This window comes from Tardiphaga sp. OK246 (genome assembly GCF_900188215.1).
Lineage (GTDB): Bacteria > Pseudomonadota > Alphaproteobacteria > Rhizobiales > Xanthobacteraceae > Tardiphaga > Tardiphaga robiniae.
This window is the reverse complement of the sequence record NZ_FZOX01000008.1, coordinates 1-55754: the sequence shown is the minus strand read 5'-3', so window position 1 is coordinate 55754 and position 55754 is coordinate 1. Positions and strand designations below refer to the sequence as shown.

54 protein-coding genes, 1 rRNA gene and 1 riboswitch (1 of these 56 running past the window's edge) are annotated in these 55754 nt (G+C 62.8%); of the genes, 31 read left to right on the top strand and 24 right to left on the bottom strand.

Annotated elements, in window-relative coordinates; genetic code table 11:
• Positions 1 to 350, top strand: partial view of an HNH endonuclease gene (locus tag CHC01_RS28070; protein WP_089267641.1) — the 3' portion only. Its footprint begins 208 nt before the window's first position; the window shows 350 of its 558 coding nt (coding positions 209-558); its start codon lies beyond the left edge, outside the window; the stop codon is at positions 348 to 350.
• A gap of 26 nt (positions 351 to 376) precedes the next feature.
• Here CHC01_RS28070 and CHC01_RS28065 read toward each other — a convergent pair whose 3' ends face one another.
• From CHC01_RS28065 to CHC01_RS28050, 4 genes are read right to left on the bottom strand one after another with little or no spacing between them, the layout of a single operon-like run.
• A complete protein-coding gene (locus tag CHC01_RS28065) occupies positions 377 to 1354 on the bottom strand; it encodes a Bug family tripartite tricarboxylate transporter substrate binding protein (RefSeq protein WP_176454731.1) in 978 nt (325 codons plus the stop codon).
• Positions 1355 to 1412: 58 nt separating this feature from the next.
• The gene (locus CHC01_RS28060) at positions 1413 to 2309 is read right to left on the bottom strand and encodes a polysaccharide deacetylase family protein (RefSeq protein ID WP_089267639.1); all 897 of its coding nucleotides are present in this window, start codon (positions 2307 to 2309) and stop codon (positions 1413 to 1415) included.
• A gap of 36 nt (positions 2310 to 2345) precedes the next feature.
• Positions 2346 to 3242, bottom strand: a complete 897-nt coding sequence (locus CHC01_RS28055) for a fumarylacetoacetate hydrolase family protein (protein ID WP_089267638.1) — start codon at positions 3240 to 3242, stop codon at positions 2346 to 2348.
• Positions 3239 to 3934, bottom strand: coding sequence for a GntR family transcriptional regulator (locus CHC01_RS28050; protein ID WP_089267637.1), 696 nt, complete (start codon positions 3932 to 3934; stop codon positions 3239 to 3241). The genes CHC01_RS28055 and CHC01_RS28050 overlap by 4 nt, the downstream gene beginning before the upstream one ends.
• Positions 3935 to 4152: 218 nt before the next feature.
• Here CHC01_RS28050 and CHC01_RS28045 point away from each other — a divergent pair, with 218 nt between their 5' ends.
• Both CHC01_RS28045 and CHC01_RS28040 read left to right on the top strand, forming a co-directional pair.
• The gene (locus CHC01_RS28045) at positions 4153 to 5229 is read left to right on the top strand and encodes an alpha/beta hydrolase (protein WP_089267636.1); all 1077 of its coding nucleotides are present in this window, start codon (positions 4153 to 4155) and stop codon (positions 5227 to 5229) included.
• Between the two features lie 101 nt (positions 5230 to 5330).
• Positions 5331 to 6302 (top strand): S1C family serine protease, encoded by a 972-nt coding sequence (locus tag CHC01_RS28040; RefSeq protein WP_089267635.1) that lies wholly within the window; start codon positions 5331 to 5333, stop codon positions 6300 to 6302.
• Positions 6303 to 6389: 87 nt separating this feature from the next.
• On the opposite strand, the gene CHC01_RS28035 is transcribed toward CHC01_RS28040, so the two are convergent.
• The 4 genes from CHC01_RS28035 to CHC01_RS28020 all read right to left on the bottom strand — a co-directional run bounded on the left by CHC01_RS28035 (position 6390) and on the right by CHC01_RS28020 (position 11014).
• Complete coding sequence (locus CHC01_RS28035) at positions 6390 to 7352, bottom strand: DUF1775 domain-containing protein (RefSeq protein ID WP_089267836.1); 963 nt, start codon at positions 7350 to 7352, stop codon at positions 6390 to 6392.
• A gap of 44 nt (positions 7353 to 7396) precedes the next feature.
• On the bottom strand, positions 7397 to 9595 hold the full coding sequence (locus tag CHC01_RS28030) for a TonB-dependent receptor family protein (RefSeq protein WP_089267634.1): 2199 nt from the start codon (positions 9593 to 9595) through the stop codon (positions 7397 to 7399).
• A gap of 70 nt (positions 9596 to 9665) precedes the next feature.
• Positions 9666 to 10049, bottom strand: coding sequence for a DUF2946 family protein (locus tag CHC01_RS28025; protein WP_141137190.1), 384 nt, complete (start codon positions 10047 to 10049; stop codon positions 9666 to 9668).
• Between the two features lie 77 nt (positions 10050 to 10126).
• Entirely contained in the window at positions 10127 to 11014 is an 888-nt protein-coding gene (locus CHC01_RS28020) for a cation diffusion facilitator family transporter (RefSeq protein WP_089267632.1), read from the bottom strand.
• A 660-nt stretch (positions 11015 to 11674) separates the two neighbouring features.
• On the opposite strand from CHC01_RS28020, the gene CHC01_RS28015 reads away from it, so the two are divergent.
• Together CHC01_RS28015 and CHC01_RS28010 are read left to right on the top strand one after the other, a co-directional pair.
• A complete protein-coding gene (locus tag CHC01_RS28015) occupies positions 11675 to 12259 on the top strand; it encodes a L,D-transpeptidase (protein ID WP_231079050.1) in 585 nt (194 codons plus the stop codon).
• A 165-nt stretch (positions 12260 to 12424) separates the two neighbouring features.
• Positions 12425 to 13486, top strand: coding sequence for a DUF2252 family protein (locus tag CHC01_RS28010; protein ID WP_089267835.1), 1062 nt, complete (start codon positions 12425 to 12427; stop codon positions 13484 to 13486).
• Positions 13487 to 13507: 21 nt separating this feature from the next.
• Here CHC01_RS28010 and CHC01_RS28005 read toward each other — a convergent pair whose 3' ends face one another.
• The gene (locus CHC01_RS28005) at positions 13508 to 14248 is read right to left on the bottom strand and encodes an SDR family oxidoreductase (RefSeq protein WP_089267630.1); all 741 of its coding nucleotides are present in this window, start codon (positions 14246 to 14248) and stop codon (positions 13508 to 13510) included.
• A gap of 125 nt (positions 14249 to 14373) precedes the next feature.
• Here CHC01_RS28005 and CHC01_RS28000 point away from each other — a divergent pair, with 125 nt between their 5' ends.
• The 3 genes from CHC01_RS28000 to CHC01_RS27990 all read left to right on the top strand — a co-directional run bounded on the left by CHC01_RS28000 (position 14374) and on the right by CHC01_RS27990 (position 17530).
• Positions 14374 to 15267: a LysR family transcriptional regulator gene (locus tag CHC01_RS28000; RefSeq protein WP_089267629.1), complete on the top strand. Its 894-nt coding sequence runs from the start codon at positions 14374 to 14376 to the stop codon at positions 15265 to 15267.
• Positions 15268 to 15278: 11 nt separating this feature from the next.
• Positions 15279 to 16166, top strand: a complete 888-nt coding sequence (gene gluQRS, locus CHC01_RS27995; protein ID WP_502695687.1) for a tRNA glutamyl-Q(34) synthetase GluQRS — start codon at positions 15279 to 15281, stop codon at positions 16164 to 16166.
• A gap of 101 nt (positions 16167 to 16267) precedes the next feature.
• Positions 16268 to 17530 carry an ATP-binding protein gene (locus CHC01_RS27990; protein ID WP_089267627.1) on the top strand — a complete coding sequence of 421 codons (1263 nt, stop codon included), beginning with the start codon at positions 16268 to 16270 and terminating at the stop codon, positions 17528 to 17530.
• Here CHC01_RS27990 and CHC01_RS27985 read toward each other — a convergent pair.
• Entirely contained in the window at positions 17457 to 18317 is an 861-nt protein-coding gene (locus tag CHC01_RS27985) for a YihY/virulence factor BrkB family protein (RefSeq protein ID WP_210269064.1), read from the bottom strand. The genes CHC01_RS27990 and CHC01_RS27985 overlap by 74 nt on opposite strands.
• Positions 18318 to 18516: 199 nt before the next feature.
• Between CHC01_RS27985 and CHC01_RS27980 the strand changes: the two genes are divergently transcribed.
• The 5 genes from CHC01_RS27980 to CHC01_RS27960 all read left to right on the top strand — a co-directional run bounded on the left by CHC01_RS27980 (position 18517) and on the right by CHC01_RS27960 (position 22189).
• Positions 18517 to 18711 (top strand): twin transmembrane helix small protein, encoded by a 195-nt coding sequence (locus CHC01_RS27980; RefSeq protein ID WP_068730376.1) that lies wholly within the window; start codon positions 18517 to 18519, stop codon positions 18709 to 18711.
• Between the two features lie 33 nt (positions 18712 to 18744).
• Complete coding sequence (locus CHC01_RS27975; protein WP_089267625.1) at positions 18745 to 19317, top strand: cob(I)yrinic acid a,c-diamide adenosyltransferase; 573 nt, start codon at positions 18745 to 18747, stop codon at positions 19315 to 19317.
• 138 nt (positions 19318 to 19455) lie between these two features.
• Positions 19456 to 20205 carry an electron transfer flavoprotein subunit beta/FixA family protein gene (locus CHC01_RS27970; RefSeq protein ID WP_089267624.1) on the top strand — a complete coding sequence of 250 codons (750 nt, stop codon included), beginning with the start codon at positions 19456 to 19458 and terminating at the stop codon, positions 20203 to 20205.
• A complete protein-coding gene (locus CHC01_RS27965; RefSeq protein ID WP_089267623.1) occupies positions 20205 to 21140 on the top strand; it encodes an electron transfer flavoprotein subunit alpha/FixB family protein in 936 nt (311 codons plus the stop codon). Before CHC01_RS27970 ends, CHC01_RS27965 begins: the two co-directional genes overlap by 1 nt.
• 167 nt (positions 21141 to 21307) lie before the next feature.
• Positions 21308 to 22189, top strand: a complete 882-nt coding sequence (locus CHC01_RS27960; RefSeq protein WP_089267834.1) for a 3-hydroxybutyryl-CoA dehydrogenase — start codon at positions 21308 to 21310, stop codon at positions 22187 to 22189.
• A gap of 280 nt (positions 22190 to 22469) precedes the next feature.
• On the opposite strand, the gene CHC01_RS27955 is transcribed toward CHC01_RS27960, so the two are convergent.
• Positions 22470 to 22853 carry a tautomerase family protein gene (locus CHC01_RS27955; RefSeq protein WP_089267622.1) on the bottom strand — a complete coding sequence of 128 codons (384 nt, stop codon included), beginning with the start codon at positions 22851 to 22853 and terminating at the stop codon, positions 22470 to 22472.
• A gap of 109 nt (positions 22854 to 22962) precedes the next feature.
• Between CHC01_RS27955 and CHC01_RS27950 the strand changes: the two genes are divergently transcribed.
• Together CHC01_RS27950 and CHC01_RS27945 are read left to right on the top strand one after the other, a co-directional pair.
• On the top strand, positions 22963 to 23814 hold the full coding sequence (locus tag CHC01_RS27950; protein ID WP_089267621.1) for a LysR family transcriptional regulator: 852 nt from the start codon (positions 22963 to 22965) through the stop codon (positions 23812 to 23814).
• Positions 23815 to 23886: 72 nt separating this feature from the next.
• Positions 23887 to 24081, top strand: coding sequence for a putative motility protein (locus CHC01_RS27945; protein ID WP_089267620.1), 195 nt, complete (start codon positions 23887 to 23889; stop codon positions 24079 to 24081).
• On the opposite strand, the gene CHC01_RS27940 is transcribed toward CHC01_RS27945, so the two are convergent.
• Positions 24078 to 25067, bottom strand: a complete 990-nt coding sequence (locus tag CHC01_RS27940) for an AraC family transcriptional regulator (protein ID WP_089267619.1) — start codon at positions 25065 to 25067, stop codon at positions 24078 to 24080. The genes CHC01_RS27945 and CHC01_RS27940 overlap by 4 nt on opposite strands.
• A gap of 68 nt (positions 25068 to 25135) precedes the next feature.
• On the opposite strand from CHC01_RS27940, the gene CHC01_RS27935 reads away from it, so the two are divergent.
• Complete coding sequence (locus CHC01_RS27935) at positions 25136 to 26350, top strand: MFS transporter (RefSeq protein ID WP_089267618.1); 1215 nt, start codon at positions 25136 to 25138, stop codon at positions 26348 to 26350.
• 41 nt (positions 26351 to 26391) lie between these two features.
• Here CHC01_RS27935 and CHC01_RS27930 read toward each other — a convergent pair whose 3' ends face one another.
• The 3 genes from CHC01_RS27930 to tlpA all read right to left on the bottom strand — a co-directional run bounded on the left by CHC01_RS27930 (position 26392) and on the right by tlpA (position 27988).
• Positions 26392 to 26769: a VOC family protein gene (locus CHC01_RS27930; RefSeq protein ID WP_089267617.1), complete on the bottom strand. Its 378-nt coding sequence runs from the start codon at positions 26767 to 26769 to the stop codon at positions 26392 to 26394.
• A 19-nt stretch (positions 26770 to 26788) separates the two neighbouring features.
• Positions 26789 to 27148 (bottom strand): DUF1428 domain-containing protein, encoded by a 360-nt coding sequence (locus CHC01_RS27925; protein WP_089267616.1) that lies wholly within the window; start codon positions 27146 to 27148, stop codon positions 26789 to 26791.
• Positions 27149 to 27301: 153 nt separating this feature from the next.
• The gene (tlpA, locus tag CHC01_RS27920; protein ID WP_089267615.1) at positions 27302 to 27988 is read right to left on the bottom strand and encodes a thiol:disulfide interchange protein TlpA; all 687 of its coding nucleotides are present in this window, start codon (positions 27986 to 27988) and stop codon (positions 27302 to 27304) included.
• A 129-nt stretch (positions 27989 to 28117) separates the two neighbouring features.
• Between tlpA and argH the strand changes: the two genes are divergently transcribed.
• The 4 genes from argH to CHC01_RS27900 all read left to right on the top strand — a co-directional run bounded on the left by argH (position 28118) and on the right by CHC01_RS27900 (position 34106).
• The gene (gene argH / locus CHC01_RS27915) at positions 28118 to 29515 is read left to right on the top strand and encodes an argininosuccinate lyase (protein ID WP_089267833.1); all 1398 of its coding nucleotides are present in this window, start codon (positions 28118 to 28120) and stop codon (positions 29513 to 29515) included.
• A 92-nt stretch (positions 29516 to 29607) separates the two neighbouring features.
• Positions 29608 to 29892, top strand: coding sequence for an LPS translocon maturation chaperone LptM (gene lptM / locus CHC01_RS27910; protein ID WP_089267832.1), 285 nt, complete (start codon positions 29608 to 29610; stop codon positions 29890 to 29892).
• 6 nt (positions 29893 to 29898) lie between these two features.
• A complete protein-coding gene (lysA, locus tag CHC01_RS27905) occupies positions 29899 to 31164 on the top strand; it encodes a diaminopimelate decarboxylase (protein ID WP_089267614.1) in 1266 nt (421 codons plus the stop codon).
• Between the two features lie 326 nt (positions 31165 to 31490).
• Entirely contained in the window at positions 31491 to 34106 is a 2616-nt protein-coding gene (locus CHC01_RS27900) for a TIGR02302 family protein (RefSeq protein ID WP_089267613.1), read from the top strand.
• 183 nt (positions 34107 to 34289) lie between these two features.
• Here CHC01_RS27900 and CHC01_RS27895 read toward each other — a convergent pair whose 3' ends face one another.
• Positions 34290 to 34667 (bottom strand): response regulator, encoded by a 378-nt coding sequence (locus CHC01_RS27895; RefSeq protein WP_089267612.1) that lies wholly within the window; start codon positions 34665 to 34667, stop codon positions 34290 to 34292.
• Between the two features lie 15 nt (positions 34668 to 34682).
• Complete coding sequence (locus tag CHC01_RS27890) at positions 34683 to 35546, bottom strand: MJ0042-type zinc finger domain-containing protein (protein WP_089267831.1); 864 nt, start codon at positions 35544 to 35546, stop codon at positions 34683 to 34685.
• A 128-nt stretch (positions 35547 to 35674) separates the two neighbouring features.
• Here CHC01_RS27890 and ftsE point away from each other — a divergent pair, with 128 nt between their 5' ends.
• The 4 genes from ftsE (at position 35675) to CHC01_RS27870 (ending at position 38904) form a co-directional block, all read left to right on the top strand.
• The gene (ftsE, locus tag CHC01_RS27885) at positions 35675 to 36334 is read left to right on the top strand and encodes a cell division ATP-binding protein FtsE (protein ID WP_068729180.1); all 660 of its coding nucleotides are present in this window, start codon (positions 35675 to 35677) and stop codon (positions 36332 to 36334) included.
• Entirely contained in the window at positions 36327 to 37298 is a 972-nt protein-coding gene (locus CHC01_RS27880) for a cell division protein FtsX (protein ID WP_068729178.1), read from the top strand. The genes ftsE and CHC01_RS27880 overlap by 8 nt, the downstream gene beginning before the upstream one ends.
• A gap of 80 nt (positions 37299 to 37378) precedes the next feature.
• Positions 37379 to 38104, top strand: a complete 726-nt coding sequence (locus tag CHC01_RS27875) for a YdcF family protein (RefSeq protein ID WP_089267611.1) — start codon at positions 37379 to 37381, stop codon at positions 38102 to 38104.
• A gap of 26 nt (positions 38105 to 38130) precedes the next feature.
• Positions 38131 to 38904 (top strand): lysophospholipid acyltransferase family protein, encoded by a 774-nt coding sequence (locus tag CHC01_RS27870; protein WP_089267610.1) that lies wholly within the window; start codon positions 38131 to 38133, stop codon positions 38902 to 38904.
• Positions 38905 to 39317: 413 nt separating this feature from the next.
• Here the strand turns inward: CHC01_RS27870 and CHC01_RS27865 are convergent, their stop codons facing one another.
• Positions 39318 to 39875 carry a gamma-glutamylcyclotransferase gene (locus CHC01_RS27865; RefSeq protein ID WP_089267609.1) on the bottom strand — a complete coding sequence of 186 codons (558 nt, stop codon included), beginning with the start codon at positions 39873 to 39875 and terminating at the stop codon, positions 39318 to 39320.
• Positions 39876 to 40002: 127 nt separating this feature from the next.
• On the opposite strand from CHC01_RS27865, the gene CHC01_RS27860 reads away from it, so the two are divergent.
• Positions 40003 to 41193 carry a DUF2125 domain-containing protein gene (locus CHC01_RS27860; protein ID WP_089267608.1) on the top strand — a complete coding sequence of 397 codons (1191 nt, stop codon included), beginning with the start codon at positions 40003 to 40005 and terminating at the stop codon, positions 41191 to 41193.
• A gap of 183 nt (positions 41194 to 41376) precedes the next feature.
• Here CHC01_RS27860 and CHC01_RS27855 read toward each other — a convergent pair whose 3' ends face one another.
• The 3 genes from CHC01_RS27855 to CHC01_RS27845 are packed head-to-tail and all read right to left on the bottom strand — an operon-like array spanning position 41377 to position 44298.
• The gene (locus tag CHC01_RS27855) at positions 41377 to 42315 is read right to left on the bottom strand and encodes a prephenate/arogenate dehydrogenase family protein (RefSeq protein WP_089267607.1); all 939 of its coding nucleotides are present in this window, start codon (positions 42313 to 42315) and stop codon (positions 41377 to 41379) included.
• Position 42316: 1 nt separating this feature from the next.
• Positions 42317 to 43420, bottom strand: coding sequence for a histidinol-phosphate transaminase (gene hisC / locus CHC01_RS27850; protein ID WP_089267830.1), 1104 nt, complete (start codon positions 43418 to 43420; stop codon positions 42317 to 42319).
• Positions 43421 to 43446: 26 nt separating this feature from the next.
• Positions 43447 to 44298, bottom strand: a complete 852-nt coding sequence (locus CHC01_RS27845; RefSeq protein ID WP_089267606.1) for a chorismate mutase — start codon at positions 44296 to 44298, stop codon at positions 43447 to 43449.
• 203 nt (positions 44299 to 44501) lie between these two features.
• A riboswitch (SAM riboswitch) is annotated at positions 44502 to 44581 on the top strand.
• Positions 44582 to 44668: 87 nt separating this feature from the next.
• Here CHC01_RS27845 and metX point away from each other — a divergent pair.
• The 3 genes from metX to CHC01_RS27830 all read left to right on the top strand — a co-directional run bounded on the left by metX (position 44669) and on the right by CHC01_RS27830 (position 47546).
• Positions 44669 to 45871: a homoserine O-acetyltransferase MetX gene (metX, locus tag CHC01_RS27840; RefSeq protein ID WP_089267605.1), complete on the top strand. Its 1203-nt coding sequence runs from the start codon at positions 44669 to 44671 to the stop codon at positions 45869 to 45871.
• A 2-nt stretch (positions 45872 to 45873) separates the two neighbouring features.
• Entirely contained in the window at positions 45874 to 46560 is a 687-nt protein-coding gene (gene metW, locus CHC01_RS27835) for a methionine biosynthesis protein MetW (RefSeq protein ID WP_244558546.1), read from the top strand.
• A gap of 341 nt (positions 46561 to 46901) precedes the next feature.
• On the top strand, positions 46902 to 47546 hold the full coding sequence (locus CHC01_RS27830; protein ID WP_068729161.1) for a TIGR02594 family protein: 645 nt from the start codon (positions 46902 to 46904) through the stop codon (positions 47544 to 47546).
• A gap of 158 nt (positions 47547 to 47704) precedes the next feature.
• Here the strand turns inward: CHC01_RS27830 and CHC01_RS27825 are convergent, their stop codons facing one another.
• Positions 47705 to 48130, bottom strand: coding sequence for a hypothetical protein (locus tag CHC01_RS27825; protein WP_089267604.1), 426 nt, complete (start codon positions 48128 to 48130; stop codon positions 47705 to 47707).
• Between the two features lie 167 nt (positions 48131 to 48297).
• Entirely contained in the window at positions 48298 to 49074 is a 777-nt protein-coding gene (locus CHC01_RS27820; RefSeq protein ID WP_089267603.1) for an MOSC domain-containing protein, read from the bottom strand.
• A gap of 231 nt (positions 49075 to 49305) precedes the next feature.
• On the opposite strand from CHC01_RS27820, the gene clpB reads away from it, so the two are divergent.
• Positions 49306 to 51942 carry an ATP-dependent chaperone ClpB gene (clpB, locus tag CHC01_RS27815; RefSeq protein WP_089267602.1) on the top strand — a complete coding sequence of 879 codons (2637 nt, stop codon included), beginning with the start codon at positions 49306 to 49308 and terminating at the stop codon, positions 51940 to 51942.
• Between the two features lie 71 nt (positions 51943 to 52013).
• Positions 52014 to 52652: an NAD-dependent epimerase/dehydratase family protein gene (locus tag CHC01_RS27810; RefSeq protein ID WP_089267601.1), complete on the top strand. Its 639-nt coding sequence runs from the start codon at positions 52014 to 52016 to the stop codon at positions 52650 to 52652.
• 89 nt (positions 52653 to 52741) lie between these two features.
• Here the strand turns inward: CHC01_RS27810 and CHC01_RS27805 are convergent, their stop codons facing one another.
• Positions 52742 to 54805: a M23 family metallopeptidase gene (locus CHC01_RS27805; protein ID WP_231079079.1), complete on the bottom strand. Its 2064-nt coding sequence runs from the start codon at positions 54803 to 54805 to the stop codon at positions 52742 to 52744.
• Between the two features lie 836 nt (positions 54806 to 55641).
• On the opposite strand from CHC01_RS27805, the gene CHC01_RS27800 reads away from it, so the two are divergent.
• Positions 55642 to 55754: ribosomal RNA gene (locus CHC01_RS27800) — 16S ribosomal RNA — on the top strand; the annotation flags it as partial.

Genomic DNA, 55754 nt, shown 5'->3' with positions numbered 1-55754 from the left:
AGTCGTTCGTGAAGCCGACGACGCATCCCGCCTTCACCCGGTTCAACGTTTTCCTGCGTGATCGCTTCTCCTGCCAGTATTGCGGCTCGCATGACGATCTGACCTTCGATCATATCATCCCACGCTCCAAGGGCGGCCAGACCACCTGGGAGAACGTTGTTGCGGCCTGTTCGCCTTGTAATTTGCGCAAGGGCAACATGACCACGCAGCAGGCGCGCATGTTCCCGCGCCAGACGGCGTTCGCACCGACGGTGCACCAGCTGCATCGCAACGGCCGGCTGTTTCCGCCGAACTATCTGCACGGCAGCTGGCTGGACTATCTCTATTGGGATACGGAACTGGATCCGTAGGGGCGTCGGGCGCTACGCCTAGGTCGCTATTCCTGCTTCAGCTCGAGCTTGCGGATGATATCGCCCCATTTGGCGATCTCTCCGCGCACATAGTTCTGGGAGTCGGTCACCGAGCCGCCAACGGCCGCGAAGCCGATGCGGTCGAATTGTTCGCGAACACTTGCATCTGCAAGCGTCTTGTTCACGTCGGCGTTGAGCTTGTCGATGACTGTTTGCGGCGTCTTGGCCGGTACCAGGAATGCCACCCAGGTTGCATCCTCGTCGTCACTCAGTCCGAGCTCGCGCGCGGTCGGGACATCCGGAAGCGATGGCATGCGCTCGCGGCTTGTCACGGCCAGCGCCTTCACCTGTTTGCCCTTCACCAGCTCCATCGCCGCGGGCAAGGCGACACTGGCCAGAGGCGTGTGACCGCCCATCACGGCATTTAGCGCGGGACCTGCACCCGTGAACGGCGCATGCACGATGTTGGCCTTGGCGTTGAGCTTGAATATTTTTTCGGCCGACAAATGCGGCGTGGTGCCGACACCGGCGGTGCCATAGGTGAAGTTTTCCTTGGCGGCAGAGGCGATCACCTCGCGCAGGGTCGATGCGTTGAGACTAGGCGCGCCGACGATCAGATTGGGCGTGGTCGCCGCGACCACCACGGTCTTGAATTCATCCGGCGAATAGCCGGCCTTTGCCGACAGGCTCGGATTGACGGCGAATGCGCTTGTTGTCACCAGCACGGTATAGCCATTGGGTTCGGCCCTTGCAGCCGCGGCAGCCGCGATATTGCCACCGGCACCACCGCGATTCTCGATCACGACGGGTTCGCGCCACAGGTCGTTCAGTTTCTGTCCGACAATGCGCGCGATGATATCGGCGGGGCCGCCCGGCGCGAAAGCGACGAGCAGGCGCACGGGCTGCGCCGGATAGGGCTGCTGGGCGACGGCGGGACCGATCGCCGTCAGCAGCGCTGCGGTGATGACGACCGCGCTGGATGCGCGCTTGAAGAAGTGCGTCATGATATTCCTCCTCGATGTTTTTTTCGGGAGGCTTTTGCGCCTCCTCAACGGGCGTGGTTCAGAACACCTCGTCCTTGAACCACCGGCCCTGCGCCAGCGCGTATTCGGCAATCTCCATACGCGTGCCGATCCAGACATCGTCGCGCTTGCGCGCCAGCTTGATCATGGCGTCGTAAACCCACGCGCCTGCCGGCCGACCGAACACATGGGTATGCGCGGTGACATCGAGCATGAACGGTGCCGCGTCGGCTTGGCTTGCATTGTCGAGGATGGCGCGGAACTGGTCGATCAGCGTCGCCGGCGCATTGCCGTAGCGGATGCTGTGCGGCAGATCGTTCACGTCCATCGTCAGCGGAATGCCGACGATGCGCTGCTCCGGCGCATCTTTCTGCGTGATAATCGAGGGCAGGTCGTCGTCATTGCAATCGCCGAACCAGACATAGCCCTCCTCAGCGAGCAGCTTTGGCGAAATCAGGCTTCCGGTGCCGCGTGGGCTGATCCATCCTTTCGGACGTTCGCCGGTGACGGCGGCGATGAGGTCACCGGTGCGGCGGATATTGGCGCGCTCACCGGCCTCGTCGAAATAGACCGGGATGACATCCATGCCATAGGAATGCGCCACGATCTCGTGACCAGCGGCATGAAGTTCCTTCAGCACGGTCGGGTGGGTTTCGGCCAGCACGCCGTTGACCATGATGCTGGTCTTCACATCGTTCGCGGCAGCGATGCGCGTGAGGCGCTGGATGCCGCGCACGGCGCCGTAGCTTGCCCAGGAATGTGCGTTGGTATCGAAAAAGCCGGGCTGCAACACGTTACCCATCGGCCCGATGCCCGGTGCCTTGCCGGGCGACCAGGCCTCATAGGCCAGGTTGAAGACGATGCCGATGCGTGCGCCATTCGGCCAGCGAAAGTCCGATGTCGCACGCTGCACGCGAAATGTCCGGGAGTCGCTCATGTTGTTGTCCTTGTTCTTGGCGAGTGCGGTGCCGTGTCAGGCCACGATGCTGTTGGACAGGATGCCGATGCCTTCGATCTCGGCTGTGACGCGATCTCCCTTGAGCAGGAAGCGCGGCGGCGTCATCGCATAGCCGACCCCGGACGGAGTTCCGGTGGCGATCACGTCTCCGGGCTCCAGCGTGAGACCGCGCGTCAGATGTTCGATGATGGCTGGAATATCGAAGATCATGCGGCTGGTGCGGCTGTCCTGACGTATCTCACCATTGACCGTGCTGAAGATTCTGATGTCGGCAACATTCGGCAGGGCGGACGCATGGACCACAACCGGCCCGAACGGGCAGGAGCGATCGAGGCCCTTGCCTTTGAACCACTGGCCGTAACGGCGTTGCATGTCGCGGCCGGTGATATCGTTGATGATCGAATAGCCGAACACATGATCGAAGGCGTTCTGTGCGGAAATGTTGCTGCCAGGCTTGCCGATGATGACGGCGAGCTCGACCTCGTAATCGAGCTGTTCGGTGACATTGGCATGCTGCGGAATGGTTTCACCTGAAGCGATCACGGCGGTCGGCGGTTTGGTGAAGAATTCCGGCACGCTTGGCAGCGGGGCGGGCGCTTTGCCCTGCGCGCGCATGCCTTCGTCGATATGATCCTTGTAATTGCGGCCAACACAGAAAACGTTCTTCTTTGGCCGCGGGATCGGTGCCATCAGCGTCAGCGATGCCAGCGCAACAAGGTTCGCGGCGTTCGCGGTGGATGCGAGACCACGCACGATGGCGAGCCCCGCTTCGCCGGCTTCGGCGAGATCGCCGACATGGCGCGGCGCGGAGGCCTGGCCATCCGGCCACGCCTTCGTCAGATCGAGAACATTGTCATCGATCACGAGGCCGAGATGCGATCCGTCTGCGGCTGCAAAAGTCAGGAAGATCATGTGGTCGTCTCATTCTGTTCGGGGAGGTCAAATTCTTTCAGCGACGCCGCTGCCTGGTCGCGCAGCAAACGGACATGCCGTCGTGCGAGCATTTCCGCGCGGTCGGGATCGCGCTGCGCGATCGCGTCGATGATGTCGTGGTGCTCATGAAACGATTGCGAGCCGCGATTGAGACGCTCGATGAAGCGCAGTCCCGCCATTTTCAGATGGCCGAATGAGTCCCATGTTTTGCCGAGCAGGGCGTTGCCGCTCTCTTTGATCATCAGCGCATGAAAGGCGGTGTTGGCAGCGGCATATTCGGCGGGCCGTGCCAGCGCGCCGGCTTCATCGAAATCGGCGAACACGGCCCGCAGGCGGGGCGCGACATCATTCGCACCGTTGAGGGCGACTTCGCGCGCTGCCAGACCTTCCAGCATTTCTCGGATCGACAGCCATTCGAGATATTCCGGCAGCGATGTCGGCATCAGCCGTGCGCCGCGGCGCGGGCGAAACGTGATCAGCCCTTCCTGCTCGAGCCTGCGCATGGCCTCACGTACGGGCGTCCGGCTGACCCCGAGCTCTGCCGCAAGCTCCTCTTCGCGAAGCCGCAAGGGGGCCGTGAGGCCGGCCGCACGCACCCCCAGCCGAACTTTCAGGGCCGTATAGACTTCGTCTCTCAGATAGGGCCTGGCGGCGATCGGGCTGATGCTCATAAATTTTGTATATGTATACAAAATAGAGAAGTCTATGGTATTTCAATGTTGCGATGCAGCGATTGTACTGGATGTGAGTGATTTGGATGATCTGTAACTGGGCTGACAGATCTTTCGCCGGCCGCGGAGATGGCCGCTTTGCCGTCGTATCAGTATGGTCTCTGGCTTCTCGCTCGGTCCTGGGTTGATGGGGCCAAACGATTTGCCCGGAGCTTCCGATGAGCGACATAGTCGTCGACGATATCGTTGTTCTGCTGCCGCCCCTGCTGCAGTCGCTCGAGGCGCTGCAATTCGTTGCGCGCAATCTGCATCCGCCGACTTTCGGTGCCGTTATGGAAGCGGTGGGCGAGCCCGATCAGGCGCTCAAGGCGGTGCGGGCAGAGCTCAACGCATGGCCGGATGATTTTAGCGATCTGCGGGCACATCTCGATGCGGCGAGCGACGCGGCGCTGACAGCCTTTACCGGCTTGCGCGCGGCCCAGCAGCCCGGTGGCGATCTGCCGATGGTGTTTCGTGCATTGCGCCACGCCACGCGCGCGCAGGAATCGCTTTATGCCACGGTGGCGCGGCTGCCGCCTGTGAGTACGTTCTTTCTTCCGCCTGACATGCGCGAGAACACGGCACTGCTTGAACGACTGGCATTGCCTTCGGCAGAGAACACCGGCGTCATTCATGATGGCGAGCCCGGACGTCGCGGCGGTTTCTCGATGTATGTGCCGGAAACCTACAAGCCGGATCGTGCCTGGCCGCTGGTGATGGCGTTGCTTGGCGGCAGCGGCAACGGCCGGGCTTTCTTGTGGAGCTGGCTCGCCGATGCGCGCAGCTCTGGCGCGATCCTCATCGCGCCGACGGCGATCGGCAGCACCTGGGCGCTGATGGGCGACGATGCCGATACGCCGAATCTTTCGCGCATTCTCGATCTGGTGCAGTCGCGCTGGCATATCGATCCCGCGCAATTGCTGCTGACCGGCATGAGCGATGGCGGCACCTTCTGCTATGTCAGCGGCCTCCGCGCCGAGTCGCCCTTCACCCATCTGGCACCGGTGGCCTCCACCTTCCATCCGCTGATGGCGCAGTTCGCCGATGCAGATCGCCTGCGCGGCCTGCCGATCCATCTCGTCCATGGCCGTCTCGACTGGATGTTTCCGGTGCAGACTGCGCGCGAGGCACAGCAGGCGCTCACGATCGCCGGCGCCGACGTCACCTATCGCGAGATCGACGATCTCAGCCACTGCTATCCGCGCGAGGTCAATGCGGTGTTGCTGGCGTGGCTCGCACAACGTCCCGCTGCGTAACCAAACGCCGCAGTGTCGCTAAGTTCACAGGCTGGACTTCCACGTCCGCGATCGGTTCTTATATGGCGGGGGCTACCCATCCCGGACAAAGGAGATTTTGCATGCCTTCACTGACCGAGTGGAAAGTGCCCCCGGGCGTGCAGCCGCGTGCTGAGGATTACGGATTCGACCTCGAACAGGCGCTGGAGGCGGTGGTTGGGCTGCATTGCATCATCCCGGAAGATGCTTTTACGGCAGATACGCTCGGCACCGAGCGCGCCGGCAATGGCGTGCTGATCGGTGACGGTCTCATTCTCACCATCGGCTATCTCATCACCGAGGCCGAAACGATCTGGGTACATCTCGGCGACGGTCGCGTGGTGCAGGGCACGGCGCTGGGCGTCGATCAGGAAAGCGGTTTCGGACTCGTGCAGGCGCTCGGCGAGATCGACATTGCGCCGCTGCCGCTCGGTGAATCGGCGGGCGCGAAGATCGGCGATCGCGTGGTGGTCGGCGGCGTCGGCGGACGCACGCGGTCCGTGGCCGGCAAGATCGCCGCGACACAGGAATTCGCCGGCTATTGGGAATACCTGCTCGACGATGCGATTTTCACGCATCCGGCGCATCCGAACTGGGGCGGTGCCGCCCTGATCAATGCCAAGGGCGAGTTGATCGGCATTGGCTCGCTGCAGATCGAGCGCGAGCATGGCGGCAAGAACGAACATCTCAACATGGTCGTGCCGATCGACCTGCTGAAGCCGGTCCTCGACGATCTCAAGACCTATGGTCGTGCCAACAAGCCGCCGCGGCCGTGGCTCGGGCTGTATGCCGCCGAGGTCGAGGACAAGGTCGTCGTGGTCGGGATCGCCAGGAAGGGGCCCGCGGCTCGGGCCGAGCTCAAGACCGGCGACGTGATTCTTGCCGTCAACGGTGAGGAGGTATCCGATTCCGTCGAATTCTATCGCGCACTCTGGGCGCTCGGTCCGGCCGGTGTCGACGTGCCGCTGACGCTCTATCGCGGTGGCGATACATTCGATGTCGAATTGGTATCGACGGACCGCTCCAAGATGCTGAAAGCTCCCCGGCTGCACTAACGCCAGGATACACGCGACACAATCGCGGCCTTGTCCGTAGACATCAGGCGCACCGCAACATGTGCGGTGCGCGGCGTCTTGACGTGATCAGTGCGCGTGTCCGCCGCCGGCCGGTGCGGAAGCGCCGACGGCGTTGACGTCGAGTTCGATGTCCACCTTGCCGGCCTTCTCGAACTGTAGCTGCGCCTTCACCTTGTCGCCCTTGGCGAACGGCTTGGCGAGATCCATCAGCATCAGGTGATAGCCGCCGGGCTCGAGCTTCACGGTGGCGCCGGGCTTGATCTCGAGCCCCTCATTGAGCGGACGCATCTTCATCACGCCATCGGTCACGCTCATCTCATGCACTTCGATGCGGCTGCCGCCGGTGAATGTGCCCCCCAGGAGTTTGTCGCTGGTCTTGCCGCTGTTGGTGATGGTGAGATAGCCGCCGGCCACCTTGGCCGCGGGCGGTGTGGCACGCGTCCAGGGCGTCATGATCATCAGGTCGCCCGCATGAACCATGCCGGCCATCTGCGCCATTGCATCGTGTGGTGATGCCGCGGCAAGGCGAACGATCGGCGCCGGTGATTTCAGACTGTGCGGATCCTGCCCCGCAGCCGGGATCTGCGCCCAGTCTTCCGAGCCCTGCTCGCAGGTCTGCAGTGTCGGCACATACAGCGGTGCATCGGCCTTCAATGCGGCAGGCAGATAGGCCGAGAATACGAACTCGTCATAGAAGTCGTTGTCGAGCTTGCCGGTCCAGGTGATTTCCTTGACGCCTTCCGACGCCTTCATGCCGTGCATGAAATCGTAGGACTGCGCATAGGCGCCTTTCTTCACGGCGATGGTCCAGCCTGGCTTCGGCATCGGCTTCACTGCGATCATCCCTTCCGGAATCTGCACGGTGATTTTCGTCGTCGGCGAGGCGCCACAACCATGCGGTACGGCGAGCACTGCGCGATAGGAGCCGCCGACCGTGGCCGGGCCGCTCTGCACGAAGACATGGGCATAAGCAGGCGATGCCACTGCGCCCAGCGCAGTGAGAAGCAACAGCATGGAGCGGTTGATCATGGAACGTCCTTTCGTGGATTGAAGCATAGCGGAATTCATCATCTTCACCACCTCGCCTTGACGCCGGCATAGATGGCGCGGCCGGTGCCGGGCTCGAACAGCGGCGATGTCGCCGTGGCCTGATTGAGAATGCTGGCGGAGGCGATGTAGCGGGTATCGAGCACGTTGCGTGCTTCGATGTAGCCCGAATATGTGCCGCCATTGTCGACGCCGGCTTTCAGGCCGAGCAGCGCATAGGGTTCGGTCTTCAGCGTATTGGCGCTGTCGACATAGTAAGCTTCCGGCACCCATTCGAGATTCGGGCCGAGATAGAAGCCGTTGGCATGCTTGTAGAGCAATTCCGCGCGCAGATAGTGCCGCGGCGCGCCCGGTAGCAGGTTGTTGCCGAAAGTCGCGTCATTGTCGAAGCGGAAGTCGTTGAACGTATAGGCCATGTTGAGCCAGAGCTTGTCCGGCTGCGGACCCGCGTCGAACATGCCCTTGAAGACAGCGATACCGAGGCCGGCCTCGATGCCCTGATGGATGGTGCGATCCGCATTGGTGGCGTTGCAATTGCCGAAGGCGCTGTAAATGCATTGCAATTCGTCGGTGATGTTGGCGCGGTAACCCGTCAGTTCCCAGGTCAGGTCGGGACGTCGTCCGCGGGTGCCGATTTCATAGGTGGTCGCACGCTGTGGCCTGATGCTGGTGAAGGGAATCGTCGGGATGCCCGGGCCGTTCGAACTCTCGCCGAAGCTCGGGACTTCGGCACTGCGCGAGATATTCGCGTAAGCCTGCCAGGTCGGATCGATATTCCAGAGCAATCCGCCTTTCGGACTCCACAGGTTGAATTCGGTGGCGCCCGATTGGTCGCCATCGCTCAGGAAACGATCCTGCCGATTGCGCGTGGCGTAGAGAAACTGTGTGCCGCCAATCAATGCGACGGTGGGCAGCACATAGAGCGAGTTCTCGACATAGACCGACGTGTTCTTCGAGCGGTCGATCGAGGACGACGCCAGCGCGCCCTTCTGGCCCGCGACATTGACATACTGGTTATTGTCGATCCGGCCGTTGATGACATTCACGCCGGCGACGAACACGTTCCGATAGTCGCCGATATTGCGGTCGTCGGTCACTTTCGCGAAGCCGCCATAGTCCTGATAGCTGTAATCCAGATACTGGAAGATCGGGTGCATCAGGTGCCGATCGACGCCGAAGACGCCAAAGTCGATCGTGGTGTTGTCGAGCCGGATGGTGGTCTTGTTGGCGAGGCGCACCGTGTCGATGTTGCGCTGCTGGTCGCCGGTGAGATTGCCTGCTGCTGCGGTCGTCGGTGAGTTCAGCGCGCTGTCTTTGCTGACGGAGCCGGGAATGCGCTGCCGCACGCTGTTGGCATTGAGATAGAAGCGGGTCTCGAAGTCCGGCGAGAACTGGTAGCCGACATTGCCGCTGACGCGTGTTGCCTCGCCGTAGCTGTGATCGCGGAAGCCATCGGCGGATTGCGTCGAGGCCGTGATGAAACCGTCCCACGGACCATTGGCGCCGCCGGTGTTGGCTTGCAGGCGGCGGAAGCCGAAAGCACCCATGTCGACCGACGCGCCGTTCGGAAAAGGATCGCGGCCAGTGGGTGTCACGAAATTGATCGCGCCGCCGAGCGAATTGGCACCAAAGCGCAATGCGTTGCCGCCCTTGAGCACCTCGACATATTTATAGGCGGTCGGGTCGATCTCCTGGAAATCGCCATAGCCGTCGGCGGTGTTGATCGGGATGCCGTCCATATAGAGCTGCACGCCGCGCAGATGGAAATTGCGCGACAGACTCGATCCGCGGATCGACAGCCGGGTGTCGTCACCCCATTTCGGTTGCGCGAACACGCCCGGTACGTAGTCGAGGATGTCCTTGATGGTGTTCGACGGCGTCGATGTTCGCCACGCATCCGCCGTCACCAGCGCGACGCCGCCGGGCGTCTGCTGGATCTCGCGGAGTGCCTGCTGCGCAGTGAGCACTGTGAGCGCGCCCGGCACGCTCGGCGCCTGGGCGTCGACGCGAGCTGGTGTGGCCGCAGGGGTGCTGCGGGCCGTACGGGCGTTTGGCGCCGCGTTGCGTGGCTTGCGCGCGGCTGCAGCGCGCTGCTGCGCGGGTGCGTCGACGGTAACCGCCGGAAGCGATGTTGAAAGGGCCGATTGGGCCGACACCGCGCTGGGAACGAGCGCGGCCGCGGATGCGAGCAGGACGCTGCGCAGCCGCATGGAAACGGATAGCATGGGGAAAACTCCACCGGGATTGAACTGAGCAACGCGCGCGCTTATGCGCGGCGTCTGACGGCGTGGAACGTCAGCTCAGGTGCGGTGGCGCGCGGGCCCGGTGGTCGGAGGTTGCGGCGGTCGCAACGATGCGATCGTCGAGGGCGGCAACGGGAGCGATCGCGATGGCGATGCGCGAGACGAGGAAAGTCGCGGAGGCAGGCGGAGCGCCGGGCGCATGGGTGCCGACGCAAATCGGGCAATGCACCGCCGGAGCGCCTGACGTCTTGCCGGCGTCGTCAGGGGATGCGGCAAGGTCAGGATGGGTGAGGCAGAGCTCGAAGCCTGCGGCCTGCGCGGTCGGCGAGATCGCGGCGAGCAACAGGCTCGACAGCACGACATTGAGCACAAGCGCATAGGCAGCGGCCAAAGATGCCACGGCCCCAAACCAGCGTTTGCGCGAAACATGTGTCACGGGAACGATCCTCGCCTCCCGATTAACACGGGGGCGGAACCTGTCAAAGCCGTTCGTGGAGCGAAGTTACCCGAAATCTAGAGAACGACGATGCCGGAATGCTTGGCCTTGTCGTCGGGTTCGACATGGATGGTGATCAGAGCCTCGCCGATCTCCTGGCGGATCGCGGTCTCGAGCTTGTCGCAAATGTCGTGCGCGGCGCTCACGGTGGTCGATCCTGCCACCACCAGATGGAAATCGATAAAGGTCATGCTGCCGGCGCGGCGGGTGCGCAGGTCGTGCGCCTCGATGGCGCCGTCGGCATGGGCCGATATGGTCTGCTTGATGCTCGCGAGCATGGCTGGCGGGATGGCCTCATCCATCAATCCGCTGAGCGACTCCTTCATCAGGCCCCAACCGGCCCACAGGATGTTGAGCGCGACGAGCGCCGCAAGGATGGGATCGAGAATGGCGATGCCCGACAGTGCCGCTACTCCGACGCCGCCGAGAACACCGATTGAAGAATATACGTCGGACAGCAAATGGCGGCCGTCTGCTGCCAGGGCAGGCGAGCGGTGGATGCGACCTTGCCTGATCAGCACCCATGCCCAACCTGCATTGATGATGCTCGCCGCTGCGTTGACGAGCAGCCCGAGCCAGGGCGCTTCGACGAGGCGGGGTGTCAGATAGCTTTGATAGGCTTCGCGCAGGATCAGGATCGCGGCGAGCACGATCAGTACGCCTTCGAGCACGGCCGAGAAATATTCAGCCTTGTGGTGCCCGTAGGGATGATCGTCGTCTGCCGGTTTCGCGCTCAGCGTGGTCGCAAGCAAAACGACGATGGCCGTCACGACATTGACGATGCTTTCAATCGCATCGGACAGCAGTGCGACGCTGCCGGTCAGATGATAGGCAGCGTATTTCATACCGAGGACCAGCAGGCCAACGGCAATGCTGCCTTGCGCAAGACTGCGAACGCTTGTCATCTGAAAATCTCGTTGGGGTAACGCGAAGTCTCACGCGGCTGTGTGCTCTAATATGCCGATCACAACGATGCAAGCCGTGAAATCCAGCTGCAAGTGCTTCGCATTATAAGGCGCGTGGACTTCATCGAGCACGTCGTCCTTCCAATGGACATGGTATCGATCCCGTCATGCGCGTGGCATTTGTAGCGGTCGTCCGCGCATTGATAGTTGCGGGACGACGTCGTGTTGAATCGCGTTGTCCTGGCGCGGTCCTCAATGCTGTCGGCCTCAGGCCTCAACAGGGCCGGTGAGACCCATGGTGGAGCGCTTCGGCCCGCATGGGCGGCCATCGCTGCTGCGGTTCCGTGGGAAAGCCCGTGCTGCGCGCTCGCCGACCCTCAAAGGCGATTGATCAACCTGAGGTTATTCGTGAGCCTGCGCGGCTGTGGCGCGATCACCACAGCGGCGCGCAAAGTGCAGTCCAGAGCTGTTCCATGAGCGAAATGACACGCTGTTGAGCCTGATTTGATCGCTCAGCCCTGTATGAGGTGCGGGTCGTCCGGGTTGGACGCGTTGCAGCAAGGGTTGGGAATGACAGGTTTTGGTGGATCACGCGGGCTGCGCCTTCTGGCGCTTTTGATGTTGCCCGCTGTGTTGGCAGGATGTGCAAGCAGCGGGGGGATGATGTCGTCCACCGGCTTTGGCGGTCCGTCCGCCAGCTATGCCGAGTTGAATGACGGCGGGCACACGCTGCCGGCCATCGACGTCTCCGGAATCGATTCGGCGATGCTGCGTCAGCGCGTCGCTTACCGCACCAAGGAGCCCGCAGGCACCATCGTGGTCGATACGGCCGCACGGCATCTCTATCTCGTGGAAGGCGACGGCAAGGCGATGCGCTATGGCATCGGCGTCGGCAAGGCCGGCCTCGCTTTCGCCGGCGCTGCGGTGATCAAGCGCAAGGCCGAGTGGCCGCACTGGAGCCCGACGGAAAACATGATGAACCGCGAACCGGCGCGCTACCGCAAGATGGCGGGCGGCATGGAGGGCGGTATCGATAATCCGCTCGGGCCGCGCGCGATGTATCTCTACCAGGGCGACCGCGACACCATGTTCCGCATTCACGGCACCACCGAGCCCGAGACCATCGGCCATGCCGTCTCAAGCGGCTGCATCCGACTGATGAACCAGGATGTCGTCGATCTCTATAACCGCGTGAAGATCGGCAGTCGCGTCGTCGTGATCCAGGGTGGCCGCGCCGAGTCCTGAGACGCATCTTCGACCGAGAATTCAAAACGCCGGGTGTCTCTGATACCCGGCGTTTTGCGTTCGGCGCTGCGAATTTTGCCGTAGCCGGTTTCGTTGCACCGTCTTATGGTGCATCCTGAATTCAATACATCTTTTGATTGTTTTTTGAGCGACCGCGAGGCCCAGATGTCTTTTCGCGAAGATAATAGCGCGTATGAGGGTTGGCTGCGTGGCCAGTGCGACGTCGTGGAAAAGGACCTCAGGCTCAAGCACCGACTGATGCGCGAGGACTCCTTCGTCTTTTTGCGTGGCACGTATTTTCGGTGGGCAAGGAAGATCGAAGACCTCTGCCCGACATTATGCGATGCGCCGCATGTCCTCTGCGTCGGGGACGTGCATCTCGAGAATTACGGGACCTGGCGCGATGCCGAAGGGCGTCTCGTATGGGGCATCAACGATTTCGATGAGGCGGCGAAGATGCCGTATCTGTTCGATCTCGTTCGGCTTGCGACCAGCGCGCTGCTTGCGCCGGGCATGAGACTTGGGAGAGCGGCAATCTCGCGTGCCATTCTCGCCGGCTACCGCAAGGGTCTGGCCGATCCCCATCCGGCTTTATTGGATCAACGCGAATTCTGGATGCGGCCCTATGCCGTTCGCGCACGCAAGAAGCCGGCGAAGTTCTGGAACGAGGTGAAGAAGTATCCGACCGCCAAGCCGCCTGCAAAGGTCGTCCAGGCACTGAAAAAGTCGCTGAAGGGCGCAACGATCGAGAGATTTGGCAGCCGTGTCGCGGGCACCGGCGGCCTCGGCCGGCCACGATACGTGGCCGTCGCCACTGCTGAAGGTGGTTTCTGCCTGAGGGAGGCAAAGGCGCTCGTCCCTTCGGCCTGGCTGTGGGCGCATGGGTCAAAATCCAGAGTCTCGCATCTTCACGCCCTGGCGTTTGGACGCTATCGCGCGCCGGATCCGTTTCTGACCATTGACGGCAAGTTCGTGATCCGCCGGCTGGCGCCGGATTCCCGCAAGATTGAACTCGGCAAGAGTCCGGGCGCCGAGCTGGCCAAACTGACCACGCAGCTATTGAACGCGATGGGGCAGGATCTCGCTGCCATTCACGTCGCGAGCAAGATCGGCGCAAAAGCGCTGCGCGCCGATCTCAGGAAGCGCCCTCCGGGATGGCTCGGAAAAGCCGCCAAGACCATGTCGGAACTGGTGGAGAGCGACTACCGCGCCTGGAAGAAGAAATGACGCGCGGCAGTCGCTCCGATCTCACACAAGCCCGCCATTGGCGCGCAGCACCTGGGCGTTGATCCAGCCGCCTTCAGGGCCGACCAGGAAAGCAACGGCATTGGCGATGTCTTCGGGGGTGCCGAGACGCTCCATTGGTGTCGCCTTGGCGAAACGCTCGATCAGTTCGGGCGACTTGCCATTGAGGAACAGGTCGGTTGCGGTCGGGCCGGGTGCGATGGCGTTCACAGTAATCGAGCGGCCACGCATCTCTTTGGCCATGATGCCCGTCATGGTTTCGACCGCAGCTTTGGTGGCGGCATAGACGCCGTAGCTCTCGAGCTTGGTGCCGACGACGCCCGTCGAGAAGTTCACGACCCGACCGCCGTCGCGCAGCCGCTTCGCCGCCTCGCGCATGGTGTTGAACGTGCCTTTCAGATTGACCGCGATCTGCTGGTCGAACGATGCGTCGTCGGCGTCGGCGAATTTCGCGAGCTTCATGATGCCGGCATTGTTGATCAGCACGTCGATGCCGCCAAAGGCGGTCTCCGCTGCATCGAACATCCCGCGCACAGCGGCGGGATCGCTGACATCGGCCTTGGCGGTCAGCGCGCGGCCACCCGCGGCTTCGATCTTTTGTGCGACAGCCTCGGCCAGCGCGGCATTGCCGGAGTAATTGACGATGACCGTGAAGCCGTCGCGGCCCAGCCGCTCGGCGATGGCTGCACCGATGCCGCGGGATGCGCCCGTCACGATGGCTACCTTGCTGGATTGGTTGGTCATTTCGCTTCTCCTCGATAAGACGGCCGACTGGCAGCGCCGTTCTGATGGGAGAAACTTAGGCCATTCCATTTTCCGGATAATGATGCATTATCTGGCATCACAATCCGGATTTAGCGAACAAAGAGATGGACCGTTTCGAGACGATGCGGGTGTTTACCCGGGTGGTGGAGCGGCGCAGCTTTACGGCGGCAGCCGAAGATCTAGGTCTGCCGCGGTCGACCGTCACCGACGCCGTGAAGCAGATCGAGGCGCGGCTCGGCGTGCGACTGCTCGAGCGCACAACGCGGCTGGTGCGACCGACGCTGGACGGCGAGGCCTATCACCAGCGTTGCCTGACGCTGATTGCCGATCTTGAAGACGCCGAAAGCGCGTTCTGCGGGGCCAAGCCCAAGGGGCCATTGCGGGTGGATATGAACGGCACGCTGGCGCGCAATTTCGTGCTGCCGCATCTGCCGGACTTTCTCGCCGAATATCCTGATATCCAGCTCTATCTCAGCGAGGGCGACCGGCTGGTCGATCTGATCCGCGAGGGCATCGACTGCGTGGTGCGTGTCGGCGAGCTCCGCGACAGCGATATGGTGGCGCGCCTGCTGACCATGATGGACGAAGTCACCTGCGCCGCGCCGTCCTATCTAGCGCGCATGGGCATGCCTTTGTCCATTGATGTGCTCGAAGGCCATCGCATGGTCGGCTATCACTCCTCGGCGACGGGCGCGGTGCTGCCGCTGGAATTTCAGGACAGCGGCGCGCTGCGTCTTGTCTCCTTGCGGGTGGCGATCACGGTGAACAGCGCGGAAAATTACGTGGCCATGGCGAAACTCGGCTTCGGCCTGGTGCAGGTGCCGCACTATCGGATCAAGGGCGAACTCGCCGATGGCACGCTGGTCGAGGTGCTGCCGCAACATCCGCCGACGCCGTCGCCCGTGTCGCTGCTCTATCCGCGCAATCGCCAGCTCTCGCCGCGGGTGCGTGTGTTCATGGACTGGCTGACGCGTGCTTTCGCGCGCGACCTGATCTAGGCAAACCTGTGATGGCCCCTGTTTTTCGCTTCGCGCCCAGCCCCAACGGCTATCTGCATCTCGGCCATGCCTATTCGGCGCTGCTGAATTTCGATCTGGCGCGTGAGGCCGGTGGCCGGTTGCTGCTGCGGATCGAGGATATCGATGCCACGCGCTGCCGGCCGGAATTCGAGGCGGCGATCTACGAGGATCTTGCCTGGCTCGGCATCGCCTGGGAGATGCCGGTACGGCGACAGTCGCAGCATTTCGCCGACTACCGCGCCGCGACCGAGCGGCTCGCCGCCATGGGACTGCTCTATCCGAGCTTCGAGAGCCGCACCGAGATCGCGCGCATGATCGCGGCCGAAGAAGCGAAAGGCTCATGGCCGCGCGATCCCGATGGTGCGCCTCTCTATCCAGGCATTGCCAGATCGTTGTCGCCGCAGGCTGTCGCCGAACTCAAACAGGCGGATACGCCGATGGCGTTGCGGCTCGATATGACCAAAGCCATTGCTGCCAGCGGTTCACTGACGTGGACCGATCAGGGCGCAGGCCCGTGTGGCGAGACCGGAGCCGTTGTCGCGCAGCCAGGTGCGTGGGGCGATGTAATTCTGGCCCGCAAGGAAACGCCGACCAGCTATCATCTCTCGGTCGTGATCGACGATGCGCTGCAGGGGGTGACCCATGTGGTGCGCGGCCAGGATCTGTTCTGGTCGACCAGCGTGCACCGGCTGTTGCAGCAACTGCTCGGCCTGCCGCAACCGGTCTATCGGCATCATTTGCTCGTGCGCGATGGCACCGGTGCCAAACTGTCGAAGTCGACCGGCTCGACCAGCCTGCGTGAATTGCGAACCCAGGGCGCTACACCAGCGGATATCCGCCGCACGGTCGGGCTGCCTGACCCGTCTGCCGCAAGTTAGCCGCAAGCGCGCCGCGAGAAATTCGCAAGCTGGACGAGGCCCGCGGCGTGACTCCGCGCGCCTCGCCGTGGCATGGTGCCGCCGGGACGGGTGGGCATCATATGGCGCTGACATCGCGCTCTCCGCGCAAGATGCGGACGCGCACCAAGCAAACGCTGAAAAAACGCGTGGCCAAGAAGCGTGCGGTGAAGAAGCCTGCATCGAAGCCGCGCGCCAAGCGCATGTCCCCGCGTGCCGATACGATGGTGGAAACCGCGCTGGCGGTGTTTGCCCATGAGGTGCGCACGCCGCTGACCGGCATTCTTGCGGTCAGTGATCTGCTGGCCACCTCCGATCTCGACGAGCGTGAGCGGCGCTGGGTCGAGACGATCAAGGCTGGCGCCGAACATCTGGCGGGTCTCGCGACATTGTTCGTCGATGCGGCGCGCAGCAACAAATCCAGATTCGAATTGCGGCAGGATTTCTTCGATCTGCGCGCGCTTGCCCGCAACATTGGCGACTCGCTCGCAGGCCGCGCGGCTGCCAAGGGACTGCTGTCGCGGGTCGTGATCTCCGACAGACTGCCGGTGTTCGTGATCGGCGATCCCGTGCGGCTGCGCGCGGCGCTGGAAAATCTGATCGACAATGCGGTGAAATTTACCGAGCAGGGCAATGTGGCGCTGAAGGTCTCGCCTGTGCGCATGGCGGGCAAGGTCGGCGTATCCTTCACCGTCTCCGATAGTGGCATCGGCCTCACGCTGGCCGAGATCAAGCGGCTGTTCAAACCGTTCTCGCAGGCCAATGTCTCGATCGCGTCGCGTTTTGGCGGTGCGGGCCTTGGCCTGTCGTCGGTGAAGCAACTCGCCCGCGCCATGGGTGGCGACATCACTGTGGCGCAGAGCCGCGGTGGTGGGACAGTGTTCACGCTGACGGTCGGCCTCGACAAGACGAGTGGTCCGATCGCCATCATGTCGAGCGCCGATGATGCTGCTTTTGCGCCGGGAGACGCGCTGCGGGTGCTGAGCGTTGAGGACAATCCGTTTGGTCGCGTCGTGCTCAATGCCATTCTCACCGAACTCGGCCATCAGGCCGAGTTCATCGGTCGTGGCGAAGCAGCGGCGGAGCGCGTCGCGCAGGGCACGTTCGATGCGGTGCTCATGGACATGGTGCTGCCGGGTATCGACGGCGTCGAGGCGATCCGGCAGATCCGTGCGCTGAGGGCGCCGCATGGCCGCGTCGCGATCATTGGCGTGTCCGGTCGCAGTGAAGACGAAGCCGCGTCGCGTCAGGCGGGCGCCGACGCGTTCCTGATCAAACCGGTGTCTCCGCGGGCGCTAGCGACTGCGCTGCTTGAAGCGAGACGCCGTGGGGCAACCGCGACTTGATGATGGCGGCATTGAGTTCGCCGCCGAACACGAAGATCGCCGCAATAAAGTACAGAAACACCAGCGCGATGATCACCGACGCCAGGCCGGCATACATCGTCACGTAGTTGTTGGCGAAGCGCGCCAGATAAAGACCGAAGCCGATACCTGAGGCCAGCGACGCCAGCATCGTGAAGATGATGCCCGGCAGGATCTGACTGAAGGTGCGGCGGCCTGCCGGCAGCCACACATGCAGGATGAATAATGCGATCACCATGGCGACGATGGTGATGCCGTAACGCGCCACCGTCAGCAGCCGCTCGTTGTTCTCCACCATCAGCGGCACATAGCGCCGTACGATTTCCAGCATCAGCGGGCCGAGCACGATCAGGAACGCCATGGCCAGCGCGGTGACGGCAGCGACCAGCGTGTAGCCGATCGACTCCAGCCGCAGCCAGTACCAGCGCCGCAGCTCGATCACCGAGTATGCGCGGTTCAGGGCAACGCGCAGGCTCTCGACGCCGTTGGAGGCGAAATACACTGCGAGCACGAGACCAATGGTCAGCGCATCGCCGCGGGTGGTGGTCAGCACGTCGTGGATCTGCGAGGACAGGGCGCCGGCCACCTGATCGGGCCAGACCTCCAGCAGCAGGCCGACGGCCTGATCGGCGAGATTCTTGGAGCCGAAAAAGCCGGCCAGCGAGGCCAGCACGATCAGGAACGGAAACAGCGCCATCAGGGTGGAGAGGGCGATATGGCTGGCGATCGCCCAGCCGTCATCGGCAAGAAACGTATAGAAGGCGTCCATCACGACATCGTAGACGGTGCGTATCTGCCCCACGTGCCACCTGGTTCGGGATCGGCCCGGCAAATCACCGGCCCTCATGTTAGCTTCTGATATCTAACGCGAAAAAGCCAGATCGTTGCATTACGGCGCGCGCGTGACCGCTGTGCCATTTTGACGGTCGGCGATAGCGCAGCCTGTGGCGCAGTGTTATGTAGCTGATATGACGTCAACGCTCAGCAATATTATCCTCCCCATCGCGGTCGGCGCCGTTGCGCTGGTCCTGCTGCTTGGCCTGTTCAACATGATGCGCGGCGGCTCGCCGGATCGCTCGCAGAAGCTGATGCGGTGGCGCGTGGTGCTGCAATTCGTCGCCATTATCCTCACCATGGCCACCGTCTGGGCGATGGGCCGCTGACGCAAATTCCTTAACTGGCGCTGGATCAATTCGATGGTCGTTCTCAACCGCATCTACACCCGCACTGGCGATGACGGCACGACAGCTCTCGGCACCGGCGAGCGTCGACCGAAATACGATCTCCGCGTCAGCGCCTATGGAACCGTGGATGAGACCAATGCCGCGATCGGCGTGGTGCGATTGCATCTCGCCCATGCGCGGTCCCTGGATGCGATGCTCGGGCTGATCCAGAACGATCTGTTCGATCTCGGGGCCGATCTCGCGGTTCCGCAGCGCGAGGGCAAGGCCGAGCGGCTGCGCCTGCTGGCGAGTCAGGTCGAGCGGTTGGAGAACGATATTGACATGCTCAACGCGCCGCTGGCCGATCTGACCTCGTTTGTTTTGCCTGGCGGAACTCCAGCCGCCGCTCACCTTCATGTCGCCCGTACGATCTGCCGTCGTGCGGAACGGATCATAGTGGAACTCGCCGCCCAGCCCGATGAGCCGGTCTCGGACGCTGGTATCCAGTATATGAACCGGCTGTCGGACTTCCTCTTCGTCGCCAGCCGCTCGCAGAACGACAATGGCGCCGGCGATGTGCTCTGGGTGCCCGGCCAGAACCGGTAATTTCGGCTAAATCGGCTGGCCTAGAGATACTCGATTTTAGGGTCTGGCGCGTTGACCCCGTGTGGCAGGGGCTTTAGGTTCCGCGCCCAAGCTTCCGAGCAAGCTCTGAAACAATAAAACTCACACGAAAGAGGATCGATGAAGGTTCTGGTCGCGGTCAAACGGGTGGTCGATTACAACGTCAAGGTTCGCGTCAAGAGCGACGGATCGGGCGTCGAACTGTCCAACGTCAAGATGTCGATGAATCCGTTCGACGAAATCGCTGTCGAGGAAGCCCTGCGCCTGAAAGAGGCCGGCAAGGCAACCGAGGTGGTCGTGGTCTCGATCGGTCCCGCACAGGCGTCCGAAACCCTCCGCACCGGCCTCGCGATGGGCGCGGACCGTGGCATCCTCGTCAAGGTTGAAGGCACCGTGGAGCCGCTCGCCGTGGCGAAGATCCTCAAGGCCGTCGCCGATGAGGAAAAGCCCGGCCTGGTGATCCTCGGCAAGCAGGCGATCGACGACGACGCCAACCAGACCGGCCAGATGCTGGCTGCGCTGCTCGGCTGGCCGCAGGCGACCTTCGCCAACAAGCTGGTTGTTGAAGGCGACGACGTCACCGTGACCCGTGAAGTCGATGGCGGTCTGCAGACCGTCAAGCTCAAGGGACCGGCGATCGTGACTACCGACCTTCGTCTGAACGAGCCGCGCTACGCCTCGCTGCCGAACATCATGAAGGCAAAGAAGAAGCCGATCGACGAGAAGACCGCCGATGGTTACGGCGTCGATATCTCTCCGCGTCTCGAGATCATCAAGACCAGCGAACCGGGCGGCCGCAAGGCCGGCGTCAAGGTCAAGGACGTCGCCGAACTGGTATCGAAACTCAAGACTGAAGCCGGGGTGCTCTAATGCCGACATTGCTGCTTGCCGATCACGACAACGCCACCCTGAAGGATTCCACCAACAAGGCGCTCACCGCTGCCACCCAGATCGGCGGCGAGGTGCACATCCTCGTTGCCGGCCAGAATGCGAAGCCGGCCGCGGAAGCTGCCGCCAAGCTGCAGGGCGTCACCAAGGTACTGCTCGCCGACGACGCCTCTTATGCCCATGATCTTGCCGAGCCGCTGGCCGCGCTGATCGTGTCGCTGGCGCCCGCCTATGACGTGCTGATCGCCGCTGCGACCACGCGCTCGAAGAATGTGATGCCGCGCGTCGCCGCCTTGCTCGACGTGATGCAGGTGTCGGAAATCACCAAGGTGATTGCGCCCGACACCTATGAGCGTCCGATCTACGCCGGTAACGCGATCCAGACCGTGAAGTCCAAGGACGCCAAGAAGGTCATTACGGTGCGTACCTCGACCTTCGGTGCAGCCGGTGAAGGCGGCAGCGCGGCGGTGGAAGACGCCAAGACGGCCGAGAATCCGGGTTTGTCGACCTTCGTCGGCGAGGACATGGCCAAGAGCGATCGTCCGGAACTGACCTCGGCGAAGATCATCGTGTCCGGTGGCCGTGCCATGCAGAGCCGCGAGAACTTTGCCAAATACATCGAGCCGCTCGCCGACAAGCTCGGCGCCGGTGTCGGCGCCTCGCGCGCCGCGGTGGATGCCGGTTATGCCCCGAACGACTGGCAGGTCGGCCAGACCGGCAAGGTCGTGGCTCCGGAGCTGTATATTGCCATCGGCATTTCCGGCGCGATCCAGCATCTCGCCGGCATGAAGGACTCCAAGGTGATCGTCGCGATCAACAAGGACGAAGACGCGCCGATCTTCCAGGTCGCCGATTACGGCCTGGTCGCCGACCTCTACCAGGCCGTGCCGGAGCTGACCGAAGCACTCGGCAAGTAGAGGTCCGGCGGGCAAGGATTTGGCAAATAAGGCCTTGCTGAATTAGGGCTTTGCGCCTCAATTAACGACATCGGCCGGAGTGACTGACTCCGGCCGATATTTTATGTAAAGATAGCTTTCCGAACGCGGCATGCGCGGGCGGCGTGTTCCCAGAGATGACAAGCAAGATGGCGGTTATGATCAAGAAAGTCGGCGTGATCGGCTCGGGCCAGATGGGCAATGGCATTGCGCATGTGGCTGCATTGGGCGGCCTCGAAGTTGTGCTGAACGATGTCTCTGCCGACCGCCTGAAGTCTGCCATGGCGACGATCAACGGCAACCTGTCGCGTCAGGTGTCGAAGAAGGTCATCACCGAGGATGCACGCAAGGCCGCGCTGGATCGCATCACCTCGTCGGACACGATGGACGGCCTTGCCGATTGCGATCTCGTGATCGAATCCGCTGTCGAGAAGGAAGAGATCAAGCGCAAGATCTTCCACGATCTCTGCGCCGTGTTGAAGCCGGAGGCAATCATCGCCTCCAACACATCGTCGATCTCGATCACGCGCCTCGCCGCGTCGACCGACCGTCCCGAGAAATTCATCGGCATTCACTTCATGAATCCGGTGCCGTTGATGGAGCTGGTCGAACTGATCCGCGGCATTGCCACCGATGACGCGACCTTCGATGCGTCCAAGGACTTCGTCACGAGGCTCGGCAAGCAGATCGCCGTCTCGGAAGATTTCCCGGCCTTCATCGTCAACCGCATTCTGTTGCCGATGATCAACGAGGCGATCTACACGCTGTATGAAGGCGTCGGCAATGTCGAAGCCATCGATGCTGCGATGAAGCTCGGTGCGCATCACCCGATGGGCCCGCTCGAACTCGCCGACTTCATCGGCCTCGATACGTGCCTGTCGATCATGCAGGTGCTGCATGAAGGCCTTGCCGACTCCAAGTATCGGCCGTGCCCGCTGCTAGTGAAATATGTCGAAGCCGGCTGGCTCGGTCGCAAGACCCAGCGCGGTTTCTACGACTACCGCGGCGAGAAGCCGATCCCGACGCGTTAAGGCGAAGCGCTCGTCTTTTTTAAGATAGAACGCTGTCATTGCCTGGCTTGACCCGACAATCCACCTTTACGCATGCAAGGAAGAAGGATGGATCCGCGGGTCATCCAGCGAAGCTTGCTTCGCGCTGCCCGCAGATGACGATGGTGTGTGTGGTTGGCCTCGCGACCAAGTTAAATCAACATTCGCATCAGCTTCGTCACCGCCGGCAGCATCCCGACGATCATCGCCATGCCCATGCCGACTCCGCACAGATGCGCCATCAATGTCTCGCGCTGCGTAATCATGTCACGTACTGCGCCACGCCGTTGCCGAACGACCAGTTCTCGGGCAGCACTTCGACGAGGTTGATGAAGACGTCTTCGGGCCGCAGGCCCGGTCTGTCAGTCAACTTCTCGACGATCCGTTTGTAGAGCGCCTGCTTCTGCTCTCGCGGACGAGTGTTACTCACCGTCAACTGGATGATGACCAGATCATCGGTCCGGCGAATGCCGAGATAATTCGGATCATAGATGAAAGTGCCATCCTCGTGCTCCGAGATGGTGACGAACCGGTCGCCCTCCGGGACGTTGAAGGTCTCGCGCAGCGCCTGATAGACGCCTTCGGCGATCACCTCCCGATAGGCGGCGGGCTTGCCCTTCTTCAGTGAAATGCGAACCAGCGGCATGGTGGTCTCCTGTCGTTCAAATCCGATGCAACAAACCTAATCCCATATTGATCATTGGAAAATCGTATGAAATAATATTTCAATGATGTCATATTGAAATGATTGGCCGATGAAAGCGCTCGATATCGAGGCCGTGCAGGCCTTCGTGCTGGTGGCCGATCTCACCAGCTTCACCCGCGCAGCCGAGGCGATGGGAAGCACGCAGTCGGCGATCAGCCTGAAGATCAAGCGGCTGGAAAGCGGGCTGGGCAAGCGCCTGCTGGAGCGAACGCCGCGGCTGGTGCGCCTGTCGGCGGAGGGGGCGGCTTTTCTGGCCTCCGCGCGAAATCTCGTCGCGGCGCATCAGTCGGCCATTGGCTCATTCGCTGCGGAGCGGCGGCGTCTGGTGGTGGGGATCAGCCATCATCTCGTCGGCGCCGATCTCGCCGACGTATTGAAACGCATGAGCGCGACCGATCCGTCGCTGGTGATCGAATTGCGGATCGAGTCATCGCGGGTCCTGCTGTCGGCCTATGACGCTGGCGATCTCGACGCGGCGATCGTGTTGCGGATCGACAGGCGACGTGGTGACGGCGAGGTCTTGATGGAAGAACCATTTGGCTGGATGGGCACGCTGGATTTTCGGCACGCGCCCGGTGAGCCGCTGCGACTCGCGGCGCAGTCCGCGCCATGTACGGTCCGTTCGGCGGCGATTGCGGCACTCGATGGGGCTGGCATTCCGTGGACCGAAGCCTTCGTTGGCGGCGGCGTTGCGACCATCGGCGCGGCGATTTCCGCCGGTCTCGCCGTTGGTGCGCTGGTCCGCCGTGTTGCTCCCGCCGGCAGCATCGATCTCGGCCCGCGCCTCGGTCTGCCGAAATTGCAGGATGCCGAGACGATGCTGCATTCCAGCCTCACCGATGCGCGGGCGCGCGGCGCGCTGCGCACGCTGGGTGCGGCATTTCGGGCGAATGCCGGCTGATTGTTGCGCGAGGTCAACATTCGTTAACCCCGCACCGCTATACCGGCGGTACGACGTTACGGAGTGTTTTTGATGGATATGGCCTTGGTTGCCAGCGCGCTTGCCATGAAGGCAGCGGGAACGCAGCAGCAGATTTCGACCTCGATCATGAAGTCGAATGCCGACATGGAAAAGAACACTGTGCTCACGCTGCTCGGTGGCGCACAGCAGGCCTCCCAGGCCAATCTCGGCGCGGGCGTCGGCGGCAATCTCGATATCGCCGCTTAAGGCGCTGTCGAACCTGGCTGTTCGCCACTGGACGCAGCAGTCAGTGTCGCGCGAAAATGGCTCGGCGGCGCGCCAATGATGCGCTTGAAGGCGCGGCTGAACGCGGCTTCCGATTCATAGCCAAGCCGACGTGCGACGACCGCGATCTTCAGGCGGTCGCGAACGAGCCACTGCTTTGCTTCCTGCATCCGCAATTGCGCGACGTAACGCGCCGGTGTCTGGCCGACGACATTGGCGAAGCGCAATGCAAATGCCGAGCGTGACGCATGCATGACGTTCGCCAGCGCCTCAACGGTCCAATCCCTGGTCGGATCGCGATGGATCGCGGCGAGAACCCGCCCGATACCGGGATCGCGCGCTGCTGCGACCCAACCGGCAGAGCCGCAGCCCTTCTCCACCCAGTTGCGGATCAGTGCAGCGGCGACAACATCGGCCAGCCGCGTCAGCATGCCGCCGGCACCGACGCGATCCAGCGCCAGTTCGGATGTCATGGCCTCAAGCAGATGCGGGATGGCGGGCTCGTCGGTGGCAAGTTCGTGCATCTGCATCAGTTCAGGCATCATCAGCAGTAACGGATGCTGGCTGTCGAGGTTGAAGGTCATGCCGGCGCCGAACAGCACGGTTTCTTCGCCATTTCTGTTGCCGCCGCTGCAGGTGTCGAGGATGCCGCAGCACACCGGCTCGAACTGGCAATTCTCAACCGGTGCCGGGAAGGCATCGGGTGAACTCGCCAGCGCGTGTTCCGCGCCGCGCGGCAGCAAGACGGCATCGCCTGGTTCAAGGCGGACCCACGCGTTATCCAGAGTTCGCAGCCAGCAGCCGCGCTCGGCGACGAAGTGGAATTGCGCCTTCGGCCGTGCCGGGAATACCAGCCCCCATGGCTCGGTCATGCGGCAGCGGACGTAATCGACGCCCTCAATCTTCAAGCCCCGGAGCATTTCAGTCAGGGGGTGAGTGGCGACAGGTGTGGACGAATGATCAAGCATTGAGGGTTTTCTAGCATGGAAACTCCAGGGGGTCACCTCCATCTCCGGGGTCCCTGCTGGAGACTGCCATGACTGATTCCGCCACTGCCGCACTTGATGCCGATGTTTCTCCAATAACCAATGAGCGGACGAACGCAGCCTGGGCGGCTGTTGTCTCCTTGATGCTTGGCGCGTTCAGCCAGGTCACGGCTGAATTCCTGCCCGCCAGCCTGCTCACGCCGATCGCCACGGATCTCGGGGTCTCGGTTGGCGCTGCCGGGCAGGTGGTGACGGCGACCTCCCTTGTCGGGATCATCGCCGGACTTGCGACGGCCATTGTGACACGCGCCATGGATCGCCGCGTCGTCCTGTGGTCGCTCACGGTGCTGCTGATCGTGTCCAATCTGCTGTCGGCTACCGCGAGCAATCTTCCAATCCTGTTGCTTGCCCGCGTGCTGCTCGGCATCAGCCTCAGCGGTTTTTGGGCAATGGCAACGGCCACCGCGATGCGGCTTGTTCCGGCGGAGGCGCTGCCGCGCGCGATCTCGCTGATTTTCAGTGGCGTTTCGATCGCCACCGTCAGCGCTGCGCCCATCGGTGCATATCTTGGAGATCTGTGGGGCTGGCGGAACGTGTTCTTGCTGGCGGCCGCTGTCGGCGCCGTCGTGCTCGTCTTTCAGGTGCTGACGCTGCCGCGCTTGCCGCCGCTCACATCACCGGATGTGCGCACGCTGTTCGTGCTGATGCGTCGGCCCAGTGTCCGGCTTGTGATGATCGCAATCGCCGTCAGTATCTCGGGCCACTTCGCCGGATTCACTTACGTCCGGCATTTCCTCGAACAAGTGCCGCAGCTTCCGGTCACTGCGATCTCGCTCGTCCTGCTGGCTTATGGCGTTGGCGGTTTCTTCGGCAATTTCGCGGGCGGGGTGCTTGTCGCCCGTAGTGCGAAACTTGCGATCGTCACGGGATCTGCGGCGATCGCCGTGCTCGCGCTGGTGCTGTTTGTCTTTGGCGCTTCGGGCCTTGTCGCGGGCATCGCGGTTGGTCTCTGGGGTTTTGCCTTCGGCGTGCTGCCGGTTGGCTTCCAGACATGGATGGTGCGGGTCGCATCGGACGAAGCTGAATCTGCGGGCGGCCTGCTCGTGTCGGCTTTCCAGGTCGCGATCACGGTTGGCGCAGTCGTTGGCGGCATTCTGGTCGACGGTTTTGGCCCGTTCGGTGCCGTTGGTTATCTCGCAGCGGCGACACTGGCGGGCGCGCTGCTCGTGTTGCTGTCGCGCAGCGGCGGCGAAGTGCCGGCCTGAAGCGCGAAGGGAGGCAGCAGCCCGCTGCCTCCGGGCTTCTCTTACGCGACCGGTGTGATCCAGCCGATCCCGGCACCGCCGGGCTGCAGCAGGATTGCGAGCCGGCCGACATCGGGAATGTCGAATACCGGCCGCATCAGCGTCGCGCCGGCCGCGACGGCTTTCTTCACACGCGCATCGACATCGTCGACCGCGAGATACGGCATCCAGCCATCGGGTACATTCTCGTAGCCCGGGCCTTCCGCGTGGAAGATGCCGCCGACCGGCACATTGTCCATCATTGCGATCCAGTAGATGCCGCCGCCCGCCAGCTTCTTGGCCTGATAGGTCCAGCCGATGGTCTCCTGATAGAAGGCTTTCGCGCGCTCGGGATCGCGCGTCACGAATTCATTCCAGTTGAAATGACCGTGCGGCGTCATGGCGTCCTCCGTTGTTGCGTCAGACTGAAACCAGCGTCTTGAAGCCACCATAGATCATGCGCTTGGCATCGAACGGCATCGCCTTCGGATCCATCATCTTGGCGAGGCGCGGATCCTTCATCACTTTGGCGTTGATGCGGTCGCGATCTTTGCGCGTCTTGTAGATGATATAGGAAAACACAACGGTCTCGTCGGGTTTCAGTTTCACGCTGCGCGGGAACGATGTCCATTTGCCGACGCTGACGTCATCGGCGACACATTCCTGATAGTCGAGTGCGCCGTATTCGCGCCAGATTTTGCCGGCCTTGCGCGCGATGGCGGCATAGGCTTTCAGCTTCTTCTTCGGCACCGGAACGAGGAATCCGTCGATATAGGCCATTGGTCGTTTCTCCCTGCTGTCATGCGTCGGCGCCGGGCGCGCGTGGCCCGGTTGTTTTCAAGACGAACGCAATTGCGTTCATCCGACAGCATTCTGGAGAATTTTGCGATCCGCGCAGGCGGCCGTATGTCGCAGTTGTCTGTGCTGTGGTCTTCAGAAACTGGCCGCGGCGGGCTTCACCGCCGCTTTCAGCAGCTTGATGGCATCTTCGCTGTCCCATTCGGCGGGGCCGGCGATGGTCGCGATCTCGCAGCCCTTGCCGTCGATCAGCACCGAGGTCGGCATACCCAGTGCACGGCCGATGCCCTTGAGGTCCTGGAACACCTTGGCTGAGGTGTCGGTGAAATAATCCAGCCGGTTGAGGCCGCCGTCTTTCAGAAAGGCCTTCGGCTTCTCGGCGTCGCGGGTGTCGATATTGATCGCAACGACCTGGAAATCCGGGCCGCCGAGCTTGGTCTCGAGGTTGTTCAGCGCCGGCATTTCCTTGCGGCAGGGCACGCACCAGGTGGCCCACAGGTTCACCAGCACCGTCCGGCCGCGCCAGTCGGACAGCTTCTTCTCCTGGCCGTCGGCATCCCTGAAAGCGAGGTCCGGCAGTTTCAGCGGCGTCCTGGCCATGGTCAGGCCGGCGACTTCGCCGCGCGCCAGCGGCTCGATCTTCTTCGACAGTGCGATGGCCGGCGCGCAGGTCGGATCGCCCGGCGCAGCCTGCTGCCGCAGCCGATCCATATTGGATACCGCGGCAAAGCCGATCACGGCGCCGACGAGCACCGCGCCAAGCACGATCAGGCGGCGTTTGGCCGGACGGGGGGCAGGCTGGTCGGGCATAGGGTTTGTCATTCGGTCTCAGTTAGGGCTATGCAACGGTTGGCGACGGACGATCCGTCGGCTGCGGTTAAAGATGAGTGACAATTCATGGCTTCGCGCAAGGGCAACGGCAAGTCCAGCAATGACGGTAAGGGCTCCAATGTGAGCAACAAGATGTGGGGCGGGCTGTTTGATGAAAGCCCCGACGCCATCATGGAGGAAATCAATGTCTCCATCGACGTCGATCGCCACCTCTATGCCCAGGACATCACCGCGTCCAAGGCCCATGCTGCGATGCTTGCCAAGCAAGGGATTATCACGGCGAAAGATGCGAAAAATATCGCAGGCGGTCTAGACACGATCCTGTCAGAGATCACCAAGGGGGCGTTCACATTCAAGCGTGCGCTCGAAGACATTCACATGAATGTGGAGAGCCGGCTCGGCGAGCTGATCGGCCCGGCCTCCGGCCGCTTGCACACCGCGCGTTCGCGCAACGACCAGGTCGCGACCGACTTCCGTCTGTTCGTGCGCGATACGATCGACGAGATCGATGCGGCCTTTGCGTCGCTGCAGCGGGCACTGGTCGATCGTGCGCTGGAGCATGCCGACACGGTCATGCCCGGCTTCACACATCTGCAGACCGCGCAGCCGGTGACCTTCGGTCATCATCTGCTGGCCTATGTGGAAATGGTGTCGCGGGATCGCGGCCGCTTCGCCGATGCGCGCAAGCGCCTCAATGAAAGCCCGCTCGGCGCGGCCGCGCTGGCCGGCACCTCGTTCCCGATCGACCGCCATGCCACCGCCAAGGCGCTGGGCTTCGATCGCCCGATGGCGAATTCGCTCGATGCGGTGTCGGATCGCGATTTCGTGCTGGAGACACTGTCGGCGGCGTCGATCGCGGCCGTGCATCTGTCGCGCTTCGCCGAGGAGATCGTGATCTGGACCTCGCCGCTGGTCGGCCTCGTCAGACTCTCGGACAAGTTCACCACCGGCTCCTCGATCATGCCGCAGAAGCGCAATCCGGATGCCGCCGAACTGGTGCGCGCCAAGACCGGTCGCGTGATCGGATCGCTCACCGGATTGTTGATTGTCATGAAGGGTCTGCCGCTAGCCTATCAGAAGGACATGCAGGAAGACAAAGCGGGCGCGATGGAAGCCTATTCGGCGCTATCGCTGGCGATCCGCGCGATTGCTGGCATGGTGCGCGATCTCGTGCCCAACGAGGAGCGCATGAAGCTTGCCGCCGGCGAGGGCTATGCCACCGCCACCGATCTGGCCGACTGGCTGGTGCGGACGCTGAAAATGCCGTTCCGCGAGGCGCATCACGTCACCGGCCGGATCGTCGGCATCGCCACCAAGAAGGGCGTGGCGTTGCACGAGCTCGACCTGAAGGAGATGCAGGCGGTGGAACCGAAGATCACGGCAGAAGTGATGAAGGTGCTGTCGGTGGAATCCTCGGTGAAGAGCCGGGTCAGCTATGGCGGCACGGCGCCGAAGAATGTGACGTCGCAGGCGAAGGCCTGGCTCAAGCGACTGGAAAAAGAGCGGAAATTGGGCTGAGCGGGCCCGGCGTGCGAAAATTCAATGGATTTCGGGGTCTCGCCAGAGCGCAGCAATCTTTGTATGGTGCGCCCGCATTTGGGGATTTCGCTGTGACTTGTCCGACCCGCCCTGCGTCCGCGCGATGGGCCATTCTCGTTCTGACCGCTTCTGCTTTGGCGCTGGCTGGCTGCGGCCGTAAAGGCGGCCTCGATCTGCCGCCACAGGCATCCGCGCAGCCGATGGGCACCGGCGCTCCGGCAGCGGATCCCGATGCACAGTCGGCTGCCAACAAGGGCAGGGACGTGTTCGCGCCTTCGAACGGTGTCGATGAGGGCCCGCCGGCAGCGACCCGTGGTCGCAAGAAACCGTTCCTGCTCGATCCGATCCTGGACTAACTCGCCATGCGCCATTTTGACTATCGCAACGGCGTGCTGCACGCCGAAGGCGTTGATATTGCCGAAATGGCGGACGCCGTCGGCACGCCATTCTATTGCTATTCGACCGCCACGCTGGAGCGGCACTACCGCGTCTTTACCGAGGCCTTTGCCGATACCAAGGCCCTCGTCTGCTACGCCATGAAGGCGAATTCCAACCAGTCGGTGCTGCGTACGCTGGCCAAGCTCGGCGCGGGCGCCGACGTGGTCTCCGGTGGTGAGTTGAAGCGCGCGCTCGCCGCCGGCATTCCGCCGAAGAAGATCGTGTTTTCCGGCGTCGGCAAGACGGCGGATGAACTGCGGCTGGCGCTCGACGAAGACATTCTCTGCCTCAATATCGAGTCGGAGCCTGAACTCGCATTGCTGTCGGAGATCGCCAGCGAGACCGGCCGTACGGCGCGGATCTCGATCCGCGTGAATCCCGATGTGGATTCCGGCACGCATGCCAAGATCTCCACCGGCAAGTCCGAAAACAAGTTCGGTATCCCCATCAGCAAGGCACGCGAGGTCTATGCCCGCGCTGCGAAGCTACCGGGCATTGAGGTCACCGGCGTCGATATGCATATCGGCAGCCAGATCACCGATCTCGCCCCGATGGAGCAGGCATTTCGCATCCTGGCCGATTTCGTCACCGTGCTGCGCAACGACGGCCACACGATTTCGCATGTCGATTTCGGCGGCGGCCTCGGCATTCCCTATTATGAGGACCGCGCCGCGCCGCCGGAGCCGATGGCCTATGCGGCCATGGTCAAGCGCGTGACGCACAATCTCGGCTGCACGCTGATGTTCGAGCCCGGCCGCATGATCGTCGGCAATGCCGGCATTCTCGTTGCGCGCGTCATCCATGTGAAGCATGGCGACGGCAAGACCTTCGTCATCATCGATGCGGCCATGAACGATCTGATTCGGCCGACTTTGTACGAGGCCTATCACGAGATCCTTCCGGTGGCGGCGCCAGCGCCCGGTGCGAAGCTGGCGGCTGTCGATGTGGTCGGCCCTGTCTGTGAGACCGGCGATTACCTCGCCCTCGACCGCAAGCTGCCGGAGCTGAAGTCCGGCGATCTGCTCGCGATCATGACCGCCGGCGCCTATGGCGCCGTGCAGGCGGGAACCTACAACACCCGCGCGCTGGTCCCGGAAGTGCTGGTGAAGGACGATCAGTATGCGGTGGTCCGCCCGCGGATCGAAGTCGAGCAGCTGATCGCCATGGACAAGGCCGCGCCCTGGTTGTGAGGCGGTGATTTTACCTCTCCCCGCCCTGCGCGGGGAGAGGTCGCCGCGCCTTCGCGGCGGGTGAGGGGCGGGGCACGGGGCTCTCTTCAAGCTCAAGCGCAGGTAGGCGGATCTCGAAGAGCCCCTCACTCCACCCTCTCCCCGCAAGAGCGGGGCGAGGGAGCGCACGGCCGGCGTTCCCTTACAAAGACCCCTCACGCCTTCGTGACCCCAATCGCTCCGAATCGACTTAGGCTCAGGCTTTGCATGTGCACGGATGGCCCCCGTGCCATGCCTCATTGCCGCCGCCGTGCTAGTGTGTCGTGCGGTAACATCGGAGATCGTCGTTGAGCGCTGCGCCCCCCGACCGACCACAACCCCCACACGATCCAAATGCCGATCGTCAGGCGGCGGCGCAGCTTCAGCTGGCGCAGGCGCTGCAGCGTGCCCGCGTGGCGATTGCCTGGGAGCGGGGATGGCCGCATCTGGCCCGGCTGCTCAGCGTCGTCGGTTTGTTTCTGGTGGCGTCCTGGGCTGGTCTGTGGCTGACGCTTCCCTTCACGGCGCGCGCCATCGGTCTTGCGTTGTTCGTCATTGCCGCGCTGGCGACGCTGGTTCCTCTCCTGAAGTTTCGCTGGCCGTCGCGTGAAGAGGGCTTGTCGCGCCTCGATCGCGGCACCGGCATTGCGCATCGTCCCGCAACGGCGCTGACCGACACGCTGTCGTCGCAGGACCCGATGGCCCGGGCGCTGTGGCTGGTTCAGCGCGAGCGTACGCTGGCCTCGCTCAAGAAAATCCGCGCTGGCCTGCCGTCGCCGCGTCTGGCGATCCATGACCCCTGGGCGCTGCGCGCCATCGTGGTCGTGCTGCTGTTTGCCACCTGGTTTGCCGCCAGTGGCGAGCGCGGCGCGCGGATCATGGCGGCGTTCGACTGGAACGGCGTGCTGGCGCCGGCGAATGTGCGCGTCGACGCCTGGATCACGCCGCCGCCTTACACCGGAAAGCCGCCGATCATCCTGTCTGCCGCCAACAAGGACGCGTCCACGGCCGATGCCGCTGCATTGCCGGTGCCGTCGGGCTCGACGCTGATCGTGCGCTCTAGCGGTGGTGCGCTTGATGTCGTTCTCACCGGCGGTGTCGCTGACGTGGCGCCGACGGCGGAAGCCCCGAAGGGCACCAACGAAAAGCATTTCACCATCACGTCTGACGGGACAGCACATGTCCGTGCGCCGTCCGGCCAGCCGCAGTGGAAGTTCACGGCAACGGGTGATCGTCCGCCGACCATCGCGCTCGCCAAGGACCCGGAGCGTCAGGCGCGCGGTTCGCTGCAGATGTCCTACAAGCTCGAGGACGACTACGGCGTTACCGAAGCCCATGCGCTATTCGCGGCGCGTCCCGCCGAGACCAAGGATGGCATCAAGGAAGCCGCCAAGCCGCGGCCGCTGTTCGATGCGCCGTCATTTGCGCTGGTGCTGCCAAATGCGCGCACGCGCAACGGTGTCGGCCAGACCGTTAAGGATCTCAGCGAGGATCCCTATGCCGGCGCCGATGTCACGCTGACGCTGACGGCCAAGGACGAGTCGGGCAACGAGGGCAAGAGCGAGCCGTTCAACATGCGGCTGCCGGAGCGGCTGTTCACCAAGCCGTTGCCGCGCGCGCTGATCGAACAGCGCCGTATCCTGGCACTCGACGCCAATCAGCGCGGTCAGGTCTCCTTCGCGCTGCAGGCCCTGATGATCGCGCCGGAAGCTTTCACGCCGGAAGCCGGTCAGTATCTCGGGCTGCGCAGTGTTGCCACCCAGATCGAACGCGCCCGCACCGACGCAGCCCTGAAAGAAGTCGTCGCCAGCCTGTGGGCGCTCGCCGTCACCATCGAGGACGGCGACATCACCGATGTCGACAAGGCGCTGAAGGCGGCACAGGACGCGCTGAAGCAGGCACTGGAGCGCGGCGCCAGTGACGAGGAGATCAAGAAGCTCACCGAGAACCTGCGTGCGGCGCTGGATAACTTTCTGAAGCAGCTCGCCGAGCAGATGAAGCAGAACCCGCAGCAACTGGCGCGTCCGCTCGACAAGAACACCAAGGTGATGCGGCAGCAGGACCTCAACAATATGATCGAGCGCATGGAGCGGCTGTCGCGCTCCGGCGACAAGGACGCCGCCAAGCAACTGCTCGAACAGATGCAGCAGATGCTGGAAAACCTGCAGATGGCGCAGCCCGGCCAGTCCGGTGACAGCGAGATGGATCAGGCGATGAACGAGCTTGGGGACATGATCCGCAAGCAGCAGCAGTTGCGCGACAAGACCTTCAAGCAGGGCCAGGATCAGCGCAACGAGCGCCGCCGCGGCAAGCAGGGCGAGCAGGGTATGGGCGATCTGCAGCAGGATCAGCAAAACCTGCGCGACCGCCTCAAGCAGCTACAGGACCAGCTCGCCAAGCAGGGCATGGGCCAGGGTCAGAAGGGCCAAAAAGGGCAGGGGCAAAAGGGCCAGCAGGGGCAACAAGGCCAGCAAGGTCAAGGCGGTGACGATCAGGCGGACGCCGATGGTGACGGCGACGGTGATGGTCTCGGCGATGCCGACAGTGCCATGGGCGATGCCGGCGGCCAGCTCGGCGAGGGCAATGCCGACGGCGCGGTGGGTTCGCAGGGCAAGGCGCTCGATGCACTCCGCAAGGGCGCCCAGAAGCTCGCGCAGGCCATGCAGCAGGGCGAGGGTGAAGGCCAGAACGACGGCCCTGGCAACAATCCCGGCCGCCAGCAGAGCGGTGGCCGGCAAAGCGATCCGCTCGGGCGTCCGCTGCGTGGCCGCGAACTCGGCGACGACCTCACGGTGAAGATTCCCGGCGAGATCGACGTGCAGCGTGTGCGGAGGATCCTGGAAGAGTTGCGTCGTCGTCTCGGCGACACGACGCGGCCGCAGCTCGAACTCGATTACATCGAGCGGTTGCTGAAGGATTATTGAGCGGAATTTTGAAGCGCCGACCTCAGTAATACCCCTTGCGGGGAGGGGCGGCCGATAGGCCGAGGTGGGGGTGCCACAAGCAGCGCTCTCACGTGGGGCGAGACCCCACCCGTCTGGCCTTCGGCCAGCCACCCTCCCCGCTGCGCGGCTCCGCCGCTTGGGGGAGGGATAAGAAAGAGCCCTCTATTCCTTGTTCTTCACTGCCAGTGCGTCCGCCACCGCAGTGCGGATATCCGCCACGGAAAACGGCTTCGTCACCACATCGTGCACGATCGCATTCAGGCCCGTCGCGCGTTCGCGCTGGTCGGCGTAACCGGTCATCAGCAGGATTGTCAGCTCGGGGAAATCGCGCGCGACGGCCAGCGCTAGCGCAATGCCGTCCATGACAGGCATCTTGATGTCGGTCAGCAGCAGGTCGAATGCGCCGCCCTGCTCGGTAAGGATCTCCAGCGCTTCGGCGCCGTCTTCGGCAGTGACGATCTCGTGGCCATCCATGGCGATGGCGCGGCCGACCAGCAGCCGCATCGATTCTTCGTCATCAGCAATCAGGATACGCGCCACGACAACTCCTCAGACTTACGCGCCGGCGACGTCGCGCTTGGTGAAGAAGCGCACATCGATACTGCGGCCCTCGGCCGGCGGCGAGGCCAGCCGCGATCGAAACCATGTCTTGTCGCCGGGATTGAGGCCGGGCTGCTCGAGCACGGCGTTCCAGCCATATATTTCAGTCCCCTTCTCGTCGCGTACCACGAAACGCAGGCGTGGCAATGCGGTGGGGATGCGGGTCTCTGACACGATCAGGCCTTCGATGAGCAAGACCGACTTGCCATCGACGGTCTCGGTGGTGACCTTGACGTCCTTGAAGGCAAGGCCGCGCACATTCACGTCGAGGCCGACCGCCTGATAGAAAGTCGCGGTCTGCGGCATCAGCTTGACCAGATCGACGCGCCAGATCACCAGTGCGAGCAACAGCGACGCCATGGTAGCGGTCGCGATCGGCAGACTGTGCTTCGGCATGACGAACAGGCGCGGCAGCGACGGCACGAAACGGCGCAGCGCTGCGAAGCGCGATGGCGGGGTGGCCCGCATCGCGGCCACCGCGTCGTGTTGCGCCAGCGTGGCCCAGTCGGCGGTTTCGGTGCGATCATTGGCGTCGGTCGGCCAGTCAGCGGAAATCGACGGGCTTTCCACCACCGGAACGTTCGGTGCCGAGGCGTCGTCGTCCTCGGTCACGCCCCAGGCGCTCATATCCTCGTTCGGATCGGGCTCGCTGGCCTTCGCCGCCATGGCGGGAATACGGGCTTCGGCGCGGGAGAGATCCTCTGGGCGCGCCAGCCAGACTTCCTTGCAGCGGGCGCAGCGCACTGTCCGTCCGGCATCGCCGAACGTGGCCGGGTTCACGGCGTAGGACGTCGTGCAATTGGGGCAAACGATATGCATGGAGCCGATAGCCGATGACATGGCCGGCAGGCTACAAGACGACCGTTAACGAATCGGAAACCATAACGGCCGCACAAGCAATTGACCGTCTTTTTGAGGCTTTTTGAACCCATCGAACGGAGCTGAATGTGGTCCGGTTCGAAAATGTTGGTTTGCGCTACGGGCTTGGCCCGGAGATTCTGCGCGACCTCAATTTCCAGATCCCTGCGCATTCGTTCCAGTTCCTGACCGGTCCCTCCGGCGCCGGCAAGACCTCGCTGCTGCGTCTGTTGTTCCTGTCGCTGCGGCCGACCCGCGGGTTGGTCAATCTGTTCGGCCAGGATATCTCGCTGCTCGGCAAGGACGAGATCGCCGACCTGCGCAAGCGCATCGGTATCGTGCTGCAGGATTTCCGCCTGCTCGACCACATGACGACCTATGAGAATGTCGCGCTGCCGTTCCGGGTAATGGGGCGTGAGGAGTCCAGCTACCGGCGCGAGGTCATCGATCTCCTGAAATGGGTGGGTCTGGGCGATCGCATGGATGCGCTGCCGCCGATCCTGTCGGGTGGCGAGAAGCAGCGCGCTGCGATTGCGCGCGCGGTGATCGCACGGCCCATGCTTCTGCTGGCGGATGAGCCGACGGGTAACGTCGATCCGACGCTGGGCCGGCGTCTGCTGCGGCTGTTCATCGAACTCAACAAGTCGGGCACCGCGGTGATTATCGCGACCCACGATATTACATTGATGGATCAATACGACGCGCGGCGCATGGTGCTGCATCAAGGCCGGCTGCATATCTATGAGTAGAATCGGCGAAGAACACGGCCCGCTGATGGACCTCGGCACCGATCGCCCGCAGGTCCCGGCAAAGGCGCGCAATGCATCCCCGATCGTGCCGCGCGGCTCGATCGCCGGCCGCGCGCTGGTCGCCGTCGTCGCCATCATGACTTTCCTCGCCTCCATCACCACAGGTGCAGTGCTGCTGATCAGCGCGTCAGCGTCAGAGTGGCAATCGGAAGTCGCCAGCGAAATCACCATCCAGGTGAAGCCGCAGGGCGGCCGCGATCTCGACCGCGATACGCAGGCGGTGACCGATGCCATTCGCGGCCAGCCGGGAATTGTCGAGGTGCAGCCCTATAGCCGGGAGCAATCGGCGCAGTTGCTGGAGCCGTGGCTCGGCACGGGACTGTCGCTCGACGAACTGCCGGTGCCGCGCGTCATCATTGCACGTGTCGCGCCGGGGACGGCGCTGGACATTATCGGCTTGCGCAAACGGGTGACGCAGGCCGTGCCCTCGGCCAGCGTTGACGATCATCGCGCCTGGGTCGAGCGGATGCGGTCGATGACATCGGCAACGGTGCTGGCCGGGCTCGGCATCCTTGCGCTCGTTATTATCGCCACCATTATCTCTGTATCCTTTGCGACGCGCGGCGCGATGGCGGCGAACCGGCCGATCGTCGAGGTGCTGCATTTCGTCGGCGCGGGCGACCGCTATATCGCTAATCGCTTCTTCCGCCACTTTCTGCGGCTTGGCCTGCAGGGCGGTATCATTGGCGGCGGTGCCGCGATGCTGATGTTCGGGTTTTCCGAGTCGATCGCGAGCTGGTTTTCCGGCACGCCGGTGGGCGACCAGTTCGCTGCATTGCTGGGGACGTTCTCGCTGCGGTCGTCAGGCTATCTCGCGGTGGCAGGGCAGGCGCTGTTGATAGCAGGAATTACCGCCTGGGCGTCGCGCCGCACATTGTTCTCGACGCTGAACGACATCGAGTAACGCGTCAGGCACAGGCGATGGCATCGCCAAGGCGCCGAAAAATACCTAAGATTGCTGCCAAAGGACCAAACGCCAGACCGATGACCTTGCTCGACGACCAGGACACCACGGAGATGCCCGTTGCCGCGCCACCGCGGCGGCGCGTCATCCGTGCGGCACTTGTGGTCGCATTTGCACTGTCCTTCATGGTCGGCGCCATCGGCTTTGTCGCGTTCCTCGCGCAACTGCGCAGCGGCGAGCTGAAGCCCTCGGCGAATGCCGACGGCATCGTGGTCCTGACCGGCGGTTCGTCGCGCGTTGCGGATGCGCTCGAATTGCTCGCCAATGGCTTCGGCAAACGGTTGTTGATCTCTGGCGTGCATCCGACCAACGGCGCCGCCAATATCTCGCGCACGCTGCCCGACAGCCAGCGGCTGCTGGATTGCTGCGTCGATCTTGATCGCTCCGCCGTCAACACCCGCAGCAATGCGGTAGAGACCAAGCGCTGGGTCCATGAGCGCGGCTTCAAGTCGCTGATCGTGGTGACGTCGAATTATCACATGCCGCGCGCGATCGTCGAAATGTCACATGAGATGCCGGATATCGAGCTGATTCCGTTCTCGGTGATTGGCGACAAATGGCGTGACGAACCGTGGTGGACCAGTGGTCCGACGCTGCGGTTGCTGCTATCGGAATATGTCAAATATCTCGCGGCCGAAGCGCGGGTGCGGCTGGCGAATATCGGCATTGATCTGATGCCGGATTCCGGCAGCGACCAGCAGAGCGACGCGCCGCAGCGCCGGCCGGCCACGGCGTCTGCGAATTGAACTGCAATTGAGCTGATCGGAACACCATGACTTCGATATTCGTGCGTTCGTTGATCTACAACGTGCTGTTCTATGTGCTGCTGGTGTTCTGGATCCTGGTGGCGATTCCAACCTTCGTGATGCCGCCGCGCGCGTTCATGGCGATCGCGAAGGCGTGGGCGACCAGCAGCATCTGGCTCATGCGTATCGTCTGCAACACCAGGGTCGACTATCGCGGACTCGAGAAAATTCCGGCGGGGCCGCTGGTGGTCGCCTCGAAACATCAATCGATGTGGGAGACCTTCGCGCTGATGCCGTTCTTCGATCGGCCGCTGTTCATCTACAAGCGCGAGCTCGGGCAGATTCCGTTCTTTGGCTGGTACCTGAAGAAGTCGAAGATGATCGGCGTCGATCGCGATGGCGGTGCGCGTTCGCTCATCGATATGGCCAAGCGCGCCACCGAAGAAATCCAGCTCGGCCGTCAGCTCATTATCTTTCCCGAAGGCACGCGTCGTCCCGTCGAGGCACCGCCGGATTACAAACCCGGTGTCGCGCAGATCTACGCCAAATCCGGCGCGCCGTGTCTGCCGGTGGCGCTGAATTCCGGCCTGTTTTGGCCGCGCCGCACTTTCCTGCGCTATCCCGGCACGCTGGTGGTGGAGTTTCTCGATCCGTTGCCGCCCGGTTTGCCGCGCAAGGAATTCATCGCGGCGATCAGCACGTCGATCGAGGCCGCCACCGATCGCATCGTTGCCGAGGCGCGCGCGGAGCAGGCGCAAATTTTTGGGCGCGTGCCGAATGTGGCGGTGAAGGAAGGGTAAAGGCGTCTATTCTTGGTGTTCAGTTTTCGTGATGGCGCGCTTCTCCTTTTCTTCGAGGTCGCTGAGCTGGTTCGAAGGATTCCATAGCAGGGGGCGAGCCGTCCCAGATGACCACCACTGCATTCCCTTCTCGATCCATGCAGTGCGCAATTCTCTATGGCGTTCGAGGCGCCTGATCCAACTCCGCTAATTACATCATCGTAGCCGAAGTGGGTGCCGCATGAGCAGCAGATCTCGTGAGAACCACCCCCCTCCGCGTTATGTGGTTCTTCTTCTAAATCGGGGTAACCACAAACAGGGCAGGTAAAAGGCATTGGTCGCGTTCCGGTTAGCTGGCATGAAGCATAATGCTGAGCGTGAGGTCAGTGAAAGGGCCGGCCCAAGATCATGCTTCGTTACATCCGGACTGCAAATCACTCGTGCAGCATGGCTGCGAGCTGATGCAGCTGTGCATCGCGAAAACCTTCGGCCTCAATGGCCTTCACGGTCGACAGCACGTAATCGCGGTTCAGCCCGGAACGACCGTGGCCCTGCCGCACGAAGTGCAATTGCTCGCTGAGGCTCAGGCGCCCTGCATATTGCACATGGCCGCGGTCGACCACATAGGCCAGCGCGCTGACGCGGGTACGCTCCACGTCATCGAGCCAGACGGAGCGCATGACCTCGCGATAGACATGGGTGGTCTGCTCGCGCTCCCTGAGATAGGCGATGGTGTCATGGCGCAGCTTGGCCGCCACGCGAAAGGCAATGCCGCGGCAGGCGCCGCCGCGATCCAGGCCGAGCACGAGGCCGGGCTTTTCCGGCGTGCCGCGGTGGTCGAAGGAATAGACGCAGAGCGCCCGATGTTCGCCGATCAGCCGGGCTGGGACCTGTTCGATGAACTCGAAGCCCGGCCGCCACATAAGCGAGCCATAGCCGAACACCCAGAGATCGCTGTCGGAATCGGGCTCGGCGGTGATTTTCGCGGTCATCCTGCCGACCTAGCAGAAACCTTGGGCCCGGGCGATCTTGATTTCCTGCAATGTGGCCCTGCGACCGCAGGATAACCCCATGAAAGGGATCGCCGATTTGACAAAATCATGCGATCTACGTCCCGCCATGTCCGAATATGCACAGCCCACCCAGCGCCGCCTCTGGCCGATTTTCATCCTGCCCGCCATCATCGTCGTCCTTGCGGCGGCGTGGAGCGGCTTCTGGTTCTATGCCGCGTCCAAGGTCGACGAAAACGTCGATATCTGGCGCGCCCGCGAGGCCGCGGCTGGCCGCGTCTATGATTGCGCCAACCGTTCGGTCTCCGGCTTCCCGTTCCGGCTCGAAGTCCGCTGCAGCGGTGTCAGTGTTTCGCTGACCTCGCAAACGGCCACCCAGAATGCGACGCAGGTGCCGATCACCGCGAAGCTCGGTGAGATCGTCGTGGTTGCGCAGATTTACACGCCGCGGCTCCTGGTCGCCGAATTCACCGCGCCGGCCGTCCTGTCCGATCGCGGTCAGCCGGCGATGGTGATGAATTGGGGCTCGGCGCGCAGCAGCATCACCGGTCTGCCCGGTACGCCTGACAGCGCCGACATCGTGTTCGACGACGTGTCGCTCGACCGTTTCGCCGGCTCGGTGCAGGCGCCGACCGCACGCGCCAAACAGGTCGAATTGCATGGCCGCACGGCAGCAAACTCCACGCCGGACAAGCCGGTGATCGAGACGGCCCTGCAGATCAGGAGCGGCAGCATTGCCGATGTTCATCCGATCCTCGCAGCGCCGTTCGATGCCGATATCCGCGCATTGCTCAGCGGACTCAAGGATGTCTCGCCCAAGCCCTGGCCGCAGCGTTTCCGCGAGCTTCAGGCTGCAGGTGGACGCGTCGAGATCGTGCAGTCGCGCGTCCAGCAGGGCGAGATCATCTCGCTGGCGACGGGCTCGCTCGGTCTGACCGCCGCGGGCAATCTCGACGGCGAATTGCAGATGACGGTAGCGGGGCTGGACAAGGCTATCGCCGCCCTGGGGATCGACAAGTTGCTCGAGATGGGCGTGCCTCAGGAGGCGCTGGATCGCATTGCGCCCGGCGTGAAATCGCAGGACGTCAACAACATCCTCGGTGCGCTGGATCGCGCGATCCCCGGTCTCGGCAATGTCGTGCGCAAGAATGCCGGCAGCGGCCTTGCCGCCGGCGTCAATTCGATCGGGACTGCGGCCGTCTTGGAAGGCAAAGCGGCGCGGTCGTTCCCGCTGAAATTTGTCGATGGCGCGGTGTTCCTCGGGCCGCTGCGCGTGGCGCAGATCCCGCCGCTGTTTTAAGGGCCAGTTTCTCGCTTCCCCTCTCCCCCAGCGCAGCGTAGCTGCGCGCCGCGGGAGAGGGTGGATCGAACCGCAAAGCGGTTCGAGACGGGAGAGGGGCAGCAGAGCTCCATCTCACCCCTCTTCCGGCACGGACTTCGTCCGCGCCACCTTCTCCCGCAAGGGGAGAAGGGAAGAAGAGCCTCAATCCTTCTTCGTCAGCGCCTGATGTTTGCGCCCGAAGTCCGGTGCCGCTTCATCCTGACCGATACTCACGATGCCGCGGCGGATCGCACGCGTCCGGGTGAAGTGCTCGAACAGCGCATCGCCATCGTCGCGGCGGATCGCACGGGTCAGTTTCGACAGGTCTTCCTGGAAGGTGCCGAGCATTTCCAGCACCGCGTCCTTGTTGGCGAGAAACACGTCGCGCCACATGGTCGGGTCTGATGCTGCGATACGGGTGAAATCGCGGAAACCGCCCGCGGAGAACTTCAGCACTTCCGACCTCGTGACGTCTTCGAGCTCGTCGGCCGTGCCTACGATTGTATAAGCGATCAGATGCGGCAGATGGCTGGTGACCGCGAGCACCAGATCGTGATGCGCGGCCTGCATGATCTCGACATTGGCGCCGAGCGCAGCCCAGAAGCCGGTGAGCTTCTCGACGGCGGCGGGATCCGCGCCCTCGGGCGGCGTCAGAATGCACCAGCGATTGCTGAACAGTTCGGCGAAGCCGGAGTCGGGACCGGAGTTTTCCGTGCCGGCGACCGGATGCGCGGGAATGAAGTGGATATTGCCCGGCAGATATTCCGACATCGCGTGCAGTACGGAGGCTTTCACCGAACCGACGTCGGACACGATCGCGCCGGGCGAAAGATGCGCTGCGATGCTTTTCGCCACGTCGCCCGCCACGCCGACGGGCACGCAGGCGATGACCAGATCGGCATCCTTGACGGCGCTGGCATTGTCGTCGGCGATGCGGTCGGCGAGCTTGATTTCCACGGCGCGTGCACGCACGGCCGCCGAATTGTCGGTGGCAACCAATTCACCGGCAAGGCCGAGCTGCTGGATGCCGCGCGCCAGCGACGAGCCGATCAGGCCAAGCCCGATCAGCGCGATACGTTTGAAGGGCGGCGTGGCGCTCACGTCATTGCCCCGAATTCGATGCCATGAATTCACGCAGCGTCTCGATCACCAGCCTGTTGGCTTCCTCGGTGCCGATGGTCATGCGCAGCGAGTTCGGCAGGCCGTAATTGGTCACGGCGCGCAGCACCAGCCCGCGCCTGGTCAGGAACGCATCGGCATCCGCTGCGGTCTTGCCGGTCGCCGGAAAATGCATCAGCAGGAAATTGGCCACGCTCGGCGTCACCTCGATGCCGAGCTTGGTGATTTCCTCGGTCAGGATGCCGATCCACTTGGCGGTGTATGTGCGCGACATCTCGACATGGCCGGTGTCCTCGATCGCCCCCACTGCGGCCATCATCGCCGGCGCCGAGACGTTGAACGGCCCACGAATCCGGTTCATCGCATCGACGATGTGCGCAGGGCCGAACATCCAGCCGATCCGCAAGGCGGCCAGGCCGTGCACCTTCGAGAAGGTGTAGGTGGCGACGGTATTCTCGGTGGTCTTCGCCAGCTCCAGGCCGTTGTCGTAGTCGCCCTTGGTCACGTAGTCCCAATACGCGGCGTCGAGCACCAGCAGCACGTGCTCCGGCAGGCCGGCGCGCAGGCGCTTGATCTCGGAGGAGGGCAGATAAGTGCCAGTCGGGTTGTTCGGGTTCGCCAGCCACACCAGCTTGGTGCGCGGCGTGACGCATTTCAGGATCGCATCGACGTTGCAGGTGAAGTTGGTTTCCGGAGCGACCACATTGGTGGCGCCGTTCGCCTGGGTAGCGATCGGGTAGACCAGAAAGCCGTGCGTCGTCGAAATCGCCTCGTCGCCGGGGCCGAGATAGACATGCGCAATCAGGTTGAGAATTTCGTCGGAGCCGGCACCGCAGATGATCTGCGCGGGATCGAGGCCGAAGCGGTGGCCGAGCGCCTCGCGCAGCACCTTCGACGTGCCTTCCGGATAATCCTCGAGATGCGCGACAGCGGTGGCGAAAGCGTCCTTGGCGCGCGCCGACGGACCGAACGGGGTCTCGTTGGCCGACAGCTTGTAGGTCTTGCGGCCGGGCTCCACCACCGGGCTCTTGCCAGGGGTGTAGGGCGCGATATCGAGAATGCCGGGCTTCGGCACAGGACGGGACATCTTCAACTCCAGAACGTCAGATTGGCTTACGAACGCGGTGCGTCGCTGGCGGCCACGGTATAGCGGGTTGCGTGGCTGCCGACGAGAGCCGTGGAGCGCACCGAGGCGCCGGCTTCGATCAGCGCCGACTTGATCTTGTCGAGGCTCGAGGCTCTCGTGATCGAGATCAGCAGCGCCGCGCCGTCAAAGGCGGTATCCGGCACGGCGACGATTTCGGCCAGTGGCGACAGCGCACGCGCGGTCTCGGCATTCCAGCCGGACACCCGCACGCTCCACATCTCGACCTCGGTCACCATGGCGCTGTCGGCAACGCGCGACACCACGAATACCGGCAATGCGGCCGGATGGTCGGCGCGTTCGATGAACGGCAGGCGTGCGATGATCTTCGGCGCGCCCAGGGCTTCCAGCGGGATCCACCACGGCGTGCGGCTGGACGTCGCCGAGACCAGCGCGAGATCGCCCTTGGACTTGGCCACGGCCTCGACCGCTGCGGCGGCGCTGAAATGCGCGACGTAAGGCACCGTGAAGCCGAAATGAAAGCGCGCGGAATCCCGCATCGCGCTCTCGCCGAGCGACAGATCCGCATGCACCGAGAACGGCGCCTGAACGTAAGTGAAAGTCGAGATGATCACCCGCCAGATGCTCTCGACGGTGTCGATCGGCAGGATGCCGCGATGGCGCTGCACCAGACGGCGCATCATGTCGGCCTCGCGGGCCGGTCGGAAGGCCGAGCCGACCTCCTGGGTCTGCTTCACGGAAATCAGCCGGTCGATGATGTCGCCGCGCTGCATCAACAGGGCGTGAACCTGCGCGTCGATGCTGTCGATCTCTTTGCGCAGTTCGTCCAGCGAGGGCGGGGCGGGTGGTAATTTCGACATGTTCAAAACCTTCGGGACGGGAGGCGTGATAGGTCCCGTCGAGCTTGCCGGGCCGGCTCCGGGGAGCCGGCGGGCACGGCCATTGATTAGGTAAGACGGTGCCGGAAAGCAAAGAAAACATGGAAGATCTGGCCGCAGGGCAGTTGGGCAATTTGACCGGGGTATGCCCATATTGACGACAGGCGGGTGTGGGACTAGTTTCTGGTCTCTTCCGTGGTCATTTGAGCCGGCCGGCTTGCAGCCACGTTAAACAACTCGCTAAACAGGCCGGGGACAGTTTGATCCCGGCCGAGCTATTTGTTCAGGCCGGGTTTTTTATGGCCTGATTCCGGTTTTGGTTTGAGAACCTCCTGAGGAGGCCGGTATCAAGATGGTAAATGTCGAACTGGTGAAGAGTCCGGTTGTCCGCCCCGATGAGCGTGGACATGAAGCCGATCATCCGACCTCGCTGGTCGCGGGTTTTGGCATGGATCAGCCGCTGCGGCTCGATTGCGGCGTCGACCTCGCCCCGTTCCAGATCGCCTATCAGACCTACGGAACGCTCAACGCCGACAAATCCAATGCCATCCTGGTCTGCCACGCTTTGACCGGCGACCAGCACGTCGCCAATATCAATCCGATCACCGGCAAGCCCGGCTGGTGGCAGACGCTGGTCGGCCCCGGCAAGGCACTCGATACCGAACGCTACTTCATCATCTGTTCGAATGTGCTCGGCGGCTGCATGGGCTCGACCGGTCCGGCCTCGACCAATCCCGCCACCGGCAAGATATGGGGACTGGATTTTCCGGTCATCACCATTCCCGACATGGTGCGTGCGCAGGCGATGCTGATCGACAGTCTCGGTATCGGTCAGTTGTTTTGCGTCGTCGGCGGTTCCATGGGCGGCATGCAGACGCTGCAATGGACCGCGGCCTATCCGGAGCGCGTGTTCTCCGCGCTAGCGGTCGCCTGCAGTACGCGGCATTCGGCGCAGAACATCGCCTTCCACGAGTTGGGCCGTCAGGCCGTGATGGCCGATCCCGATTGGCGGGGCGGGCGCTACTTCGAGGAAGGCACACATCCGCATCGCGGCCTCGGCGTCGCGCGGATGGCCGCGCATATCACCTATCTGTCGGATGCCGCTCTACACCGCAAGTTCGGCCGCCGCATGCAGGACAGGGAGTTGCCGACATTCTCCTTCGATGCTGATTTCCAGGTCGAGAGCTATCTGCGCTATCAGGGCTCGTCCTTTGTCGAGCGCTTCGATGCCAACTCCTATCTCTATCTGACGCGTGCGATGGACTATTTCGATATCGCAGCCGACCACAACGGCAAGCTTGCGGAAGCGTTTCGCGATACGCAGACGCGCTTTTGTCTGATGTCGTTCACATCAGACTGGCTGTTCCCGACGGCAGAATCGCGCGACGTCGTGCACGCGCTGAATGCCGGCGGCGTCCGCGTGTCCTTTGCGGAGATCGAAACCGACAAGGGTCATGATGCCTTCCTGCTCGACGTGCCCGAGTTCCTCGATATCGCCGGTGCATTTCTGAACTCCGCAGCCTCCGTGCGCGGCCTGCCTGTTACGGGGACATAGAGATGGCGTTTCCACAACAAGCCTTGCCGCTGAATTCTGCGGTGGCGACGCCGGCGCCGCGCGGCACGCAGGACTATCGCGGCGATCACCTCCTGGTCGCGGAGATGATCAAGCCGGGCTCGAAGGTGCTCGACGTGGGCTGCGGCGATGGCGATCTGCTGCAATTGCTGGAAAGCCGCGGCATTGACGGCCGCGGCATCGAATTGTCGCGCGAGGGCGTCAACCGCTGTGTCGGCAAAGGCCTCGCAGTGGTGCAGGGCGACGCCGATACGGACTTGATCAACTATCCCGACGATGCGTTCGACTACGTGATCCTGTCGCAGACGCTGCAGGCGACGCGGCAGCCGCGCGTCGTGCTGGAAAATCTGCTGCGCATCGGCCGCAGCGCGATCGTGTCGTTTCCGAATTTCGGCTTCTGGAAAATGCGCGTGCAGTTGCTTGTCGGCGGCCGCATGCCACGTACGGAGAATCTGCCGGCGACGTGGTACGACACGCCGAACATTCACTTCTGCACCATCAAGGACTTCGTGCAGCTGTGCGACGAGATCAACGTGAAGATGGAGCGCGCCGTTGCGCTCGATCTCTATGGTCGTCCGCTGCGCCTCAATGCGCCGTGGTGGTTCTGGAACATGTTCGGGGAGCAGGGCGTTTTCCTGCTGAGCCGCGCGAGTAAATCGGCGCAACCCTGATCGCGTGTAGATTTCTGCCTGATGGAAACAGAAGTACCGCATTTGATGCGGCTTTTCGCGCCGTGTGTCGGCCTGCGATACACGCCAAAGATGTGCGTAAAAGCTAATTGTAATAGGTAATATAAGCGCGCATTCTGTCGAATGGGTGGCTGCTATGTCTATACGTATGGCGTCCGTTGAAGTTGAAGCGATTCACTCCGATGTCGCCGTTAAAAAATCGTCACTTGAACCGTTCTAGGTCTTGTTATCGCCATACCAACTTCGTTACCACGCCCGTCCCGATTGTTGGCCCGCGTATTTGGGCCGATGGGGTTCGGGGGTGTTAAGAGGAAAAATTCGGTATGGTTCAGTTCTTTGCGTATCGCCGTGCACTTCGCATCTCGGCTCTTGCGGTGTGTTCGGCGGCAGTTCTCGCGTCAGTCTCTCCCGCGTCGGCACGTCCTCATCACGGCGCTTCGCGTCATTCGCACCACGTCGGCAAGTACACACACAGCACGCGTCATCACGTCCGGCATCGCGCACGGTATGCACGGCGCAGTGCCCGAGTCGAACAGCAGGCGCCTTCATTCGGCGACTCCACAAATTTCAATAACGCCAATGCAAGCATGAACCAGCCTTCCGGCGGCTTCGGCGGTTCAGGCATCGTCGATGCAGCGCGCAGCTTCATCGGCCGCGGCAATCCGACGGCCCGCGGTCGTTTGTGGTGCGCAGCGTTTATGAACCTCGTATTGAAGCGCACCGGCCATCAAGGCACCGGGTCTGATATGGCGCGCTCGTTCTCGAGCTATGGCCAGCGCATCTCCGGTCCGCAGGTCGGCGCCATCGCCGTGATGTCGCGCGGTCGTCGCGGCGGTCATGTCGGTGTCGTCTCCGGCGTCGATGCCAAGGGCAACCCGATCATTGTCTCCGGCAATCACGGCAACCGCGTCGCCGAGTCGGTGTATTCGCGTGGTCGCGTTTACGCCTACGTGATGCCGACGAGCTGAAGATTCTTACTTCCCTCCCCCTTGTGGGGGGGGCGCGTGAAGCGCGGACGGGTGAGGGGTAGCCACAAACCCGAGCCTAGCTGTCCCCCTGATCCGTCACGGCCTTCGGCCGTGCCACCTTCTCCCGCAAGGGAGAAGGAAAGGGAGCGTCGTTCCGGCTACAGGCAGATCGGCCGCATCTGTCCAGACACGTCTTTAACCCGTCCTGCGCCGTCCTCAGACACCTTGATCGAGTATTGCTCGGTGCATGGACCTGCACGGCGGTTCCAGATCAAGCCGGTCGTATTAGGCTGAAATCCCATTGAGTCCGGTCGAACAACGGCGATTTCGAATCCGCCGTTTGAAATTGTGGAGATAGTTTGATCTGCGCTCGAGCCGGGCGGAAAGCTCCGCGAAATGAGATCCGCGAAGTCTTGTTGAGCTTTGCTGTAGGTTGTCGGGCCGTTGTGCCGAAGCGTCGACAGGAATGCGGGGTAATCGTCTACTCGGGACAGCGAATGGAGGAAGAGGGCCATCGAACCTGCGAAGAGCGCGGCGGGCAGCACCAGAAATACCCCGACGGCGATCAGAATGAGCTTCCGCATTGCTCCGCTTCACTCCATCTTCAATGGAAGCATGTTACCAGTTAAACTTGGCGTGCCATAGCGCGCAGATTGTTGAAGCGTACTCCGTTTACTGAGTTAGTGCTTGGCTACGCGCCGACCACGGCTTTGCCCACAAGGGGAAAAGGACGAGGGAGCGCCTTCGCGCGTTACGACGCTTCCACCTCAATCCGATCGCCCGCTGCGATTGTGCCGCCTGTGATGACTTCGGCATAGACGCCACAATCGGCGTGACCGTAGGTCTGCAGCAGCGTTTTCGGAATCGTCAGATCCCGCGCGGCCGTATCCGGATCGACATTGGTCGCTGCACAGCGGACGATGCGCTTCACCACCTTGAGCCGGGTGCTGCCGATGGCGAGCGTCCGGTCGATCAACTCGAATTCATGCCAGGCCGGCCAGCCCGCTACATGCAGGTTGCCGCGAAAGCGCAGCGGATGCACCGGCTGCCCGACGGCTTTTTCGAGATCTTTGACGCTGGCGAGGTTGATGATCGACACCACCTTGCGCGGCACGTCCGAAAAGCTATGGCCGTCCGCGAACAGCACCCTGGGTGGTCCGCGTAGTTCAGCGGCAAAATTTGCAGCAAAGAACGCTTCGATTTCCGCACGTCCTTCGGCCGTCTGCAGATCGGCTCGCGCTGCCTCCACATTATCCTGCCGGATCGTCAGTGTATGGCTGGCGTCGTCGTAGTGGCTGCGCAGCGCCGCCAGGCGCTCGTTGCGCATCAGCATCAGAAACTGGGTCTTGGGAAAATATTGCGGTGCTGCCGGGTCGAACCCGATCGGGCCGTTCTCTATGGCATAGCGCCGGTCGGCCGGCAGGGTCTGGCCGGGCTTCAGCGTGACTTGTTCCAGAGGCTCGGGCGTCAGGCCCTTCACGGGATAGCGGTAGATGCTGGCAACGCTGGCGTAAGACTGTTCTGGCATGGTTCCGGTCTTAAGAGATTTGGGCCCGCGGCGCCATCGCCTGGCCGATTGGAATTTTATGCGGACCCCTTCCGTTTCGGGAACTGGCTGCCCACATTTGCATCAAGCTGGTTTTGACGCCAGCGACGACCGCAGCCGGTTGACCACCATCAATGCGGCCTGCGGAAACCCAATGAAGATGCCCCATCCGTGCTTTCGAGGCGGACAGGGCAGGCCGAGGGACAACACACGATGAATATTGAGAAATACACCGAACGGGTGCGCGGCTTCATCCAGTCGGCACAGTCACTGGCCGTGCGCGAGGGCCATCAGCAATTCTCGCCGCTGCACATTCTGAAAGTTCTGCTGGACGATAGCGAAGGTCTGGCCGGTGGCCTGATCGACCGCGCCGGCGGCAACTCCCGCGCCATCCTGAAGGCGACGGAAACCGAGCTGGGCAAGATACCCAAGGTCTCGGGCGCAGGGGCCGGGCAGGTCTATCTGGCGCCGGCGACCGCGCGCGCTTTCGATGCCGCCGAAAAGGCCGCCGAAAAAGCCGGCGACAGTTTCGTCACCGTGGAGCGGCTGCTGCTTGCGCTGGCGCTCGACAAGGATTCGGAGGCCGGCAGCCTGCTCAACAAGGGCGGCGTCACGCCGCAAAATCTCAACGCGGCGATCAATGCGCTGCGCAAGGGCCGCACGGCGGATTCCGCCACGGCCGAAAACGCTTATGACGCGTTGAAGAAATATGCCCGCGACCTGACCCAGGCTGCGCGTGATGGCAAGCTCGACCCGGTGATTGGCCGCGACGAGGAAATCCGCCGCACGATTCAGGTATTGTCGCGGCGAACCAAGAACAATCCCGTGCTGATCGGCGAACCCGGCGTCGGCAAGACCGCCATCGTCGAAGGTCTCGCGCTGCGCATTCTCAATGGAGACGTGCCGGAGAGCCTGAAGGACAAGAGCCTGCTGTCGCTCGATCTGGGTGCGCTCATCGCCGGCGCGAAATATCGCGGCGAGTTCGAGGAGCGGCTGAAGGCGGTGCTGGGCGAGGTCACCTCGGCAGAAGGCGGCATCATCCTGTTCATCGACGAAATGCATCAGCTGATCGGCGCCGGCAAGGGCGATGGCGCGATGGACGCGTCGAACCTGTTGAAGCCTGCGCTCGCCCGCGGCGAATTGCATTGCATCGGCGCCACCACGCTCGACGAATATCGCAAGCATGTGGAGAAGGACGCGGCGCTGGCGCGGCGCTTCCAGCCGATCTTCGTGGCTGAGCCGACTGTGGAAGACACCGTCTCGATCCTGCGCGGCCTCAAGGACAAATACGAACAGCATCACGGTGTCCGCATCACGGATAGCGCACTGGTCGCTGCCGTCACGCTGTCGAACCGCTACATCACCGATCGCTTCCTGCCGGATAAAGCCATCGACCTGATGGACGAGGCTTCGGCACGGTTGAAGATGCAAGTCGACTCCAAGCCTGAAGAACTCGATTCGATGGACCGCGAGATCATCCGGCTCAAGATCGAGCAGGAGGCGCTTGGCAAGGAAACCGATGCAGGCTCGAAGAGCAGGCTCGAAACGCTCAAGAAGGAACTCGCCGAGCTCGAAGAGAAATCGGCAGCGCTCACCCAGCGCTGGTCGGCCGAGAAGAACAAGCTGTCGAATGCGCAGAAGCTCAAGAGCGAGCTCGATGGCTTGCGCCTCGAACTGGCCGAAGCACAGCGCCGCGGCGAATATCAGCGCGCCGGTGAGCTGGCCTATGGCCGGATTCCCGACCTTGAAAAGCGTCTGGCCGATATCGAAGCCAACGAGAATTCCGAGATGATGGAAGAGGCGGTCACCGCCAATCACATCGCGCAGGTGGTCTCGCGCTGGACCGGCGTGCCGGTCGACAAGATGCTCGAAGGCGAGAAGGACAAGCTGTTGCGGATGGAGCTCAGCCTCGGCGAGCGCGTCGTCGGCCAGGCCGAAGCCGTGCGTGCGGTGGCAACTGCCGTCCGTCGTTCACGCGCGGGCTTGCAGGATCCGAACCGGCCGATCGGCTCGTTCATGTTCCTCGGCCCCACCGGCGTCGGCAAGACCGAGCTGACCAAGGCGTTGGCGTCCTATCTGTTTGACGATGACACCGCGATGGTGCGTCTCGACATGTCCGAATATATGGAGAAGCACTCGGTCTCACGCCTGATCGGCGCGCCGCCGGGCTATGTCGGCTATGACGAGGGCGGCGCGCTCACCGAAGCTGTGCGGCGGCGGCCCTATCAGGTCGTGCTGTTCGACGAGGTCGAGAAGGCGCATCCGGACGTGTTCAACGTGCTGCTGCAGGTGCTCGACGACGGCCGCCTGACCGATGGCCAGGGCCGCACTGTCGATTTCCGCAACACGCTGATCATCATGACGTCGAATCTCGGCTCCGAATTCCTGGTCAATCAGCCGGAGGGCGAGGATACGTCCGCGGTGCGCGACTTGGTGATGGGCAATGTCCGCGCCCATTTCCGGCCGGAATTCCTGAATCGTGTCGACGAGATCATCCTGTTCCATCGCTTGCAGAAGAGCGAGATGGGCCGGATCGTCGAGATCCAGTTTGCGCGGCTCACCAAGCTGCTGGAAGATCGCAAGATCACGCTGGTGCTGGAGGACGAAGCCCGCGACTGGCTCGCCGACAAGGGCTGGGATCCCGCCTACGGCGCCCGTCCCCTCAAGCGTGTGATCCAGCGCAACGTCCAGGATCCGCTGGCCGAGATGATCCTCGCCGGCGACGTCAAGGACGGTGACCATGTCGACATAAGCGCCGCCGGCAACGTCCTGACCTTCAACGGCAAGCCGGCCCGGACCGCGGAGATCGCCGAGTTCGAGGCGCCGGTGCCGAAGCGGCAGCTGAACTGACGGCACGGGTTTAAACGCAACGAAACGGCCTGAATCTCGCGGTTCAGGCCGTTTCCACGTCGGAGAAGATCATGACCCGCATCCTCGTGGTCGGCGCCACCGGCCTTGTCGGCCACCATGTCATCGCCAAAGCGCTCGCCTACAGTCGGATCACGCGCATCGTTGCGCCGACGCGTCGGCCGCTCGCGGCACATGCGAAGCTCGACAACCCGCTGGTCGATTTCGGCCGGTTACCAGCCGGGGCCGACTGGTGGGATGTCGATGGTGTGATCTGTGCACTCGGCACAACGCGCGCCAAGGCGGGCTCGGATCAAGCGTTTCGCGTTGTGGATCATGATTACCCGCTCGCAGTCGCGCGACTGGCGCGCAAGCACGGCGCTAGCCGTTTCGCACTCAATTCGTCGGTGGGTGCCAATGCGCGCTCAAAGCTGCTTTATCCGCGTACCAAAGGCGAAGTGGAGGAAGCGCTGAAGGCGATAGGCTTTCCGTCTTTGACGATTGTGCGGCCAGGCCTGATCGGCGGTGATCGCGACGAATTCCGGCTGGGCGAGCACGTCGCGGCGGCGGTGCTCGGTGTGCTGGGTCCGGTTCTGCCGCGCAGTTATCGGATCAGCCCCGCCGACAAGATCGCAGACGCATTGATCGAGGCAGCCGTGACCGGCTCGCCGGGCGTTCACCTGATCGGGTCTGCAGAGCTCGCTGCGGATTGATCGCCGGACCTCAGCGTCCTTTTTGCTATTGTCCCGAGCGTCTCCTAGCCCACGCGGCTGACGCGCAGAACAAGGCGAAAAATACGAATTTAGCGGCTGGTCGTCGGCCGTGCTGGTGGCACCGCGCCGGTCACGCCTGCGTCGGACACGCGGGCGCCGGGGCCTCGCATGGTCATCTGGGCGTCGATCCGGTCACGTTCCTTCTCGAAGCCGGCCATGATCGGCCCTTCGAGCGAGCGGCCGCGTGGCAGTTTCACGCGCATAGGATCGACGAAGCGGCCGTTGACCAGAATTTCGTAGTGAACGTGGGCGCCGGTGGACATGCCGGTGGAGCCGACGAAGCCGATGACCTGACCCTGCCGCACGCGCTTGCCGGGCTCCATGCCCTTGGCAAAGGCCGACATATGGCCGTAGGCGGTCTCGTAGCCGTTGTTGTGCTTGATGCGGATATATTTGCCGTAGCCGCCTTCCCAGGCTGCTTTTTCGATCACGCCGTTGCCGGATGCGAAAATCGGAGTGCCGTAGGGCGTCGACCAGTCCACGCCGGTATGCATCTTGGTGTAGCCGAGGATCGGGTGGCGGCGTCCGCCGAAGCCCGAACGCATGATGGCGTTATTGACGGGTTTGCGGACCAGAAACTTCTTCGCGCTCTTGCCGGTCTCGTCATAGTAGTCGACGACCGAGTCGTCGGTGGTCAGGAAGCGATAGTATTTTTTGGTTTCGCCGCCCACCGTAAGCGAAGCGAACAACACTTCGGTCTTTTCGGTGATGGTGGCGCCTTCGTCTTCGCCGGCAAAGAACACGTCGAACGAGTCGCCGGGCTGTACTTTGCGCTGGAAATCCACGTCGTAGGAGTAGATCCGGATCATGTCCTCGATGACAGTAGCCGGGACCTTGTTGCGCAGTGCCGTCTCGTAAATGCTCTGATAGAGCCGCACGCCGGTGCCGTCATCCTCCTCGTCATCATCCGATGCGCTTGGCGCTTCGGCGACGGTGTTCATGCTGGAGACGTCGACGGCGACGTATTTGCCGAGATCGGAGAGAGCGGCGACAGCTTCGATAGTGGAGTCGTTGGCGACGATCACGCGATACGGCTGTAAGCGCTGGCCAGGTCCGGCCGGCGACATCAAGATTCGAACTTTCTGGCCTTCCTTCAGTCCGCCGTCGCGGCCGCGGGCACCCAGCGTAGTGGCAATCGCCTTGGCTTCCTCGGGCATCGCGCCCTGGTCGCGCAGGATGGTCAGGATGGTGTCGCCCTTCTTGACGATATGGATACGCTCGCCATTCGGGTTGCCGCCGGTCGCCTGATCCTTGGTCTTGGCCAGCAGCGTGACGTTTTCCGGCACGATACGGGTTTCGAAGCCGGCATAAGGATCGGCTGTGGTCCCTTCGGCGGCATAGGCCATCTTCATGTCGGGCTGGCCGCCGATATCGCCGGTGGCGCTGGCGACCGTCGTGTAGCGAACGCCGGTATTGCCGCGCCAGTTGGAGGCGTCGCGCACGCGCATCAGGACTTCATCGATTGCAACACTGGCGCCGATCTTGGCTTTCGGCAGTACCTGACCGAGATCGCGGGTGACGAAGGAGACTTCGGCATCCGGCTCGACGGCATTCGGATTGACCGCGGCGTCGTCGCTGTTCGGGGCGGGGCTGCCGACATCGGTCAGCAGGCGCTGTGCATTGAAGGGCGGGATCTTGGCGCTGAGATCGCTGGTCGCCATCGCCAGATTGCCGGAAATCCGGATGAAGGGCCGCACGCGCATGACGTCGCGATTGCCGACGCGGGTGACGGTGGAGACTTTGAGTACCTGGCGCGCGGCGGAAGAGTCGCTCGGCGGCGGCAGGCGGTCAGACTTATGCAGGCTGGCTTGTTTGTCGGTGGCACTGAAGGCGCCGCGTAGCGCGCCTTCGACACGCTCCGGTACCTTGGCAAAGGTCATCTCGCCGTCAAGCGACGCAAAAACGGCGCCGCCGATCAGAGCCGCGCCGCAGAGACCTGTGAGGATAGTACCACTGAACCATTGTACCGAGACGCGGCGACGATCGATGACCGCGGCTTCGGAGCCATCAACGGATAGCGGCGGCTCGTGGCCGAGATCAATCATCCCGGTCTCACGATTATAGGCGCCGCCGCGTGACAGTCCGTGATTCAAGCCGACATCCCCCGAATTCCCAGCATCATGCGAAGAGTCTTCCCCAAGCACATCGCATCGACGGTCGAACAGTGCGCGCCAAAATGCTGGCCGAATGGACGAACGTCAATGCTGCAAACTCTTTCGCTGTGTTCTCTTTGGCCCAAAAGCGCACTGCGATGACGCAGCTCGTTCTTTCGAGAGACCGTTGGGCCCAGATCCGGTTCGACCACCCCTAAAAAGTTTCAGGGGCGACGCAGAATCTTTGCACAAGGCATGCTCAGAACGTCGGAGGAATGTGGCTCTTGTACGGCGTCACCCCTGTAAAACCTACGCTTTTTGGGCCCTGAGGCCTCCTCCACAGCACGTGACGATTTTCTGACGAATGGCGTTGACAGTTTCGGGTGAGGGGGCCTATAACCCGGCCACTGAGCGCAGCGGCGCCGGGGCCTACCAGCCCGGACGGTTGTTCGTGTCTCGGAAGCTCATCACCGCGAAGAGTGTTTCAGTAGCCGATAGGTGTCGGCTGCTGATCTGTTGTCGGGTGATTGAGTGACAAGATTTTCTCCCTCTCGGGGAGAGTGACGCTTCGGCGTTGGGCTGTTTGACAAGTTAAATTGAAGAAAGAGAAACGTGGGCGGCGGAGTCCTTGCGGGTCTCGTTCGATGGAAGCTTCGGCTTCTTGAGGCGGGGCCGGACGAAAGACTTCGGCGGTACACGTTTTGAACAAAGGTTAACACCATCGTTGTTAGCGCTGTGAAGCGCGGACAGCAGATTGGCTGAACTTCGGTTTGGTCGATTTAGTATGGTGGGACCTCGTCAATACGTTGTGATCAGCCGGTTTAAAGTTTCAAGTCCAACTTGAGAGTTTGATCCTGGCTCAGAGCGAACGCTGGCGGCAGGCTTAACACATGCAAGTCGAACGGGCGTAGCAATACGTCAGTGGCAGACGGGTGAGTAACGCGTGGGA

Excerpts from the sequence above, each read along its gene's own strand:
- CHC01_RS27950 (WP_089267621.1), top strand. The coding sequence starts at position 22,963 with ATGAAAGCGCTCGATATCGAGGCCGTGCAGGCCTTCGTGCTGGTGGCC.
- CHC01_RS27890 (WP_089267831.1), bottom strand. The coding sequence starts at position 35,546 with ATGCATATCGTTTGCCCCAATTGCACGACGTCCTACGCCGTGAACCCG.
- CHC01_RS28020 (WP_089267632.1), bottom strand. The coding sequence starts at position 11,014 with ATGACAAGCGTTCGCAGTCTTGCGCAAGGCAGCATTGCCGTTGGCCTG.
- CHC01_RS27940 (WP_089267619.1), bottom strand. The coding sequence starts at position 25,067 with ATGCTTGATCATTCGTCCACACCTGTCGCCACTCACCCCCTGACTGAA.
- CHC01_RS28045 (WP_089267636.1), top strand. The coding sequence starts at position 4,153 with ATGAGCGACATAGTCGTCGACGATATCGTTGTTCTGCTGCCGCCCCTG.
- CHC01_RS27965 (WP_089267623.1), top strand. The coding sequence starts at position 20,205 with ATGCCGACATTGCTGCTTGCCGATCACGACAACGCCACCCTGAAGGAT.
- CHC01_RS27830 (WP_068729161.1), top strand. The coding sequence starts at position 46,902 with ATGGTTCAGTTCTTTGCGTATCGCCGTGCACTTCGCATCTCGGCTCTT.
- CHC01_RS28035 (WP_089267836.1), bottom strand. The coding sequence starts at position 7,352 with ATGATCAACCGCTCCATGCTGTTGCTTCTCACTGCGCTGGGCGCAGTG.
- CHC01_RS27870 (WP_089267610.1), top strand. The coding sequence starts at position 38,131 with ATGACTTCGATATTCGTGCGTTCGTTGATCTACAACGTGCTGTTCTAT.
- gluQRS (WP_502695687.1), top strand. The coding sequence starts at position 15,279 with ATGGCCCCTGTTTTTCGCTTCGCGCCCAGCCCCAACGGCTATCTGCAT.
- CHC01_RS27880 (WP_068729178.1), top strand. The coding sequence starts at position 36,327 with ATGAGTAGAATCGGCGAAGAACACGGCCCGCTGATGGACCTCGGCACC.
- CHC01_RS28010 (WP_089267835.1), top strand. The coding sequence starts at position 12,425 with ATGTCTTTTCGCGAAGATAATAGCGCGTATGAGGGTTGGCTGCGTGGC.
- CHC01_RS27980 (WP_068730376.1), top strand. The coding sequence starts at position 18,517 with ATGACGTCAACGCTCAGCAATATTATCCTCCCCATCGCGGTCGGCGCC.
- metX (WP_089267605.1), top strand. The coding sequence starts at position 44,669 with ATGGTAAATGTCGAACTGGTGAAGAGTCCGGTTGTCCGCCCCGATGAG.
- CHC01_RS28005 (WP_089267630.1), bottom strand. The coding sequence starts at position 14,248 with ATGACCAACCAATCCAGCAAGGTAGCCATCGTGACGGGCGCATCCCGC.
- clpB (WP_089267602.1), top strand. The coding sequence starts at position 49,306 with ATGAATATTGAGAAATACACCGAACGGGTGCGCGGCTTCATCCAGTCG.
- tlpA (WP_089267615.1), bottom strand. The coding sequence starts at position 27,988 with ATGACAAACCCTATGCCCGACCAGCCTGCCCCCCGTCCGGCCAAACGC.
- CHC01_RS27955 (WP_089267622.1), bottom strand. The coding sequence starts at position 22,853 with ATGCCGCTGGTTCGCATTTCACTGAAGAAGGGCAAGCCCGCCGCCTAT.
- CHC01_RS27825 (WP_089267604.1), bottom strand. The coding sequence starts at position 48,130 with ATGCGGAAGCTCATTCTGATCGCCGTCGGGGTATTTCTGGTGCTGCCC.
- CHC01_RS27935 (WP_089267618.1), top strand. The coding sequence starts at position 25,136 with ATGACTGATTCCGCCACTGCCGCACTTGATGCCGATGTTTCTCCAATA.
- CHC01_RS28040 (WP_089267635.1), top strand. The coding sequence starts at position 5,331 with ATGCCTTCACTGACCGAGTGGAAAGTGCCCCCGGGCGTGCAGCCGCGT.
- CHC01_RS28030 (WP_089267634.1), bottom strand. The coding sequence starts at position 9,595 with ATGCTATCCGTTTCCATGCGGCTGCGCAGCGTCCTGCTCGCATCCGCG.
- CHC01_RS27960 (WP_089267834.1), top strand. The coding sequence starts at position 21,308 with ATGGCGGTTATGATCAAGAAAGTCGGCGTGATCGGCTCGGGCCAGATG.
- CHC01_RS27930 (WP_089267617.1), bottom strand. The coding sequence starts at position 26,769 with ATGACGCCGCACGGTCATTTCAACTGGAATGAATTCGTGACGCGCGAT.
- CHC01_RS27875 (WP_089267611.1), top strand. The coding sequence starts at position 37,379 with ATGACCTTGCTCGACGACCAGGACACCACGGAGATGCCCGTTGCCGCG.
- hisC (WP_089267830.1), bottom strand. The coding sequence starts at position 43,420 with ATGTCCCGTCCTGTGCCGAAGCCCGGCATTCTCGATATCGCGCCCTAC.
- CHC01_RS28055 (WP_089267638.1), bottom strand. The coding sequence starts at position 3,242 with ATGATCTTCCTGACTTTTGCAGCCGCAGACGGATCGCATCTCGGCCTC.
- CHC01_RS27990 (WP_089267627.1), top strand. The coding sequence starts at position 16,268 with ATGGCGCTGACATCGCGCTCTCCGCGCAAGATGCGGACGCGCACCAAG.
- CHC01_RS27945 (WP_089267620.1), top strand. The coding sequence starts at position 23,887 with ATGGATATGGCCTTGGTTGCCAGCGCGCTTGCCATGAAGGCAGCGGGA.
- CHC01_RS27925 (WP_089267616.1), bottom strand. The coding sequence starts at position 27,148 with ATGGCCTATATCGACGGATTCCTCGTTCCGGTGCCGAAGAAGAAGCTG.
- CHC01_RS27820 (WP_089267603.1), bottom strand. The coding sequence starts at position 49,074 with ATGCCAGAACAGTCTTACGCCAGCGTTGCCAGCATCTACCGCTATCCC.
- CHC01_RS27865 (WP_089267609.1), bottom strand. The coding sequence starts at position 39,875 with ATGACCGCGAAAATCACCGCCGAGCCCGATTCCGACAGCGATCTCTGG.
- CHC01_RS28015 (WP_231079050.1), top strand. The coding sequence starts at position 11,675 with ATGATGTCGTCCACCGGCTTTGGCGGTCCGTCCGCCAGCTATGCCGAG.
- CHC01_RS27975 (WP_089267625.1), top strand. The coding sequence starts at position 18,745 with ATGGTCGTTCTCAACCGCATCTACACCCGCACTGGCGATGACGGCACG.
- metW (WP_244558546.1), top strand. The coding sequence starts at position 45,874 with ATGGCGTTTCCACAACAAGCCTTGCCGCTGAATTCTGCGGTGGCGACG.
- CHC01_RS27810 (WP_089267601.1), top strand. The coding sequence starts at position 52,014 with ATGACCCGCATCCTCGTGGTCGGCGCCACCGGCCTTGTCGGCCACCAT.
- CHC01_RS28050 (WP_089267637.1), bottom strand. The coding sequence starts at position 3,934 with ATGAGCATCAGCCCGATCGCCGCCAGGCCCTATCTGAGAGACGAAGTC.
- CHC01_RS27860 (WP_089267608.1), top strand. The coding sequence starts at position 40,003 with ATGTCCGAATATGCACAGCCCACCCAGCGCCGCCTCTGGCCGATTTTC.
- CHC01_RS27845 (WP_089267606.1), bottom strand. The coding sequence starts at position 44,298 with ATGTCGAAATTACCACCCGCCCCGCCCTCGCTGGACGAACTGCGCAAA.
- lysA (WP_089267614.1), top strand. The coding sequence starts at position 29,899 with ATGCGCCATTTTGACTATCGCAACGGCGTGCTGCACGCCGAAGGCGTT.
- CHC01_RS28065 (WP_176454731.1), bottom strand. The coding sequence starts at position 1,354 with ATGACGCACTTCTTCAAGCGCGCATCCAGCGCGGTCGTCATCACCGCA.
- CHC01_RS27970 (WP_089267624.1), top strand. The coding sequence starts at position 19,456 with ATGAAGGTTCTGGTCGCGGTCAAACGGGTGGTCGATTACAACGTCAAG.
- CHC01_RS28060 (WP_089267639.1), bottom strand. The coding sequence starts at position 2,309 with ATGAGCGACTCCCGGACATTTCGCGTGCAGCGTGCGACATCGGACTTT.
- CHC01_RS27985 (WP_210269064.1), bottom strand. The coding sequence starts at position 18,317 with ATGGACGCCTTCTATACGTTTCTTGCCGATGACGGCTGGGCGATCGCC.
- CHC01_RS28000 (WP_089267629.1), top strand. The coding sequence starts at position 14,374 with ATGGACCGTTTCGAGACGATGCGGGTGTTTACCCGGGTGGTGGAGCGG.